The organism is Butyrivibrio hungatei, from assembly GCF_900101605.1.
Lineage (GTDB): Bacteria > Bacillota > Clostridia > Lachnospirales > Lachnospiraceae > Butyrivibrio > Butyrivibrio hungatei_B.
This window is the reverse complement of record NZ_FMUR01000010.1, coordinates 1-57,671: the sequence shown is the minus strand read 5'-3', so window position 1 is coordinate 57,671 and position 57,671 is coordinate 1. Positions and strand designations below refer to the sequence as shown.

56 protein-coding genes are annotated in these 57,671 nt (G+C 41.1%); 3 read left to right on the top strand and 53 right to left on the bottom strand.

What is annotated here, in order from left to right; translation table 11 throughout:
- Nucleotides 1–107 precede the first annotated feature (107 nt).
- From atpC to BLP87_RS08855, 13 genes are all read right to left on the bottom strand, one after another.
- Complete coding sequence (gene atpC, locus BLP87_RS08915; protein WP_074462387.1) at nt 108–521, bottom strand: ATP synthase F1 subunit epsilon; 414 nt, start codon at nt 519–521, stop codon at nt 108–110.
- Nucleotides 522–532: 11 nt separating this feature from the next.
- Nucleotides 533–1,927: a F0F1 ATP synthase subunit beta gene (atpD, locus tag BLP87_RS08910; RefSeq protein WP_074462386.1), complete on the bottom strand. Its 1,395-nt coding sequence runs from the start codon at nt 1,925–1,927 to the stop codon at nt 533–535.
- A gap of 16 nt (nt 1,928–1,943) precedes the next feature.
- A complete protein-coding gene (atpG, locus tag BLP87_RS08905; RefSeq protein ID WP_074462385.1) occupies nt 1,944–2,804 on the bottom strand; it encodes an ATP synthase F1 subunit gamma in 861 nt (286 codons plus the stop codon).
- 15 nt (nt 2,805–2,819) lie between these two features.
- Nucleotides 2,820–4,349: a F0F1 ATP synthase subunit alpha gene (gene atpA / locus BLP87_RS08900; protein WP_074462384.1), complete on the bottom strand. Its 1,530-nt coding sequence runs from the start codon at nt 4,347–4,349 to the stop codon at nt 2,820–2,822.
- A gap of 24 nt (nt 4,350–4,373) precedes the next feature.
- On the bottom strand, nt 4,374–4,913 hold the full coding sequence (atpH, locus tag BLP87_RS08895) for an ATP synthase F1 subunit delta (RefSeq protein ID WP_074462383.1): 540 nt from the start codon (nt 4,911–4,913) through the stop codon (nt 4,374–4,376).
- A gap of 19 nt (nt 4,914–4,932) precedes the next feature.
- On the bottom strand, nt 4,933–5,466 hold the full coding sequence (gene atpF / locus BLP87_RS08890) for a F0F1 ATP synthase subunit B (protein WP_242871840.1): 534 nt from the start codon (nt 5,464–5,466) through the stop codon (nt 4,933–4,935).
- A gap of 33 nt (nt 5,467–5,499) precedes the next feature.
- Nucleotides 5,500–5,781, bottom strand: a complete 282-nt coding sequence (atpE, locus tag BLP87_RS08885) for an ATP synthase F0 subunit C (protein WP_074462382.1) — start codon at nt 5,779–5,781, stop codon at nt 5,500–5,502.
- A 62-nt stretch (nt 5,782–5,843) separates the two neighbouring features.
- Nucleotides 5,844–6,614, bottom strand: coding sequence for a F0F1 ATP synthase subunit A (locus BLP87_RS08880; RefSeq protein ID WP_074462381.1), 771 nt, complete (start codon nt 6,612–6,614; stop codon nt 5,844–5,846).
- A gap of 10 nt (nt 6,615–6,624) precedes the next feature.
- The gene (locus BLP87_RS08875) at nt 6,625–7,035 is read right to left on the bottom strand and encodes an ATP synthase subunit I (RefSeq protein WP_074462380.1); all 411 of its coding nucleotides are present in this window, start codon (nt 7,033–7,035) and stop codon (nt 6,625–6,627) included.
- A gap of 26 nt (nt 7,036–7,061) precedes the next feature.
- Complete coding sequence (locus BLP87_RS08870; RefSeq protein WP_242871839.1) at nt 7,062–7,361, bottom strand: AtpZ/AtpI family protein; 300 nt, start codon at nt 7,359–7,361, stop codon at nt 7,062–7,064.
- Between the two features lie 255 nt (nt 7,362–7,616).
- The gene (aspS, locus tag BLP87_RS08865; RefSeq protein ID WP_074462379.1) at nt 7,617–9,425 is read right to left on the bottom strand and encodes an aspartate--tRNA ligase; all 1,809 of its coding nucleotides are present in this window, start codon (nt 9,423–9,425) and stop codon (nt 7,617–7,619) included.
- Nucleotides 9,426–9,564: 139 nt separating this feature from the next.
- Nucleotides 9,565–10,230, bottom strand: coding sequence for a hypothetical protein (locus BLP87_RS16340; RefSeq protein ID WP_074462378.1), 666 nt, complete (start codon nt 10,228–10,230; stop codon nt 9,565–9,567).
- Between the two features lie 59 nt (nt 10,231–10,289).
- Entirely contained in the window at nt 10,290–10,937 is a 648-nt protein-coding gene (locus BLP87_RS08855; protein WP_074462377.1) for a hypothetical protein, read from the bottom strand.
- Between the two features lie 355 nt (nt 10,938–11,292).
- On the opposite strand from BLP87_RS08855, the gene mgtE reads away from it, so the two are divergent.
- On the top strand, nt 11,293–12,648 hold the full coding sequence (gene mgtE / locus BLP87_RS08850) for a magnesium transporter (protein WP_074462376.1): 1,356 nt from the start codon (nt 11,293–11,295) through the stop codon (nt 12,646–12,648).
- A 57-nt stretch (nt 12,649–12,705) separates the two neighbouring features.
- A complete protein-coding gene (locus tag BLP87_RS08845; RefSeq protein WP_074462375.1) occupies nt 12,706–13,215 on the top strand; it encodes a helix-turn-helix domain-containing protein in 510 nt (169 codons plus the stop codon).
- Between the two features lie 138 nt (nt 13,216–13,353).
- Here BLP87_RS08845 and pflB read toward each other — a convergent pair whose 3' ends face one another.
- The 38 genes from pflB to BLP87_RS16035 form a co-directional block, all read right to left on the bottom strand.
- The gene (gene pflB / locus BLP87_RS08840) at nt 13,354–15,618 is read right to left on the bottom strand and encodes a formate C-acetyltransferase (protein WP_026668422.1); all 2,265 of its coding nucleotides are present in this window, start codon (nt 15,616–15,618) and stop codon (nt 13,354–13,356) included.
- Between the two features lie 165 nt (nt 15,619–15,783).
- The gene (gene pflA / locus BLP87_RS08835) at nt 15,784–16,512 is read right to left on the bottom strand and encodes a pyruvate formate-lyase-activating protein (RefSeq protein ID WP_074462374.1); all 729 of its coding nucleotides are present in this window, start codon (nt 16,510–16,512) and stop codon (nt 15,784–15,786) included.
- Between the two features lie 38 nt (nt 16,513–16,550).
- On the bottom strand, nt 16,551–17,312 hold the full coding sequence (locus BLP87_RS08830; RefSeq protein ID WP_074462373.1) for a Crp/Fnr family transcriptional regulator: 762 nt from the start codon (nt 17,310–17,312) through the stop codon (nt 16,551–16,553).
- Nucleotides 17,313–17,331: 19 nt separating this feature from the next.
- The gene (locus BLP87_RS08825) at nt 17,332–17,892 is read right to left on the bottom strand and encodes an NUDIX hydrolase (protein WP_074462372.1); all 561 of its coding nucleotides are present in this window, start codon (nt 17,890–17,892) and stop codon (nt 17,332–17,334) included.
- Between the two features lie 20 nt (nt 17,893–17,912).
- Nucleotides 17,913–19,712: a Na/Pi cotransporter family protein gene (locus tag BLP87_RS08820; protein WP_074462371.1), complete on the bottom strand. Its 1,800-nt coding sequence runs from the start codon at nt 19,710–19,712 to the stop codon at nt 17,913–17,915.
- A gap of 118 nt (nt 19,713–19,830) precedes the next feature.
- The gene (locus BLP87_RS08815; RefSeq protein WP_074462370.1) at nt 19,831–20,748 is read right to left on the bottom strand and encodes a GNAT family N-acetyltransferase; all 918 of its coding nucleotides are present in this window, start codon (nt 20,746–20,748) and stop codon (nt 19,831–19,833) included.
- 257 nt (nt 20,749–21,005) lie between these two features.
- The gene (locus BLP87_RS08810; protein ID WP_026513510.1) at nt 21,006–21,269 is read right to left on the bottom strand and encodes an HPr family phosphocarrier protein; all 264 of its coding nucleotides are present in this window, start codon (nt 21,267–21,269) and stop codon (nt 21,006–21,008) included.
- A gap of 13 nt (nt 21,270–21,282) precedes the next feature.
- Entirely contained in the window at nt 21,283–22,224 is a 942-nt protein-coding gene (gene whiA, locus BLP87_RS08805; RefSeq protein ID WP_026668420.1) for a DNA-binding protein WhiA, read from the bottom strand.
- A gap of 3 nt (nt 22,225–22,227) precedes the next feature.
- The gene (gene rapZ, locus BLP87_RS08800) at nt 22,228–23,103 is read right to left on the bottom strand and encodes an RNase adapter RapZ (RefSeq protein ID WP_026656178.1); all 876 of its coding nucleotides are present in this window, start codon (nt 23,101–23,103) and stop codon (nt 22,228–22,230) included.
- Complete coding sequence (gene murB, locus BLP87_RS08795; RefSeq protein WP_074462369.1) at nt 23,100–24,026, bottom strand: UDP-N-acetylmuramate dehydrogenase; 927 nt, start codon at nt 24,024–24,026, stop codon at nt 23,100–23,102. The genes rapZ and murB overlap by 4 nt, the downstream gene beginning before the upstream one ends.
- A 12-nt stretch (nt 24,027–24,038) precedes the next feature.
- Nucleotides 24,039–24,974, bottom strand: a complete 936-nt coding sequence (locus BLP87_RS08790; protein ID WP_074462368.1) for an ROK family glucokinase — start codon at nt 24,972–24,974, stop codon at nt 24,039–24,041.
- A 24-nt stretch (nt 24,975–24,998) separates the two neighbouring features.
- Complete coding sequence (hprK, locus tag BLP87_RS08785) at nt 24,999–25,946, bottom strand: HPr(Ser) kinase/phosphatase (RefSeq protein WP_074462367.1); 948 nt, start codon at nt 25,944–25,946, stop codon at nt 24,999–25,001.
- A 115-nt stretch (nt 25,947–26,061) separates the two neighbouring features.
- A complete protein-coding gene (locus BLP87_RS08780) occupies nt 26,062–26,271 on the bottom strand; it encodes a hypothetical protein (RefSeq protein WP_026668417.1) in 210 nt (69 codons plus the stop codon).
- A 114-nt stretch (nt 26,272–26,385) separates the two neighbouring features.
- Nucleotides 26,386–26,526, bottom strand: a complete 141-nt coding sequence (locus tag BLP87_RS16585) for a DUF3990 domain-containing protein (RefSeq protein WP_143002123.1) — start codon at nt 26,524–26,526, stop codon at nt 26,386–26,388.
- A 17-nt stretch (nt 26,527–26,543) separates the two neighbouring features.
- A complete protein-coding gene (locus BLP87_RS08770; RefSeq protein WP_026668415.1) occupies nt 26,544–26,753 on the bottom strand; it encodes a DUF3791 domain-containing protein in 210 nt (69 codons plus the stop codon).
- Between the two features lie 177 nt (nt 26,754–26,930).
- Nucleotides 26,931–27,926: a type I phosphomannose isomerase catalytic subunit gene (locus tag BLP87_RS08765; RefSeq protein ID WP_242871838.1), complete on the bottom strand. Its 996-nt coding sequence runs from the start codon at nt 27,924–27,926 to the stop codon at nt 26,931–26,933.
- A 38-nt stretch (nt 27,927–27,964) separates the two neighbouring features.
- Entirely contained in the window at nt 27,965–29,278 is a 1,314-nt protein-coding gene (locus BLP87_RS08760; RefSeq protein WP_074462366.1) for a sugar phosphate nucleotidyltransferase, read from the bottom strand.
- A gap of 80 nt (nt 29,279–29,358) precedes the next feature.
- Nucleotides 29,359–31,200 (bottom strand): DUF6044 family protein, encoded by a 1,842-nt coding sequence (locus BLP87_RS08755; protein ID WP_074462365.1) that lies wholly within the window; start codon nt 31,198–31,200, stop codon nt 29,359–29,361.
- Nucleotides 31,201–31,228: 28 nt separating this feature from the next.
- On the bottom strand, nt 31,229–32,248 hold the full coding sequence (locus BLP87_RS08750) for a radical SAM/SPASM domain-containing protein (RefSeq protein WP_074462364.1): 1,020 nt from the start codon (nt 32,246–32,248) through the stop codon (nt 31,229–31,231).
- Between the two features lie 27 nt (nt 32,249–32,275).
- A complete protein-coding gene (locus BLP87_RS08745; RefSeq protein ID WP_074462363.1) occupies nt 32,276–33,901 on the bottom strand; it encodes a hypothetical protein in 1,626 nt (541 codons plus the stop codon).
- Nucleotides 33,876–35,426, bottom strand: coding sequence for a glycosyltransferase family 39 protein (locus tag BLP87_RS08740; RefSeq protein WP_074462362.1), 1,551 nt, complete (start codon nt 35,424–35,426; stop codon nt 33,876–33,878). The genes BLP87_RS08745 and BLP87_RS08740 overlap by 26 nt, the downstream gene beginning before the upstream one ends.
- Complete coding sequence (locus tag BLP87_RS08735; RefSeq protein WP_074462361.1) at nt 35,407–36,651, bottom strand: hypothetical protein; 1,245 nt, start codon at nt 36,649–36,651, stop codon at nt 35,407–35,409. Before BLP87_RS08735 ends, BLP87_RS08740 begins: the two co-directional genes overlap by 20 nt.
- Nucleotides 36,652–36,666: 15 nt before the next feature.
- Nucleotides 36,667–37,803 (bottom strand): DegT/DnrJ/EryC1/StrS family aminotransferase, encoded by a 1,137-nt coding sequence (locus BLP87_RS08730; RefSeq protein WP_074462360.1) that lies wholly within the window; start codon nt 37,801–37,803, stop codon nt 36,667–36,669.
- Between the two features lie 254 nt (nt 37,804–38,057).
- Nucleotides 38,058–39,002, bottom strand: coding sequence for a glycosyltransferase family 2 protein (locus BLP87_RS08725; protein ID WP_026655822.1), 945 nt, complete (start codon nt 39,000–39,002; stop codon nt 38,058–38,060).
- Between the two features lie 8 nt (nt 39,003–39,010).
- Nucleotides 39,011–39,430, bottom strand: a complete 420-nt coding sequence (locus BLP87_RS08720) for a sugar 3,4-ketoisomerase (protein ID WP_026655823.1) — start codon at nt 39,428–39,430, stop codon at nt 39,011–39,013.
- A gap of 1 nt (nt 39,431) precedes the next feature.
- Nucleotides 39,432–41,000, bottom strand: a complete 1,569-nt coding sequence (locus tag BLP87_RS08715; RefSeq protein ID WP_074462359.1) for a DUF6056 family protein — start codon at nt 40,998–41,000, stop codon at nt 39,432–39,434.
- A 15-nt stretch (nt 41,001–41,015) separates the two neighbouring features.
- Complete coding sequence (locus BLP87_RS08710; protein WP_074462358.1) at nt 41,016–42,107, bottom strand: GDP-mannose 4,6-dehydratase; 1,092 nt, start codon at nt 42,105–42,107, stop codon at nt 41,016–41,018.
- A 15-nt stretch (nt 42,108–42,122) separates the two neighbouring features.
- A complete protein-coding gene (locus BLP87_RS08705; RefSeq protein ID WP_074462357.1) occupies nt 42,123–43,628 on the bottom strand; it encodes a sugar transferase in 1,506 nt (501 codons plus the stop codon).
- 70 nt (nt 43,629–43,698) lie between these two features.
- Nucleotides 43,699–45,291, bottom strand: coding sequence for an O-antigen ligase family protein (locus BLP87_RS08700; RefSeq protein WP_074462356.1), 1,593 nt, complete (start codon nt 45,289–45,291; stop codon nt 43,699–43,701).
- Nucleotides 45,292–45,306: 15 nt separating this feature from the next.
- Nucleotides 45,307–46,740, bottom strand: coding sequence for a WecB/TagA/CpsF family glycosyltransferase (locus BLP87_RS16335; protein WP_242871837.1), 1,434 nt, complete (start codon nt 46,738–46,740; stop codon nt 45,307–45,309).
- A gap of 26 nt (nt 46,741–46,766) precedes the next feature.
- A complete protein-coding gene (locus BLP87_RS08690; RefSeq protein ID WP_034462065.1) occupies nt 46,767–47,888 on the bottom strand; it encodes a radical SAM protein in 1,122 nt (373 codons plus the stop codon).
- A gap of 92 nt (nt 47,889–47,980) precedes the next feature.
- Nucleotides 47,981–49,009, bottom strand: coding sequence for a DarT ssDNA thymidine ADP-ribosyltransferase family protein (locus BLP87_RS08685; protein WP_074462355.1), 1,029 nt, complete (start codon nt 49,007–49,009; stop codon nt 47,981–47,983).
- A complete protein-coding gene (locus BLP87_RS08680; protein ID WP_074462354.1) occupies nt 48,978–49,871 on the bottom strand; it encodes a macro domain-containing protein in 894 nt (297 codons plus the stop codon). Before BLP87_RS08680 ends, BLP87_RS08685 begins: the two co-directional genes overlap by 32 nt.
- Before the next feature lie 2 nt (nt 49,872–49,873).
- Nucleotides 49,874–50,095 carry a DNA-binding protein gene (locus tag BLP87_RS08675; protein ID WP_027209424.1) on the bottom strand — a complete coding sequence of 74 codons (222 nt, stop codon included), beginning with the start codon at nt 50,093–50,095 and terminating at the stop codon, nt 49,874–49,876.
- Between the two features lie 198 nt (nt 50,096–50,293).
- Entirely contained in the window at nt 50,294–51,766 is a 1,473-nt protein-coding gene (locus BLP87_RS08670; RefSeq protein ID WP_074462353.1) for a hypothetical protein, read from the bottom strand.
- Between the two features lie 21 nt (nt 51,767–51,787).
- A complete protein-coding gene (locus tag BLP87_RS08665; protein WP_074462352.1) occupies nt 51,788–52,540 on the bottom strand; it encodes a glycosyltransferase family 2 protein in 753 nt (250 codons plus the stop codon).
- 39 nt (nt 52,541–52,579) lie between these two features.
- On the bottom strand, nt 52,580–54,475 hold the full coding sequence (locus tag BLP87_RS08660) for a hypothetical protein (RefSeq protein WP_074462351.1): 1,896 nt from the start codon (nt 54,473–54,475) through the stop codon (nt 52,580–52,582).
- A 347-nt stretch (nt 54,476–54,822) separates the two neighbouring features.
- Nucleotides 54,823–54,966, bottom strand: coding sequence for a hypothetical protein (locus BLP87_RS16035; protein WP_176756627.1), 144 nt, complete (start codon nt 54,964–54,966; stop codon nt 54,823–54,825).
- 136 nt (nt 54,967–55,102) lie between these two features.
- On the opposite strand from BLP87_RS16035, the gene BLP87_RS08650 reads away from it, so the two are divergent.
- Nucleotides 55,103–56,545 carry a hypothetical protein gene (locus BLP87_RS08650; RefSeq protein ID WP_074462349.1) on the top strand — a complete coding sequence of 481 codons (1,443 nt, stop codon included), beginning with the start codon at nt 55,103–55,105 and terminating at the stop codon, nt 56,543–56,545.
- 75 nt (nt 56,546–56,620) lie between these two features.
- On the opposite strand, the gene BLP87_RS08645 is transcribed toward BLP87_RS08650, so the two are convergent.
- Together BLP87_RS08645 and BLP87_RS08640 are read right to left on the bottom strand one after the other, a co-directional pair.
- Nucleotides 56,621–56,983 carry a helix-turn-helix domain-containing protein gene (locus BLP87_RS08645; protein WP_074462348.1) on the bottom strand — a complete coding sequence of 121 codons (363 nt, stop codon included), beginning with the start codon at nt 56,981–56,983 and terminating at the stop codon, nt 56,621–56,623.
- A gap of 478 nt (nt 56,984–57,461) precedes the next feature.
- Nucleotides 57,462–57,671: ATP-binding protein (locus BLP87_RS08640; protein WP_176756626.1), on the bottom strand; the 210-nt coding region annotated here is incomplete at its 5' end.

Sequence of the window (57,671 nt, the reverse complement as noted above, 5' to 3'; positions counted from 1 at the left end):
TACTAATCGCAGACCTATTTTACCGCGTACTTAATGCTAATATTTTCCCAGTTTTTGCTAGTGTGCCGTCCCATATAAAATGAGATGTCACACTTATGCTTTTTTCCTTAGATATCCTGTCCCGAGGATCCGATTCTTACAAGCGCTCTGTACAGTTTTGCCTCGGCGCGAACCCTTGCTTCCTTATCAAGCACCTGGTTCTTGAGAAGTTCCTCTGCCTTAGCTTTTGCAGCCTTGGCACGCTCAACGTCAATGTCTTCGCTCCACTCCCAAGTTGTGGGAAGGACTCTAACTTCTCCGTTCATAACCGAGATCATTCCACCGATACAGGCCGCTTTTCTCTCGCTTCCGTCAGCCATGGTCACCTTTGCGGTTCCCATTCCGATAGCAGTACAATAGTTGGTATGACGTGCCAAAATTTCGACATCGCCATCTATTGTACGGAGCATTATCTTCTGAACTTCACCCTCGAAATCAAGACCATCCAGGGATACAACCTGTAAATGATATGAAGTGGACATAATCAGCTCCTTTACTGCTTTTTAGCCTTCTCAAACACTTCGTCGATAGTTCCGACAAGGAGGAAAGCACTCTCAGGAAGATCATCGCACTCACCGTCAAGGATCATCTTGAAGCCTCTGATTGTCTCCTTAAGAGGAACATACTTACCGGGAAGACCTGTGAACTGCTCTGCAACAGAGAAGCTCTGTGACAAGAAGTTCTGAACCTTACGTGCTCTGTAAACTGTAAGCTTATCTTCCTCTGAAAGTTCGTCCATACCCATGATAGCAATGATATCCTGAAGTTCACGATATCTCTGAAGAACCTGCTGAACGCCCTTTGCAACTTCATAATGCTCTTTTCCGACGATGTCGGGTGAAAGAATACGGCTTGTTGAATCAAGAGGATCAACCGCAGGATAGATACCCTTTGAAGCAATATCTCTTGAAAGAACCGTAGTAGCATCAAGGTGTGTGAAGGTTGTAGCAGGAGCAGGATCGGTCAAGTCATCGGCAGGCACGTAAACAGCCTGAACTGATGTGATTGATCCCTTCTTTGTTGATGTGATACGCTCCTGAAGAGCACCCATTTCTGTAGCCAGTGTAGGCTGGTAACCTACGGCTGAAGGCATACGTCCAAGAAGAGCTGAAACCTCTGAACCTGCCTGTGTGAAACGGAAGATATTATCGATGAAAAGAAGCACGTCCTGATTCTTAACATCACGGAAATACTCCGCCATTGTAAGTCCCGAAAGGCCTACTCTCATTCTTGCTCCGGGGGGCTCATTCATCTGACCGTAAACAAGTGCGGTCTTATCAAGAACTCCACTTTCCTTCATTTCTCCGTAAAGGTCGTTTCCTTCACGGGTACGCTCACCAACTCCGGTAAATACGGATATACCACCGTGTGCCTTGGCAACGTTATTGATAAGCTCCATGATAAGTACGGTCTTACCTACTCCGGCACCACCGAAAAGACCGATCTTACCACCCTTTGCGTAAGGGCAGATAAGGTCAACGACCTTGATTCCCGTCTCAAAGATCTCTGTAGCCGATACCTGTTCTTCGTATGCAGGAGCGGGACGATGAATTGCCCATCTCTCTTTTGCATTCGGATTGGGACCGTTATCTACAGGATCACCCAAAAGGTTGAAAATTCTTCCCAAACATTCTTCACCAACAGGAACTGTGATAGGGCTGCCTGTATCTTTGGCATCTACGCCTCTTACAAGACCGTCGGTTGAGCTCATGGCAACGCAACGAACAACGTCATCGCCGACCTGCTGAGCAACCTCAGCAATAAGCTTGCGGTCCTCTATCATAATTTCTATAGCATTGTGAAGATCAGGAAGTTCGCCTTCTTTGAAGCGAATATCGAGTACAGGTCCCGTGACCTGTATTACCTTTCCAACATGATTTTCACTCATTGTTAAACTCCTTTATTTATAATGTAGCACCTGCAACGATCTCTGTGATCTCCTGCGTGATGCTTGCCTGACGCGCTCTGTTATAGTACAAGCTCAATGTATCGATCATCTCTTCAGCGTTATCGGTTGCAGCCTCCATCGCTGTTCTTCTGGCTGCAAGCTCACTTGCATAGGATATATTGATACTTGAGTATAAAATGCCCGCCAGATACTCCGGAACGATGGCATTGAACACCGTCTCACTGTCAGGTTCATACAAAATAAGGTCTTTTGCCTTTCCGTCAGACTTCTTTTCCTCCGATCTGAGATCTTCGAGCGGAAGAAGCGACGAAGCGGTAGGCACCTGAGAGAGCATGGATACAAAATTCGTATAGCAAAGATGAATATGTCCGTACTCTCCGTTTTTGTATGCATCACAGATCAATTTTGCAATCTGATAGCAGTCCGAAATCGTAACCTTTGCAACCTCAGAATATTCCTCTGTAAAGAGCTGCACATTTCTGTGTTTAAAGTACTCTACAGATTTTTTTCCTATAGGAAGAACGGTTATATCCTCATGGCCTTTTGTCTCCGCTTCCATAAACTTGAAAAGATTGGAGTTATAGCCTCCGGCAAGACCTCTGTCTCCCGCAATGACCACATAGAGCCATTTGTCGTTTTTACCGCTCTGGGTAAAAGGAGATCTGAAATCAGTGTTACCGTTTGCTATATCTGTCAGCGTCTCAAGTGTAGTCTCGAGATAAGGCTTGGACTGATCCGCCTTTTCTTTTGCCTTACGAAGTTTGGATGCTGCAACAAGCTGCATTGCCTTCGTGATCTGCATGGTGCTCTGAACGCTTTTAATTCGGAGTTTAACAGCTTTCATATTTCCAGCCATCTTTAAGTCCTCCTATTATTTTGCATTCTTCTGCTGCAAAAACTTATCTGTATATGCGTTCAATGACTCTTTAAGTTTATTCTCAGTCTCAGCTTCAAGCTTACCTGTCTCGCGGATATCTTTCATTGCCGCAATACCTGAAGGATCGCTGTCAAGGAAGTCGTAAAGACCTGCCTCATATTCTGCCACATCAGAAGCTTCAACCTTGATAAGAATGTTATTTATTACGGCATAAAGAATAGCTACCTGCTTCTCTACAGGAACAGGCTGATTCTTGTCCTGCTTAAGAACTTCAACGATACGTTCACCCTGCGCAAGACGTGCCTTGGTATCTTCATCAAGGTCTGATCCGAACTGAGCGAAACTCTGAAGTTCACGATACTGTGAGTATACAAGCTTAAGTGTTCCGGCAACTTTCTTCATAGCTTTGATCTGAGCGTTACCACCTACTCGCGATACGGAGATACCGGGGTTAACAGCCGGCATGATTCCTGAGTGGAAAAGCTCTGTCTCAAGGAATATCTGTCCATCGGTGATGGAAATAACATTCGTAGGAATGTAAGCAGATACGTCTCCGGCCTGTGTCTCAATGATAGGAAGGGCTGTAAGCGATCCGCCGCCGTTCTCATCAGAAAGTTTAGCCGCTCTCTCAAGAAGTCTTGAGTGAAGATAGAATACGTCTCCGGGATAAGCCTCACGTCCCGGTGGTCTTCTGATCAAAAGTGAGAGTGCACGATATGCAACCGCATGCTTTGAAAGATCGTCATAGATGCAGAGTACGTGCTTTCCCTTGTTCATAAAATACTCACCCATTGCACAACCTGTGTAAGGTGAAATGTACTGAAGAGGGCTGGGCTCAGAAGCTGTAGCAGCAACTACGATAGTGTAGTCCATAGCTCCGCCCCTCTTAAGGTCCTCAACAAGTGCCGTTACCGTAGAACGCTTCTGTCCGATAGCAACGTAAATACAGATAACGTCCTTGCCCTTCTGGTTAAGGATCGTATCTATTGCGATTGTTGTCTTACCTGTCTGTCTGTCACCAATGATAAGCTCACGCTGACCTCTACCGATAGGGATCATTGAATCGATAGCTTTGATACCGGTCTGGAGAGGCTCCTTAACCGGCTGTCTATCAATGATTCCGGGTGCCGGTGATTCAACAGGTCTGTACTCTGTTGTCTCGATAGGTCCCTGTCCATCGATAGGCTGACCGATGGCGTTAACAACACGTCCGATCATTTTATCTCCTACGGGAACTGATACGACTCTTCCCGTACGTTTAACAGTCTGTCCTTCGCTGATTCCTACATCCTCGCCGAACAAAACCGCTGATACTACTGTTTCCTCGAGGTTCTGAGCCATTCCGAATGTACCATTTTCAAATTCCAAAAGCTCTCCCGACATACAGTTCAAAAGTCCGCTAACTCTGGCGATACCGTCACCAACGGTAAGAACTGTACCTGTCTCGTTTTGGATTATTGCATTCTGATAATTCTTTATCTGGCTTCGAATGACCTCGGATATTTTTTCTGGTTTTAGTTCCATATTATCCTCCGACGTAATTTTGGTTTATATAATTGTCTCGTCGACTCGTCTCTTAAGTTCGGATAACCTGCCTTTGACCGTTCCGTCAAAAAGCTGTCCCTCAAGATCAACACGGACACCACCTAGGATTCCGGGATCTACCTTCTGTCTGAGCAAAACTTTTTTGCCGCTTATTCCCTCAAGCTTCTCCTTGAGTTTGGCTACTTGTGAATCATCAAGCGCAACAGCCGTTGTGACAAGTGCATCTGCGATACCGTTGTCTGTGTTGTAGCACTTTCTGAATCTCTTTCGACATGCCGAAAATTCTCTAAGCAAGCCTTTTTCAATAAGAATCTTGATAAAATTCAGAAGATATTCCTGACAGCCGTCTTTGAATGCATCATCGACCAGCTGCAGTCTTTCTTTTTTGGGAACCGACGGTTCCGAAAGGAGTGTGATATAGTCGGGATTCTCTTTAAAGAGCCCTTCCACTACCTCCATCTGTCCCAGTATTTCATCCGTAAGGTTCACTTCTGCTGCCAGATCATATAGGCTCTGCCCATAAAGATCTCCAGCTTTACTCATGATTACCTCTTTTCTGCGATCAAGCTCCGACTTTGCTTATAAAGTCTTCGATGAGCTTCTTGTGATCATTTTCGTTTATCTCTTTTTCAACGACCTTACCTGCAATATCCATTGCAAGTCCGCCGATTTCATCTTTAGCCTCGTTGATAGCCTTCTTCTTCTCCTGCTCAATATCAGCAGCAGCTTTTGCTTTGATGTCAGTCGCTTGTTTCTGTGCATCCTGTACAAGCGCATCTGCCTTAGTCTGTGCTTCTTTCTGCGCATCCTGTACAATCTGCGCAGCTTCCGCATGAGCATTTGTCAAGCTGCTTTCATACTGATCCTTAAGAGAATCCGCTTCTTCCTTGGCTTCTCTGGCTTCCTTTATTACCTTATCAGCAAGATTCTGTCTCTTTTCAAGAATGTTATTTATAGGCTTGAAAAGAAATTTCTTTATCAGAAATACCTGTATAAAGAGGTTACAGATCGTAATAATGAAAGTCCAGGGAACTAATGTAACAAGATCCTGCGTTTCAGTTACCGCAGTCACTGCCATAAGAGCCTGTATTCCCATATTGTTTCTCCTTCGTTACGAAAGCTCGTTTCATCAATTAAGGTAGTTCATGAACATTCCAGGTGCTACGAAAATAAGAAGAAGACCTGTAACGAAACCATAAATACCTGTTGTCTCTGCAACAGCACAACCAAGAAGCATTGTACTTGTTACATCACTCTTGCACTCGGGCTGGCGTCCGATTGCTTCAAGAGCCTTTGAAACTGCAGTTCCTTCACCGATACCGGGTCCGATACCTGCGATAAGTGCACATCCTGCACCGATTGCACAACCTGCAAGTGCTATACCTTTAGCTAATACCTGAAAATCACCCATAATTTTTTGCCTCCTAAAAACGCATTTAATTGTTTTTTTGTTTTTACAGTATTTTCTTTTTGTCAGCCTTCCTCTGCTGCATTGGCGATATACATTATTGTCAGCATGCAGAAAATAAATGCCTGCATACATCCTGAGAACCAGTCAAAGTATACGCCCGTGATGGCCGGTAATCCGACTCCCAGAACAGGTATCTTGGAGAGAAAACCTCCGACCGCTCCCGGAATAAGACCGAGAAGTGCGGATGATGCCAATCCCAGTGCCCAGTAAATAAGACCATCGATAACTACACCCGAGAGAATATTTCCAAAGTGACGACACGCCATACTAACCGGCGTAGCAAGCTCTGAAAGAATATTGAACGGGGTCATAACCGCAATAGGTGTCGTAAATCCTTTTAAATATCCGCCTAATCCATTAGTCTTTATCTTGGTTGCAGTAATCATTATAAATACAACCGTTGCCCAGGCGGCTTCTGTAGATAAGTCTGCTGTCGGGCTTCGTAGCCCGATAAGGCTGATAAGATTTGAAACCACACTTGTGATAAACAAAGCCGAAACAAAAGGAATCAACTTATCAAATTTAGTGCTTCCGGTGTTATTACGAACAAAGTTATTACCCATCTCAACGAGCATTTCAGCAAAAGCCTGTCTCTTTGAAATGTTCTCCACCTTAAGATCCCAAGTAAGGAATATACATAACGCGGTAATTATCAGCATTACTATCCACGAAACTATTATCGTTTCAGTAATCTTGATATCACCCAGAATCGGTATTCCCGTCCTGATAGTCGCGTATATCTTGGGTCCTACGACTGAGAATTCTTTACTCATATCTTCGCCTTCAACCTCCTTTCCCCGCAGATATAATACCGCGTAATTTAATCACAATGCTTGGAACGAACAAGGGCGCTATACCCGCCACCGGATTGATGAACGGCAATACTATAGAAAGAATGATCCATAAAAACTGAATCAGCGTTCTATACCTATAGCTCACTCCCATCGTCTTCCTAGCTCTGTCTTCATCTTCAATAGATGCTACCTTTTGCACAGATATCGCCATCCAAAAGAAATTTCCTACCGCAATCAAATAGCCGCCTATTCCGCCTGCGATAACTTTTATGTCAAATGGCGCCCAATCGGGAACTACCATATGCAAACAAAAAAATACCAGATACATTACAAGAACACCTACCGCCACTGATGCAGCCAATATTCCGGTCTCTTTTTTTACAGCCTTCTGTAATTTCATGTGCTGTCCTCTTTCCATCCGTAAGATCAATGATGCCTATTGAAAGACACTTCCTTGTTGCTTTTCTTCTTTTTTTCTTCTTTGTTGATTACTTGCAGATACACCTTGTACGCAGTTGTAATAGAACCTCCAAGCCCCAAAACAAACCCGGGTATGTACACCCACGCTCCTACCGAAAGCTTAGAGCATAACAGATAGCAGCCTACCAGACACATCAAAAGAGGCATTAACAAAGAAAGCCCCAGTTGACCAACCATTGCAAATTGACCAAGTATTTCAGACATTCGCTTCATTTGCATCTGAATTCTGACTACGCTCCTTTTCATATAAAAGTCGAAACAACCCTAATGTATATGATACTCTATTTACGTTCATTTCTCAACCAATCCCTGTCAATAAGCTACTTTTGCAAGGTTTATACCAAAATTAGAAAACTTGCGGTTTTTCGCACATAAGTGTCGCATTATTAAAAAAATGTCGCTTAAATGACAGAAATTATTTTCTGTTTTTAAGCGACATTGCTTTTATAAATCATGTATTCTTGAACATGAAGTTCAAGAATGTATTCAATATTAAATTCTTTACTGTTCCTCTTCGATGGCAGTTGTCTTGATGTGAAGCTCCTCAAGCTGCTTGTCTGTTACGTATCCGGGTGCTCCCATCATAACATCCTGTGCATTCTTGTTCATAGGGAAAGGAATTATCTCTCTGATAGAATCCTCTCCTGCAAGAAGCATTACCATACGGTCTACACCGGGCGCAATTCCTGCATGCGGAGGTGCTCCGTAGCAGAATGCATTGTACATGGCAGGGAACTTAGCCTTAACGTCTTCCTCGCCAAGTCTTACCATCTCAAATGCCTTTATCATGATCTCGGGATCGTGGTTACGAACAGCTCCCGATGAAAGCTCCACTCCGTTACATACAAGGTCGTACTGATCCGCTGTTATAGAAAGAGGATCGATCTCGCCTCTCTCAGCCTTAAGAAGTGTCTCAAGGCCGCCGCTCGGCATAGAGAAAGGATTGTGGCAGAACTCAAGCTCGCCTGACTCCTCACCGATCTCGTACATAGGGAAATCTACTATCCAGCAGAATGTGTACTGCTCTTTATCCATGTGTCCGGGAACAGCGGCACCAAATGTCTTAACTACAACACCTGCTGTCTTCTGAGCAGCTCCAAGCTTGCCGCTTGAAAGAACAACAAGATCGCCGGGCTTAATTCCAAGTGCGGAAACAACACTGTCCTTGATAGGTGCAACAAACTTAGCGATTCCGCCTACAAGCTCACTGTTCTCATCCATTCTGAACCAATATGCCTTGTTACCTGACTGAACCTCTACATCTCCGATAGTCTTGTCGATGAACTTTCTGCTCTCTTTGAAATCAGAGATAACTACTGCTTTAACTCTTACATCGGTAGCAGAACCATCCTCAGCCTTTGTTGCAAAAGGTCCGAATCCGCAGTCCGCAAGAACTTCCGTAGCATCCTGAACAGTAAGGTCGATTCTAAGGTCAGGTTTATCTGTTCCGTATTTCTCCATTGCTTCAAGATAAGGAATCCTCATGAAAGGAGCTCCCGAAGCACGGTCATAGTTACCATATTTAGCAAATATAGGAGGAAGTACATCCTCGATAACAGCAAATACATCTTCCTGTGAAGCAAATGCCATCTCCATATCGAGCTGATAGAATTCTCCGGGACTTCTGTCTCCTCTTGCATCCTCATCACGAAAGCACGGTGCGATTTGGAAGTAGCGGTCAAATCCGGCTGTCATAAGGAGCTGCTTGAACTGCTGAGGAGCCTGGGGAAGTGCATAGAACTTGCCCGGATGCTTTCTTGCAGGAACAAGGTAGTCTCTTGCACCCTCAGGTGAAGATGCCGTAAGTATAGGTGTTGTGATCTCAAGGAAGCCATGTTCTGTCATTGCACTTCTGAGAGCGGCAACAACGTTGCATCTCAAGATAATATTCTTTTTAACCTCAGGATTTCTAAGGTCAAGATAACGATATTTAAGACGTGCAGTCTCGTCAGCCTCTCTTGAATGATTGATTTCAAAAGGAAGCTCGTTATAACGGCAGCGTCCCAGAATTTCGATTGATTCGGGAACAACCTCGATGTCTCCGGTTTCCTGCTTCGGGTTTTTGGAACTTCTCTCTCTTACAACTCCCTTTACAGAAATTGTTGATTCCTTGTTGATTGCCTTGGCTGTCTTAACCATTTCCTCAGTCTCAAGAACAATCTGTGTTGTGCCATAGAAGTCGCGAAGAACTACGAATCCAAGTCCGCTTCCGACTTCTCTCATATTCTCAAGCCATCCGACAAGAGTTACGCTCTCGCCGACATTATCAATACGAAGTTCACCGCAGTTATGTGTACGTGATTGCATCATTAGTGTTACTCCATTCTTTTATTCATAATCTGACAGAAATTTTCCGTCAAACAAAAAATTGTGCGTGATATTTTTATCCAATACCACGCACAACATTTTAGACCAACATTGTAATAGTTGCAAGCAAAAACGAGAATACTCATTTTACTCTGTTTCCGCCCCACTCAACTACCGTAAAGCCTTCTCTGTCGTATCCGTCCAAATACTGGGGATTAAGGCCCACGAATCTGTCCGAAGGATACCAAGCCATAAATACACGGATCAAAGTATCGGGTTCAGGATCAATATTAAGCCTTGCTCCCTTTTCATAGGAACTGCCCTGGAAACTTATAACGTTATATTTGTTATCAACCATCTGAGGAGTCCAATACTCGATAAATTCCGCTCTCTCAGCTTCGTTAAGTCCAAGCTCGGTCAGTTTCTCTTCAAGAAAAGCCTGCGTATCTTCTCCTTTTACGCAAAAGCCGGAAAAGAAGTTATACTTGTGCTCGGGATCCCCTTCCCAATACAGATAGTCATACTTCTCTCCTTCGTAAGTGATCGTGCCGTCTCTGTCGGCTGTTACCTTCCAACCGTTATCTACATTGAAGATAGGATCAAGTTCGGTGAGATTGCCGTCATAATCCAGCGTTACAGAAACCTCTGTACCGTCCTCCTCCGGATAAAGATAAATCACCGGTTTTCGGTCTATTCCAATTCCATCCGACGCATCGGATCCGGGGCAGGCATCTTCTGTTTTCCCATATCCGAAAACAATAAGCAACATGCCCATAACAATAGTTACAATAAGACACTTTTTGCCCATAAGACCACCTCCGATCTTCGTACATTAATTATATAATGTATATCGGCAAAAAGATATATTTACTTTACAACTTTTTCAATTGTCGTATTCTGTACTATACTATTGGGATTAAGTGCGAACGAATTGATGTCTTTGATCTTGTTGTAGCACACAAGTTTGATTGTTATCATCTTGTTCTGTTTTAGAGTGCAATACTGATAAACCTCGGAATAAGGCGGCTCAGCCACTGTTTTTACACGAAGATATTTGCTCTTATTGCTTTTAACGATGTCGGTAGTTATCTCGCTTACCTTCACACCCTCATTCTTCATCGAGTTACGAATCTGGTCTTCGAGATTTCCGAAGAATTTCTTGATTGCATCATCAGGCATGTTATAAAGGTCTTTTCCCTTGGTATCAAAATTCTCAACCGACACCGACATTTCACCTTCATTTGCAGAAATCCAAAGGTCATATCCACTTCCATTCATAAGCCTTGATACTTCGGAAGCATTTCTAAGACGTCCTGTACCGTCGGAATAAATGGTCTTCCCTCCCATAAAACAGGTTCCGTATTCGGGAAGCACCAAGTTTACCGCAGTATTTCCATCTTCCACGCGGATCTTGTTTTCTACCGCACAAACCTCTTGCTCTGTCATTTCCGTCAAAAAGACCAAGAGCAAAACCGCAACAACCACACGCCTCATAACTGTTAATTTCTTTTTCATCTTACCCTCACAAAATCTACATATACGCCCCCACAACAGTAACTCTTTCACTTATTTTTAGTCACTATTAAGATAACCCATTCTTGGTATCCTGACAACTGTGAAATTCATCCAAATCTTTCTATACACAAGTCAACCATTTTGTGTTAAAGTAAATTTGCGTTACAGTTCACAGTCGTTCAGACTGCAAATTTTAACAATTGTGCTCAATATCTTGAGCTTTTCGATTCACGTAAGTGGATAATCCCCGAAGGAAAGGTGGTGGTTTTTATGAAGTCAGATTCACATCGATGTGGCAGTGATCCTGCTCCCGGTCGAAGTACCATAAAAACCACATACGCAAAAGGAGATTATCATGGAATTACAAGAAGAGAAAACAATCGTTGAGATCCTAAAAGAGCTTCTTGAAGCAAGGCAATACACCATGCTCCGCCAGACCATTTCAGAGATGAACACAGTTGATATAGCTGCTGCAATGGGTGAGATGGAAGATGAGGATTCACTTAAGATGTTCAGAATCCTCCCCAAGGATATGGCTGCGGATGTATTTGCCGACCTGGAACTGGATGATCAGCAGTATATCATCCGTTCACTGTCAGATCGAGAAGCTTCCAATATTATTGACAACCTAATGGCGGATGACGCTACCGACCTTTTGGAAGAGATGCCCGCCAGTGTAGTAAAGCGCATTCTTGCCAATGCGAGCCCCGAGACAAGAGCAGATATCAATCATCTGCTAAGATATCCCGAAGACTCAGCCGGAAGTATCATGACCGTGGAGTATGTAGACCTCCGTGAAGATATGACGGTCAATGACGCTATAGAAAGAATCAGGAAAAAAGGCGTAGATTCCGAAACTATCAACATCTGCTACGTTGTATCAAGGCAGAAAATACTTGTCGGAACGGTTGCGCTAAGATACCTTCTCATAACAAAACCCGATGAAATTATCGGAGATATAATGAACACCAATGTCATCAGCATCAACACGATGACCGACCAGGAAGAAGCTGCAAGAATCTTCCAGAAATACGGATTCACAGCGATGCCCGTTGTAGACAACGAATCCAGAATGGTCGGAATCATCACAATCGATGACGTTGTGGACATCATGGAAGAAGAGGCTACCGAGGATATCGAGAAGATGGCTGCTATCGTGCCGTCAGATAAGCCTTATCCGAAAGTTGGCATCCTGGAAACCTACAGAAACAGAATCCCCTGGTTGCTGTTCCTTATGGTCAGCGCAACATTCACAGGCGGGATTATCGCGCACTACGAAGCTGCTCTGACAGCATTTGCACTTACCGCGTACATTCCAATGCTGATGGACACAGGCGGAAATGCAGGCTCACAGGCAAGCGTATCGATCATCCGCGGATTATCTTTGAAAGAAATCGAGTTCAAAGACTTGTTTAAGATTGTATGGAAAGAAATAAGAGTTGCGTTTCTTTGCGGTTTTACACTTGCAGTTGCTAACTTTATAAGACTGCTTGTTTTTGCACACGGCGTTCCGATCACCACTTCACTGGTTGTCTGCCTGACACTGTTTGTTGTTGTACTTATTGCCAAACTTGTAGGTTGTTTTCTTCCTATGCTGGCATCACGCTTCGGTTTTGACCCGGCAGTTATGGCAAGCCCGTTCATAACCACAATAGTAGATGCATTGTCGCTGCTTGTTTTCTTGAACATCGCAACAGCATTATTGGCCTAGCGCGATGTCTCGCTGACAATCAGATAATTTACTTGTAAACATAGGTACGGAGGAACAATGGGGAAAAAATCCATAAAAGAGAATAAAAACATCTATTTCACATCACGCGAAGAAGCCGGCCTTACAAGAGCTCAGGCAAGCGAACTTATAGGAACGATAAGCGACAGTAAACTTGAGAAAATAGAAACCGACAAAGTAGCCGTTCAGCCCGAAGATGTAGCTGATATGGCCGTAGCTTACAAAAAGCCCGAACTTTGTAACTACTACTGCACTCACGAATGCAGGATCGGAAAAGGGAACGTTCCGGAGGTTAAGATTTCCTCATTATCCGAGATTGTACTCGGAATGTTATCCGCGCTTAATTCTCTGGACAACCAGAAAGCACGTCTTATAGATATTACAGCCGACGGACGGATCACAGACGACGAGCTGCAAGATTTCGCCGAGATACAGCACCAGCTTGATAATATAGATATGACCGTCGAAGCCCTTCGATTATGGGTTAAAAATACCATTGCAGAAGGCAAGATAAATGCCGATAAGCTTAAAGACCTGAAAGCTAAATAACAGCTTTCAGGTCTTTTTAAATAGAATGCTCAGAAATCTTTCTTATGAGCTTATCAAAATCATATTGCTTAAACAGCTCCATGACTGACGTCATGGAGCTGTTCTATAAATATATTATTTATTTCACACGATCTTAGATCAAAGTGCCTCGTGGCATGTACGTGCGATAACGTCGAGCTGCTGCTCCTTAGTAAGGTTGATGAACTTAACAGCATATCCTGATACACGGATAGTGAAGTTAGCATACTCAGGCTTCTCAGGATGCTCCATAGCATCGATGAGCTTCTCCTTACCAAATACGTTAACGTTAAGGTGATGAGCACCCTGGTCAAAGTATCCGTCAAGAACGCTAACAAGCTTGTTTGATCTCTCCTCATCGTCGTGACCAAGAGCGTTAGGGTTCATTGTCTGTGTGTTAGAAATTCCGTCGAGAGCATACTCGTAAGGAATCTTAGCAACAGAGTTAAGTGAAGCAAGAAGTCCTGTCTTCTCAGCACCGTATGAAGGTGATGCTCCGGGTGCGAATGAAGCGAATGCAGGTCTTCCGTCAGGTGTAGCACCTGTAGCCTTACCATAAACAACGTTAGATGTGATTGTAAGGATAGATGTTGTAGGCTCAGAATCACGATATGTGTGGTGCTTCTCGATCTTCTTCATGAATGTCTTAAGAAGCCATACAGCGATTTCGTCTGCTCTCTCATCATCGTTACCGTATCTAGGGAAGTCTCCCTCTACCTTGTAATCAACAACAAGGCCTGACTCATCACGAACAGTTGTAACCTTAGCATACTTGATAGCTGAAAGTGAATCTACAACGTGTGAGAATCCTGCGATACCTGTAGCGAATGTACGTCTTACATCTGTATCGATAAGAGCCATCTCAGCTGCTTCGTAGTAGTACTTGTCGTGCATGTACTGGATAAGGTTGAGGATGTTTACATAGAGTCCTGCAAGCCAATCCATCATGATGTCATACTTATGCATAACTTCATCGTAATCAAGTACGTCAGCTGTGATAGGAGCCATCTCAGGACCTACCTGCATATGCTTGCCGTCCTTTGTAAGGAACTTCTCATCCTTACCGCCGTTGATAGCGTAAAGGAGACACTTAGCAAGGTTAGCTCTTGCTCCGAAGAACTGCATCTCTTTACCTGTCTGTGTAGCAGATACGCAGCAGCAGATGCTGTAGTCATCGCCCCAGATAGGACGCATAACATCATCGTTCTCGTACTGGATTGAAGATGTTGTAACTGAAATCTTAGCAGCATACTTCTTGAATGTCTCAGGGAGCTTAGATGTGTAGAGCACTGTAAGGTTAGGCTCAGGTGAAGGTCCCATGTTCTCAAGAGTATGAAGGAAACGGAAGTCGTTCTTTGTAACCATGTGACGACCATCCATTCCAAGTCCACCAACTTCAAGTGTAGCCCATACAGGGTCACCTGAGAAGAGGTTGTTGTATGAAGGAATACGAGCGAACTTAACCATTCTGAACTTCATTGTCATGTGGTCGATAAGTTCCTGTGCCTCTTTCTCTGTAAGAGTTCCCTCTTTAATATCTCTTTCAATATAAATATCAAGGAATGTTGAAACACGTCCAACTGACATAGCAGCACCGTTCTGAGTCTTGATAGCTGCAAGGTATCCGAAGTAGAGCCACTGAACAGCTTCCTTAGCGTTCTTAGCGGGAGCAGAAATATCAAATCCGTAAACGGCTGCCATTTCCTTCATTCCCTTAAGAGCTCTAACCTGCTCAGAGATTTCTTCTCTCTGACGGATGATGTGGTCGAGCATTGTTCCGTCACCACAGTTGTTGTAGTCATCCATCTTCTTCTTGATGAGGTAGTCGATACCGTAAAGAGCTACTCTTCTGTAGTCGCCTACGATACGTCCACGGCCGTATGTATCAGGAAGACCTGTTACGATGTGGCTGTGTCTTGCTGCTCTCATCTCAGGTGTGTAAGCATCAAATACTGCCTGGTTGTGAGTCTTGTGGTACTCTGTGAAGATCTTGTGGAACTTCTCATTTACCTTGTATCCGTATGTCTCAGCAGCTTCTTCAGCCATCTTGATTCCACCGAAAGGCATGAATGCTCTCTTAAGAGGCTTATCAGTCTGAAGACCAACGACCTGCTCAAGATCCTTCATAGACTCATCAATATATCCGGGGCCATATGCTGTAAGACTAGAAACAACTTCTGTCTCACACTCAAGAACGCCGCCCTTTTCACGTTCCTGTTTCTGGAGTTCCTGAAGCTTGCCCCAAAGCTTATCTGTAGCTTCTGTAGGCTCAGCCAAAAAGCTCTCATCTCCGTCATAAGGTGTGTAGTTGTTCTGGATGAAATCTCTTACGTTAACGTCATCCAACCAGTGGGTTCCCTTAAACCCGCGCCATGCTTCGTTCATTTTACGTACTCCTCGTTAAAATATTATCATATGTATTGTTCGAGATTGATGATATCACCTGTTACACAACCAAACATTGATTGTAATCAATTTTCACATTTTTATTAAAATTAATATTAAAATAAGCCGAAAGAGCAGTCGCTGTCTGCAACTGCTCTCCTGAAATTATTTCCCATTTAAAATTTTCATTGCGTTATCAACTCTCTCTTTTGAAGGAGATTTGACACCGTCAAGCTTATACGGTATTCCAAGCGTCTCAAACTTATGCTGTCCCATTGAATGATAGGGAAGAACCTCGATTTTTTTCACATTGGAAAGTGTCTCTATAAACTCTCTTGTCTTCTTGAGATATTCATCATCATCGGTTATTCCGGGCACGAGTACGTGGCGGATCCATATGGGCTTGGAAATATCCGACAGATACCTAAATCCATCGAATATATTATCATTCGGAAGCCCCGTGAGCTCTATATGCTCATCCCTGTCGATGTGCTTGATATCAACAAGCAGAAGATCCGTATACTTCATCAGTTCCTCAAATTTGAAAAAGAAAGGCTCCTCACGCGTAAAAGGCTGAAGCGCCGTATCTATACACGTGTTTATTCCGCGCTCTTTGGCCTTCTTAAACAGCTCGATCAAAAAGTCTATCTGAAGAAGCGGCTCTCCTCCGCTGACTGTTATTCCGCCTTCCTCTCCCCAGTAACTTCTGTATCTCTCAGCGAAATCAAGAAGTTCATCGGGAGTACGCATATCTTCCGAATTGGGATCCCATGTATCGGCATTATGACAGTATTTGCATCTTAATTTGCACCCCTTGAGGAATACGATAAATCTGATTCCCGGTCCGTCTACGGAACCGAATGTTTCTATTGAATGAATTGCACCTTTAACCATTATTACTCCGTTTCATAAAATATCTTAAAAAGATAGCATTACTGATAAATGTATATTTCTCTGAGCGCATCTCTGTCCAGCACCCTTATCTTCGCATGTCCGACTCGCTCTATAAGCCCGCTCTTTTCCATCTCCCTGAGTTTCCTGCTGACAGTCTCGGTTCGAAGGTTCACGCTTGCAGCGATGTCATCGAGCTTTAATACTATGTCATCGCCCACGCTTCTGTCAACTCTGTACATCAAAAATCCCGCCAGCCTGGCCATCGGGTCTTTTGTGGAAAGAAGCATGTTTCTCTCATTCGCGTCGTGGAGTTTTTTGCTCAAAAGAATGATGATATTCATCGCTGCCGAAGGATCGTCAACAACCTTAATGAAATCATCCCTGTGTATCTGGCAAATAGAAGCATTTGTAAGGCATACGGCAGAATAAGGATAAATACTGCCATCCAAAAACATACCTTCCCAAATGATATCGTGATCCGCAAGAATCGTTATGATCTGTTCTCTTCCCAGAGAATCATATCTACAAAGTTTAATTCTGCCTTTCCTTATAATGCATATAGAATCAACGGGTTCGCCTTCTCTGAAAAGATAACTGTTCTTCTTGAGAGTCTCGTGAACAGAATGCTCCATAAGGCTTACCTGTGCATTTACGGGAAGTCCCTCGATGATCGGCACGCTCGCTGTACATAATCCGCCGCATTCTTCACAGATATTAAGTCCAATGATTCCCTTTTTTAACTCTTCAGCCTGACTCTGGCCCTGATATATTCCTTTTTGTACTTCTTTTTTATCATTCATAAACAAATACCGACTCTCATTACTCTTTTGACCATAAGTAACAATACGCCTGCGTCCTTGCAGCAAAAGGCTGAGTCTTAAGCAGTTCCCTTACTTCCTTTTTGGTGTACCATCCCGGAGTTATCTCTTCCAGTGTGGAGCTGCTTTCCTGAAAAGTTCCCGTCGCCTTTCCTACGCAGCAAAGGTTCTTCTCATTTGAGAAACCGACTGCGCTGTAACTTTCGCCAATCCACTCGTCAATACTGATTATATCAAGTCCCGTTTCTTCCTTGAGCTCTCTTCTTGCACTCTCTTCCGGAACTTCACCGGGATCGATAAGACCTGCCGGAAAATTGTATACCCATGCTCCCGCAGCAAGTCTGAACTCCTTGTTTATAAGTATCTTTTCACCGGTCTCATCGTGCATGATAAGCACAACCGCGTCGATCTTGCCGTTGTGAATATCGTCATATCCTTTGAGATTGGGGTTTCTGCTGATCATCTCGTATGTTTTATCTTTGTTGTCAACAGTTTTGTAATGAAGGTCGTAGCGCGTAATGAACTCGCCCTGTGCCTTCTTTTCCAAGTACTGAAATTCCATTTCTAAATCCTACTCCTGCATTAAAACTTAACAGAAGGAAGCTGATATTTTCTCTCGTAAAAATCAACTGCCTGCTCAAAGCCTTCTCTTTTGTCCGCTTTGAGTGTTTCCAAATATTCGTGTGCATCGTAAGCATCATCGTGAACTTCGATGACACCGACAGCGATGTTACTGCAGTGGTCTGCAATACGCTCATAGTCCGTTCCGATATCGCTAAGGTCAAAGCCCTGCTCGATTGTACACTTGCCCTTACGAAGTCTTCTTACGTGACGTCTCTTTACTTCTTTCTGGATACCGTCAATGGCTTCCTCAAGAGGTTCGATTGACTTTGCTATCTCTACATCGCGTGTTTCAAATGCTTTTATCGACATATCCACGATCTCTTTTACCGCAGATGCAAATATATCCATCTCAATCTGGCCCTTTGGAGTAAATTCTCTGCTGTTCTCCGCCATTCCCTTAGCCTTCTGCATGATATTGAGAGCATGATCGCTTATTCTCTCATAGTCGGTTATGCAGTGAAGAAGCATCGTAAGCGTATGGCTGTCTTCAGGGGCAAGATGATGATTGTTTATCTTCATAAGGTAAGTTCCGAGCTGATCCTCGTACTGGTCAACCTTGCGCTCAAGATAGTCAACTTCCTGAGCCTCTTCCTCTTTGTAATCCGTGATAAGTGCAATAGCCTTATCAAGTGCATCCTTAGAAAAGTTTGCCATCTCAACCGCGGCAAGTCTTGCCTGTTCAAGCGCAAACGGAGGATTCGCAAGGAAAAGAGGATCCAAAGTTCTGATACCCTGCTGCTCTTCCTGCTCTTTTTTCTCCTTCTCGTCTATAGGAATAGAGCTGAGCGCCAGGTTTACAAGCACTGCTGAGAAAGGAAGCATCAAAGGCGTTGCAACAAGGTTAACAAGCGTATGCACACCCGGAATTCCCGCAAGTCCGACTTCCTGATGCATAAACGAGAAATTCATCACTGCATTTAAAGAATAGAAAATAACCATAAAAAGCCCTGCTTTTATGATATTGAAATACAAGTGCATAAGTGCTGTTCTCTTACCGTTCTTATTAGCGCCAAAAGATGACAGAATTGCTGTAATACATGTACCAACCTCAGCTCCGACTACAACGGGAATGGCTATATTGAAATACACAGGTATACTTCCGGATATCGCCTGCAGCACACCGATTGTTCCGGCAGAACTCTGAATAAGCATGGTAAAGAATATTCCAACCAAAAATCCGATCAAAGGATTGCTGAACTTCATAAGAAGACTTCTGAATCCTTCATTGTATTTAAGCGGAGCTACCGCATCAGACATACTGCTCATACCGAACATCAAAACAGAAAATCCAAGAAGTATTGTTCCGATATTTTTCTTTTTCTCACTTTTTGAAAACATGTATAGCCCGATACCGATGAGAGCCAAGAAAGGTGTGAATGACCTGGGCTTTAAGAGTTCCAGCCACAAATACTTTGTGCTGTTCAGATTATTAAGTGTAAGAATCCATGCCGTAAATGTCGTACCAAGGTTAGCACCGAGAATAACGTTTACTGCCTGTTTAAGAGTTACGATTCCTGAATTAACAAGACCAACTACCATTACGGTAGATGCAGATGATGATTGAACCAGTGCGGTTACACCGACACCGAATAAATACGCGATAATAGGATGTTTGGTGACTTTGGCAAGTACGCTCTCAAGTCTTCCGCCTGCGGCCTTGGTAAGACCTCCGCTCATAACGTTCATCCCATACAAAAACATTGCAAGGCCTCCGATTAGCCCTGCCACCATTTTAAAACTGTCTAAAAAATCTTTCATTTCACCTCCATAGGCACTCTTCGTTAAGGGCTCTCTACCCTTCGTACCTATCCATTTTTTATCTCTATTGTTACAAATCTATTGTATAGGATGCCGTCAAAAAAAGCCACAAATAAATTTAAGCACCAAATCTCAGCATCAGCCGCACGTATTCTCCATAGGTGGGTCCGCCGACCGGCTCGATCTTCTCGCCGACATACTCTCTTCCGTATATATCTTCCTCGACAGACACCGTATCCAAAACCTTAAATCCCAGTTTCTTGCACAGATTAATGGAAATCTCATTCTCGGCTTTTACAAGGGTCTGAACCTTATCAAACAAAAGGATATCCCTGCCGTATTCAAGAACCGCCTTGCACGCCTCATAAGCATAGCCCTGCCTCTGAAACTCTTTTCCGACAAGAAATCCAAGTTCAATATCATCAAACCCGTTCCTTACGGAGTAGCCAACTCTTCCGATAACCCTGCTATCCTTGCGCCTTACAAGTGTCCATACGCCAAAACCCATGAGGCCGTACACCTTCTCAATATAATCCTTCTGATATCTCTTTTCATCTTCGGGATTTTCAAAAAGGCCTTCCATATATCTGGTCATCTCGGGATCTTTATATAGCTTATAGAACTCATCCACATCATCAAGCGTCGTTTCCCTCACAAGGAGCCTTGAAGTCGTGAGCACTTCCCAGGGCTCACCCGCGTATCTCTGATAAGCCTTCACGAATGAATCCAAGTCGACTTCGTCAATGTCGGAAAAAATATATTTCACTCCCGGAAATTCTTCGTTCTTATTTAATGGATGCTCCACTCCGACCACGTAGAATCCAAGCTCCGTCGCTTTTACGGTATTTTCTTTCCTGTCGGCAACGACAAGCATTTCTTTATCAGTCTTATTATCTTTGAAAAAATCCTGTGCCCCGAACACCTCCGCTTCGATGCCACATTGATTTATATATTCTCTTGCGGATTCTAAGCTTTCAGTTACCTCACTGCTTTTCAGATTTTTTTCATCTATTACAAACGCAACCTTCTTCAGCACAAACTTTTCCTCCGAGAATAATTATAATACATAAAACGCCCACATTACGATAAATGCGAGCGTTCATAATTTGTTTACAAATCATTAAAAGAATGGTTACTTCAAATCATCTTTTGGACATACCTGCTTGTTATTATAATATTGTCAGATGAGTTGAGACAGACAATACCAATTAAACTTTTTCATAATGTGCCGGGTAAGAGAAGCTTACCCGGCATCCTCCCTTTAAAAAAAGGGCTTTTTTTAATTAATGAGTTTTATTTCTTCTTGTTTCCGTGAAGAAACATCTCCATGTCAGCAACTGCCGACTCTTCATCGCTTCCTTCTGCGATAACTGTTACTTCTTCTCCTGTGTTCAGACTAAGTGTCATCATTCCCATAATGCTCTTTGCATTAACTTTCTTGGACTGAGCCTCGATATGAACAGTACTCTCGTACTTACTTGCGAGCTGAACAAGCTCAGCAACAGGTCTTGCCTCCAGTCCTCTGGGCAACTTAATCTCGATAGATTTTGTCAACATAATAATTCCCTCCTCATCTCAGCTTATCCGCAAGCTCGCTCAGTTTCCTAAGCCGATGATTAACTCCTGACTTACCTACAGGCGGATCAAGATACTTGCCCAATTCAAGAAGCGTCGCATCAGGGTGTTCAAGCCTGACCTCTGCCATCTCCCGCAAGCTCTCCTGCAAGCGATTAAAACCATAAAAGTCTCTGATATATGTAATGTCCTCTATTTGCTTAGTCGCGGCATTAACAGTCTTTGTTATATTGGCGACTTCACAATTGACTCTCCTGTTGATGGAATTTCTCATCTCTTTTACAATCCTGAGATTCTCCAGATTCATAAGACTGATCGGAGCTTCCATTATATTCAGAAGATCAACAATACCGGAGCCTTCCTTCACATATAAAACAAAATATTTCTTTCGTCTGACTATCCTTGCCTCAATATCAAAGCTCTCTATTATCTCCTGCAACCTAAGTGCCTGATTCTCATAGTCACAGACAAATTCCAAATGATATCCCTTGTTGGGATCGCTTATGGAACCGATGCACAAGAAAGAATCGCGAATGAAGGCTCTCTTACAACATGATTTTCCTGTGATAAGCGGGCTCACTCCTTCCTCGAAAGGTCTGAGGTTCCCATCACCGTCAATCACCCTGATTGCCTTAAGACACGATTCAAGAAGTTCCCCTTCTCCCAGTACAGGCCTGTAAACACGCCCATTTACCTTGATATCGGGGGATTCTTCCAAAAAGCTAGTTCCTATATTAAATGCTTTTTTTATTAATGTAAAGAACTTTCTAATTACAGCCTCATTATCCGGCTGCAAATAAAGCATTATCGGCTTACCGTTTTTCAGCTCAATATAGCCCGTGCTGTTAACAATGGCTGCTATCTCCGCAAGCCTGCAATGCCTCGACGCACCTATGCGTTTTGCAAGTTCTTCTTTTACGTCGGATGAAAAAGACATATCTCACCTTGCCTGCTTCACATCTCTGTGTAAGAGCTTGATTCCAAACTTACCGTCTCCGGCTTTCAACCTGTTATACAGTTCGTTGGCGATTGTTACACTTCTGTGCTGGCCACCGGTACATCCGATAGCAACAACAAGCTGATACTTACCTTCTTTGATATATCCGGGAATCAGGAATTCAAGCATATCCGTCAGCTTATCCAGGAACTGCCCGCATTCCGGAAAACTTTTTACATAGTCCTGAACCGGCTTGTCATTTCCCGTCTGATGTTTTAGATCATCTATATAAAAAGGGTTCGGCAGGAACCTAACATCAAACACAAGGTCTGCGTCCGACGGAATTCCATATTTAAAACCAAATGAAAGCACCGTCACCATAAGAGAATTGTACTCTTCGTTTCTTACAAAGATACGGTCAAGTTCTTCGCGGAGTTCTCTTGTGAGGAGCTTGGAAGAATCGATAACATAGTCCGCTCTCTTTTTTACCTCCGTAAGAACCGCTCTCTCTTTGGCAATTCCGTCCTCTATACGATTTCCGATATCATTGACATTCATCGGATGAACACGTCTTGTCTCTTTATATCTCTTTATAAGAACTTCATCGCTTGCGTCCATATAAAGAACTTCAATGGGAAGTCCTCTTTCTTTCAGAGTGTCGATGATTCCCGCAACCTCTTCAAACTTCTGGCCCGCTCTTGCGTCAATTCCAAGTACGACTTTGCTGATCCCGTTATCCGGTACTGCGACAAGCTCAGCAAACTTCTCTATCAGAAATACAGGAAGATTATCAACACAATAAAAACCTGCATCTTCAAGCATATGTATAGCGGTCGATTTACCACCGCCGCTCATTCCCGTAACAACTACGAATCTCATGGTTTTATCCTTTCAAATCTACCAAGCATAATAACTTCGGGCTCCAGCATCACTCCATAGGACTCGTATACCTTCTTCCTTACGTCATCAATTACTTTGTATATATCGGCCGAAGTTGCAGAATCTTTATTTATCACAAATCCGCAATGCTTCTCCGATACACACGCACCGCCCACGGTATAGCCCCTAAGTCCGGCATCCTGGATAAGTTTACCCGCAAAATTTCCTTCAGGTCTCTTAAATGTCGATCCGGCACTGGGATACTCAAGCGGCTGTTTGTCACGTCTTCTCTGTGCAAGATCGGACATCTTTTCTATAATTGCTTCCTTCTGTCCCTTAGTAAGTTCAATAAGCACGGACAGAACGATATATTTTTTTCCTTTAATAAAACTGGTCCTGTAACCAAATTCCATGTCGTCGCATGAAAGCGTCACAAGCTCACCTTCAGGTGATATGACCTTGACTTCCTTTACGACCTGCTTCATCTCGCCGTCATAGGCACCTGCGTTCATAACCATCGCACCGCCGATAGTTCCGGGGATTCCTGCAGCGAACTCAAAACCTGTAAGTTCCCTGTCTCTGGCAAAAGAAGCTATGGCTGAATTAAGCGCTCCGGCCTCCGCCCTGATACTCGTGTCACTTTCTGCCGATACATCCGTAAAGTTCTTGAGCGAAACGACAGCTCCGTCATATCCGTCATCTGATACAAGAAGATTGCTTCCGTTTCCGAGAACAAAATAGTCTGCACCTTCAGCTCTGAGGCGCTTAAGAACCTCAAGAAGCTGCTCCGTATCTTTTGGGCTTATAAATAAGCTCGCAGGCCCACCTGTTCTAAACGTAGTGTGCCTGCTCATGTTTTCATTCAATATAATATTTTCTTCCGAGACAATTTCTCTCAGAGCATTTATCAAATCGTTATTCAAAAAAATCTCCTTTTAGTACAGAAGCATTCTTGCTGCGCCGAAGACTCCCGCATCATTTCCAAGCTTCGCAAGAGCAAACTGCGCTGTGCTGCAACCTGAAAATACATACTTTTTAAATGAAGGCATCAAGAGGTCAAAAAGCATTTCTCCCGCTTTTGAGACTCCGCCGCCGATGACTATGATCTCAGGATTTACGACAGTTGAAGCGATTGCAATTCCTTTTCCGAGATAATAACCGTATTTCTCTGCGCATTTAACGGCAACTTTGTCACCTTTCTTTGCAGCATCGAACACGTCCTTGCACTCAAAATCTTTGCCGCGAAGAACGCTGTCTTCGGTTGTCTCTGCAAGAATTCTCCTGGATACTCTCACCGCGCCCGTAGCGCTTGCGTACTGCTCAAAACAACCGTTATTGCCGCATCCGCATGCTTCAGGTTCATCATCAACAAGATGGATATGTCCGATCTCTCCGCCCGAGCCTGTGGCTCCCGTAAGGATCTTGCCTTCATTTATAATTCCACCGCCTACGCCTGTTCCGAGGGTAACAAGGAGCATGTTCTGATGTCCCTGTCCGCCGCCTCTCCACTGCTCACCGAGTGCCGCAACGTTGGCGTCATTTCCTGCTTTTACCTTAAATCCCGTGAGTGATTCGAGCTCTTTTACCACGTTGAGCTTGGACCAGCCAAGGTTTACCGCCTGAAGACACATGCCATCTGCGTCTACGGCACCGGGGACGCCAAGTCCTATTCCGATAATATCCTCAGATGCAATATTTTTCTCAGCAATCTTAGCCTTAACCGACTCTGCAACATCACTTAAAATGCTGCTTCCGTTGTTCTCTTTTCTTGTAGGTATCTCCCAAAGCTCGACTTTCTCACCTTCTTCTGTGAGAAGTCCGATCTTAGCCGTTGTTCCTCCGATATCTACGCCAAATACATATTTTCCCATTACCTCTATAAGTCTCCTTCTATATTATTCGTCGTCATCATCTTCCGAGCGTCTTCTTGCGAGTGAATTCTGAACCCTGTTGTAGAGCTCCTGCGCTGCATTGTAACCCATCTGTTTCTGTCTGTGGTTAACTGCTGCCGATTCACAGATTACCGCAAGATTTCGTCCGGGTCTGATAGGAATCCTGTGACAAACTATCTTGTTTCCAAGATACTCAGTGTACTCTTCCTCAAGTCCAAATCTGTCATACTCTCTGTCTTTGTCCCACTCTTCGAGTTTAATAACAAGATCGATCGTCTGTGTCTCTCTTACACTTGATACACCGTAAAGTGTCTTAACATCTATGATTCCGACACCTCTCATCTCAATGAAATGTCTTGTAATATCGGGCGATGTTCCGATAAGAGTCTCCTCACTTACACGTCTAAGCTCAACCGCGTCATCCGACACAAGACGATGTCCTCTTTTTATAAGCTCGATCGCAGTCTCCGATTTACCGATTCCGCTCTCACCCGTTATAAGAACACCTACGCCGTAAACATCGACAAGTACGCCGTGAATTGAGATGCATGGAGCAAGTTTTACATTAAGCCACCTGATGATCTCTGCCATGAAAACAGAGGTGGACTTCTTGGTCATGAGAACCGGTACTTTCTCCTCAACCGCGATTTTCAAAAAGATAGGATCGGGAGCCAGGTCTCTGCAGAAAACAACTCCCGGTATATCAAAGGAAAGCAGTTCTCTGTACATTTTCTCTTTTTCCTTATCAGAAAAAGATTCCATATATGTATATTCTACGAAACCTATAACCTGTAGTCTGGTTGCCTCGAAGTGTTCATAATACCCTGCAAGCTGCAACGCCGGCCTGTTAATATCAGGCTGAATAATGCGGATCTTCTTGATATCAAGCTCCGGTGTAAGATTTGTGAGCTTCATTTTATCAATAATTGTTTTAAGACTTACGCTTGCCATCAATGCCTCCCCAACATAAGTATTTTCAGTTAATTACTAGGAAAAATGATACCATAGATGGGGGAAATTTTAAAGCTACCAGACACTAATGCCTGATAGCCATCCTATGTTTTCTTTATTTCTCATATCTTCTGTAATAATCAAGGAAATAATCCGGTCCCTCCATCCATAAACCGGATTCAAAATTGTAAAGACATTTACATGCGTTTGAATTTAAAAGTCTGTTTCTGGACTCCTCAATTGAGATATTATCTTCAGCAGCCATATCTTCAATAGCATCTGTAAGTATCATATCAGCGCAGATATTCATCTTATCAAATGACATATTTCCTTACCTCCTGATATTCCAAACATCCAATCGCCTTTTTCGTAATGAAACAAAATTGGTCAACCAGATGATCTGGTAACAGCTGCTCAATAGCGATATTAACTGCCTTTTCTATATTGATGACCGAATAAAATTTCTGGCCTGATTAAGATCACTTGTCAGGTAAAAACCTCTTCCAAAATCTTTTCCTTTTACACATCGTTCCAAGTCAATCTTTTCTACCGGAGTATAACTTCCGTGAAATAGAAGCATTCCATCTTTTAATTTCACTAAATGGCTCCTTTCCTTTTTAAAATTCTGCTTATATCATTTAAATTATACTCGTCACCATTAATATGAAACATATCATAACACTCTTCTATATATTGCCATATTTCATACTTTGAAAAGATATCATTTGCAGTTGCGCGATTCATTTTATATTTCCGGCAAAATTCACCCAATAATCTAATTTCCATAAAAATAATTTCATTAATCATAAAATTATCCCCCCTTCACTGCACTATGTTCATGGTTATCTAACATAACCATTGTATCAAATCGCAAGTGTTATGGCTAATCTAAACCAATTTCAAGCTTTGGCGTTTGCCTTTCCTAATATACATCATTTTTCCAAAATCCCATTTTTACCGGTGTTGACCCAATAAAACTAAATCTCAGCACCTGACATCCAATAGTTCCATAACTCCATTAAGCACAAGCTCTGCAGAATTGGCAGGTACAAAAATACAATCACCTTTGTAGACATTTATGTATTCTTTTCTGCCGTCATTGGAACAATAACTGATATTCCCGCATCCGTCATAGCACAAGAGAACCCTGAAAGAAAGCTCATCGGAGCTGTATGTAACCTTCTGCCTTCTTTCAGTATTTATCAGCATCCTGTATACTTCAAAATACTTACATCTGCTGAGAAGCTCATTCGCAACACCCGGGCTATACTTAAGCACCCTCATTGCCTGCCTCGGTTCACCTATGTTATTTAAATTTGAAACTTCAAGTGCCTTATCCACATGAAGCTCACGCTTTTTACCCGTCTTATCCACACGGTCGTAATCGTACAGCCTGTAAGTGAGATTGCTGTTTTCCTGTATTTCAGCTATAAGCGCCCCCGCACCTATGGCATGTATCGTTCCCGCTTCGATAAAGAAAACGTCATTCTTCTTAATGGGATAATATCTAAGATGCCTCTCAAGCTCTCCTTTTTCTATGGCATCTCTGATGGCTTCTTTACTGCAATCATATTTTAGGCCGTAAATCAGCCTGGAATCCTTGATGGCATCAAGAACATACCACATCTCCGTCTTACCAAGCTGACCGTTTTCGTACTCTCTTGCATATTCATCACTTGGATGTACCTGCACAGACAGATTCGCCTTCGCATCAATGAACTTTATGAGTATAGGAAGCTCTCCGAGTTCCTCGCAATGCTTTCCCAGAAATTCGGAATGCTCTTTTAAAACGTCGATAAGGAGTCTTCCGTCAAACTTACCGCCCGCAACAACACTCGGTCCGTCGGGATGCGTACTGCATTCCCATGTTTCCGCCAAGGGATCCATATCTATATTTTTACCGAAATCATCGTTAAGCCTCTGACCGCCCCAAAGATAATCCTTCGCGGCAGGCTTTAACATAAAAGGAAAATTCTTCAATGTGTCATCTCTCATCTTTTTTGACATCTATATCATATTTATTCAAGGTTATATTTTTGTTTATCCTCTACGGTAATATCTTTTCCAAGCTGTACCTCAATAAGCTTAAGCTCAGTCTCTGCAAAAACCGTATGTCTGCATCCTGCACTCATGGTAATAACGTCTCCGGCCTTGATATTCTGCTCCATTCCGTCAACCACAGTTCTGCCCTTACCGGAGAGAACAACCCATACTTCATCTCTGTTCTTATGGCTGTGATAGTTCATGGAATGACCCGGATTAAGAACAACTTTTATTGTCATCGACTCAGATTCAACATCCATTACCTGATATTTGCCCCATGACTTCTCGGCAAACATAACCTGCTGATCAAATTCCTCAACATAGGGCTTGATGTAACTTGACTGTTCCTTGTCAGAAACAAGTATTCCGTCCGGAGATGCCGATACCACAACATCCTTAAGTCCCATGCAAAGTATAGGAACATCAAGATCGTTTAATACATGCACATTCTCACACTTATCGTTAAGAACAGCATTTCCGACAATATTCTCATGCATAGCCTCTGTCAGAGTATTCCAGCTTCCAAGATCCTTCCAGCTTCCCGCATACTTCATCATTCCTATGCTATTCTCTTTTTCAACAACAGCATAGTCAAAGCTAATCTTATTACTGTTATCATATCTGTCAAAAAAGTCCTGATAATCCTTAAAGTCAATAAGCTCATGCGCCTTGTTAAGCACATATCCAAGTTTAAATGCAAAAACTCCGCCGTTCCAAAGAGCACCTTTTTCAATATACTCCTTAGCCGTAGCAGCATCAGGCTTTTCCTTAAATTCAAGAACCTCGCTGACATCAGCGGCTTCCTTGGGAATAATATATCCGTACTTCTCACTTGGATATGTCGGCTCTATTCCCATAAGATTAAGGTTGTAATCTCCCTTTGCCGCCATATCTGACAGGTCTGAAAGAGCCTTAAAATATGTGTTATCGACATACGGATCTACAGGGCACACTACAACAGGCTCATCGTCACCAACGCCCTTCACATCATGAAGGAAACTGCACGCGAGCGCGATTGCAGGAAAAGTGTCTCTTCTGCAAGGCTCAATTGAAAGATCCACCGCCTCACCCAGCTGATTGTTGATAGCTGACGCCTGACTCTTAGATGTAGCTATGGTGACATTGGCATCACCGTCCACTTCCCTGATTCCTCTATACATACGCTGAAGCATGGATTCATACTCGCCATCTTCAGTCTTAAATATTCTGATAAACTGCTTACTTCTGATGTCGTTGGACAAAGGCCAAAGACGTTTTCCGGATCCACCGGATAATAAAACTATGTTCATGATTTAAACCTCTTTTTTCAAAATAATTACGTGTATTTCTGTATCATACCACTTTTCCACTATCCGGGAAAATGCTTCTCTCATTCTAATCCGTAAACATAGATATTATAAGGAGAACCGTGCCCGCTGTACTCACCGACCTGAAAAAGACCTTCTTCATGCGCATTGGATATATCAATTCGAGAAAAGAGATATTTACATCCAAGCTTCTTAAGCTCACCCGCATCAATATAAATATTGTTGTCGGTAACACCGTACATGCTCTTCGTCGCCATTACTATCGTCGCATCCGTCCCCGAATAAAGATAACACCTTGCTCCCCAATCATCGAAATAGGCTGCCGAACCGGGATTTTTGGAAAGTGCCGGCGCAATTACTTTTCTAAATTCTTCTTTATAGCTCTGAGGATAAAATCCAAGATATCCGTCAAGCGTTGCAATCCCGTTATATTCAAGGATTGCCGGATGCATTCCGTATGCAACGCTCCACTCACCCTCCTTATAGCCGATAGCTCTTTTAACATCAGCAAAGAGTTCCTCCGAATAGAAGTCTCTGTAATTAAGATCGTCAAGCTTATTCCTTAGGACATTTTCTTTGACTACATGATAGAGCGTATTCCTTAAGTCATTGTACCTTGTCGGTGTCAAGATAACGAACACCACCGAAACCGCGATAACAGCATATGCCAAGACACTCTTAAGAATCCCCTTCTTGCACATTCTGTACGCAATAATAAAAAGCATTGCACACCATATGAACGGGCTGAAAAAAACCGTCCTGTTAAACTGAAACCCTTTTAACGGCGGAACGATCACCGCAAAAACATCATTAACTTCCCTGATAAAATATATACCGTAAACAACCGCGTTAAATAGAAGGATCAACGCGCAGAGATTATACACATCAGTAAAGATTCCCCTGAAATTCTTTTTATAAACATATCCGGCGTTTAAAATGACCAGATACAGGAGACATACCGGCATCACGAAAAATTTGTGGCAATCCTCCGCATGCATCATTCCGTTTACAAACACGTCGAGAATAAGCGCAGGCAGTTCAGCTACCGTAACATAGCTTTGTGCCATCGTATCCCTGATCGTTGTAACATCGGAAAAGAGCATAATTCCAAACAGTCTGTATTCAAAGGCAACAAACCCGAGTGAAAGTGCCGCAAGTGCCGCGACAAGCCCAATGCTCGGTCTTTTATCCCTTATCCACAACCATATGATTCCTATAAAAAGATATCCCAAAATAAAGAAACCAAAATATGAAAAATAAGACAAAAACGGATAACAGAAAATAAGCACGATATACCCTGCCATCTTCCTTATTCTCTTGGTATCGTCGCTTTTATCTGTCAAATATACTCTTCTGAGAAGATAGATTATAAGCGGAATCGAGGCAAAAGAAATCCCAAATGCCGGAAAGAGGTTCAAGACTCCGTACAAAAATCCCACTCCCACAGACAGATTAAGTTCCGGCACATATTCTTCCTTCAGGCAAAATCTTGCACGCTCAAAAAAAGAAGCATTTACACAACATTCTTTGACATCACTTTTTTTACCCGAAAGAATCGTGCAATCCGCAAACAAAAGCACACAGGAAAAAATCGCAATAACAATCTTTAAAACATATCCAATTATATAGGCTGTAAACGGTGAAAATATCATATACAGAACTGTATACAAAGAAGCCTCACCCGGAAGCACATCCCTAGACACACCACCAAGAAAAGGAGCACTGACTCCGTGCGAAAAAAAAGTGCCGGTGTTTCTCAGCATAGCAAATTGAGCAATAAAGAGGTCCATGTTGTCATGAACCCCTATATAGCTATTCTCACCAATGGCACAATAAAAAACTGAAACACTCAGAATAAACAAAAGAACTGCAAATATAACAAAACGACTTTTCAAGAGTTTCATTTTGTCAACTTCCCCTCAACGCCGACGATTATTTGATGTTGTCATCCTCGTTATTCTTATTACCAATCTTCATTCTCTCATGACCACCAAGCTTATTTGCAGCGTCCTGATCACCTCTTAAAATTGCATTGACAATCTGCATACGGAAGCCCGCATCGATAAAGTCACAATGCTTACAGAAAGGATAGTTCTGTCTTCCCTCTGCAATATTTTTCCTTACCGCCTGGAACTGAGGACTTCCCCACGCTTCCTTAAGGCTCATCTTGGTAAGATCGCCAAAATCCGTAGTCTCAAAATTATCACAGCAGCAAAGTCCCATCTTGCCGTTAGGCATGATCCACATATCCGTGAAAGGAAGAAGACAGGTCTCTTTAATAACCTTCTCCGTCGCCTTCTTATTCGGCGCACTTCCTGCCCTGTTTGTAAGAACTTCCTGAAGATATCTCATCTGAATCTGGATATCGAGATCCTTAAATTCATCGGGATGGGCTTTTACATAATCATAAAGTTCCTGAATATTCTTATGAAGCTTCATCTCCATCGAATAGTTGTTGATGATAAGCTGATTGATATAAGGAGCAACCTCTTTTACCTTATCAATGGTAAGAATAAGTCCGTTTGTAGACATGAAAATAAAGCTGTCCGGAAGTTTTTCCCTCGCATATTTATGCCTCTCAACAATCTTGGTATCAAGAAGAGGCTCGTTATTTCCGTACAGTGTAAGATGTCCCTTGTATCCCCAGTCTGCAAGCTGGTCGATGATATTCTTATAAAGATCGTCGTCAATCTTTGCAAGCGGCCTGCACTCGGCATGAACATTGGCTGTACAGAATGCACAGGTTGAATTGCATCTGTTTATTGTCTCAATATTTACCACATTCGGCATGGGAACTTCCTTTGAATTAAGGAAGTAATCACAATATGCCTTCTGGGATTTACTTCTGGTAAAAAATTGCAATTTAAGGTATGCGTCACTTGCAAGCATCGGAAAATGCTTTCTCGCAAACCATCCAAATTTTCCCATAAAACTGTTTACTCTTATAGGCATCAAAAAATCTCCTTACTACTCAGCCGATCACTCAGCCTTTTTCTGATACAGATAGTATGTAGCCGTCTGATCCGGATCCCATGGATCGATAAAATCCTCCTGCATTACAAGGTCGTAATCAGCGACACCCTCTGCAGGCCTGTTGACAGATATCACAAAATCAACAATCTTTTCATGTGTGAATCTCTTTTGTTCCTCAAGAACCTTCTGCATATGCTCTTCATTTACAGTCTGTGTCTGAAAATAATAGCATACCGGCAATGTATCCGTCACAGTATATAGCCCCGCATCAAAGCCGTTCTCATTTATGATCTTCGGATTCTCTATTCCGCTCGAAAGCACATAATCACGGAAATGATAGAGCCAAAGATCGTTCTTCGCAATTTTCATATACGGAACATTCGGCGAGATATTGTAAGCCATAATTCCCGCAACAAGCAGTACCGCAAGCATAACCGCCCCCGCCTGCCTCGTAAGTTCGTCTTCAAAACCACTTCGTCTTAACTTAAGATACAAACCTTCGATCAAATATCCTATGGCTACAAATCCGAACACCACAAAACCATTTATAGGGAACGGGTAATATGTTATGCTGACTCCTCCGATGAAAATGATCAGAATAAGGAATCCCAAAAGCATGGCTATATTGACATATTCCACAACTTTAAGCGGAATTACAACTATATCTCTTTTTACGATCTTGTATTTATCTTCCGGAATAAAAGAAAATACAAGAGCCAAAGTAAAGTATAGCGCACCTATAAAAATAGTCAAATATACCAATTTATTATCGTAAATATGATCCGTCATCTTATCGTAAATAACGGCCATTCTCTCAGCAAAAGACAGCTTTTTCGAGTATCCGAAAACATTCTCGTAGATGTATACGCGTCCCCAATCGACGATTGCATTATTCAGTCCGAAATATACAAGTCCCGGTATAAATGTCACCGCCATTCCGCCAAGAAAAACAAAGCAGCTCACAAAAGCTTTTTTTACAGCCTTTGCTCCGATGATGTCCGCAAAAAACACCATCGCCATCCATGCAAAGAAAAATCCCAACGAATTGAACTTGATGTGGAAAACAAATCCCGCAAGTATTCCACCCGCAAGTACTCTTTTGTATCTCATAGGTTCAGGATAGTTTTCCTTAAAGTGCTTCACGGAAATATACATTCCCCACATGATAAAAGGGAAAAGAAATTCCTCCGCACTTCCGCCCCAGTAAAAGCACCTTGACGTATAAACCGTCATTCCGAAAAGAGGCGTAAGAATATACGGCATAGAAACCGATCTTAAGTACACCTGCATAATCCTAAGTGCCGCCAAAAGAGCCATCGTACATGCCAATATCTCAATTATATACACCCCAAGAAACGTTGTTCTTGAGATAAGAGAAGCCAACATGTAAATACTGTACTGGAAGATTCCCTTCTGATCGAAAAGATCCCTGTAAGGCACCATTCCGCTAAGCATACTCTTTCCGACGGTAAAATAGCTGTTGGAATCATCCCATATATTAAAGGCATACAGGAAAGACGATCTTGAGCATATCGTCATTATCACCGCACCTGTAATAAGGCACCAGATAAATGCAAACAGCCCGTCTCTCCTCTCATCCGGAGTATCATATTTTTTTGAGTTTATGTTCATGAATAAGTCCAAGTAGCACCTTTAATCCGCACGCAGCAAAAGGAAGCTGATAAATGTAATATCTCATTGCATAGCGCGAGGACCCTTCCCAAAATTCGTGAAATACCATTCCACCAAAAATCAACAGTAACATCAGCATCTCGTAGTCCGAAACATGCCTTTTCCTCAGAACTCCCGCAAGATATACCACTACGCCCAAATAACAGAGCGTCATAAAAACATTCATGATCCATGCCAAAACCGTACTTCCGACGCCAAATACAATACTATTTCCCAAAGCCGATATTTCATGATGCCTGCTCACATAATCAAGATTTTGCGTTGATATACAAACAGGATCGGCCCACTGGGTTATATATTTCCTTGTAAAAAATCTTGCGGCATAAAAAGGATGGTGTGCAAAAAGATCCAACCTCTCCCCGATCTTCGCTGTAGCCGCTTTTTTCGTAAGTTCCGTATCATAATCGTTTTCAGAAAAAACGCGATAATTATATCCGTTGTACCAACCGGGTTCCAAGCCGCCGTCTTCCTGAAGGCCCATTGCTATATGCGCCGCGGAAGGATTGCCTTTTGGTATTTCTTCAAGTCCCGTAACTTTCATGTAATGGCTGTTTATGTATGCCTTTTGTCCGAACACAAAAATCAGCATACATATCGCGATGACCACTCTGTTTTTAAACTTTACTTTTGCATCATCGCTTTTTGAACCGATACCATTAATAAACAGTATCATTATAAGTGCAATTACAGCAATTTCACAATTGGTTTTGAGCATGACACCAATGGCAATCGATAGCCCCGATCCGAGTCCGTACCTCTGCTCTCCCGTCTTCATATATCTGATCATCAGATACAGCGCCAAAGTCTGCGGCCCCATGCTGAGAATATCTCCGTAAATATAAGTCACATAATTGTAAAAAAACAATGCTCCCATGGATAAAAACGACATAATACCGCATATCTCCGCATCTTCAAAACACTCCATGCAGATCTTATCCAGAAAATACATTGTAAAAAGAATTGATATAAGCTGTGCAAGATTCCACGCCAGATAATTTCCCGAGCCAAAAACCTTTGTCATAAACTCGCCGAAAAACACATATCCTAGCTGAAAAGGCCAGGTATAAAGATAACCGCCCTTTTCCGTAAGCTGAGAATAATCACCTCTCACAAAGCTGTTTATGTGAGCATCCAGAAGGCCGGAATCATTGACCGGCAGCGGCTTTATCGAAAATATCAGCGTAAGGCAATACAAAATACAAAACAAAAGCCCGATTGCCATAAGCTTTTTGTTTTTTGTAAAAATCTCTTTTTTCTTAAAAATATAAAAGACAAGCAGACTCAGCCCGACAGATATAACAAGAAGCGGGATATTCTCTGCTTTAAAGTACAGCTTGTCATTCTCCTGATGCATCTTGTAATAGATTGTTGTAAAAATACTGCATCCAAGAATCAGCACCGCACCGATAAGAAGGCATGCACAAATTGCCATATTAAAGGCTTTTTTAAGCTTCACTTCTCTCATTACCTCCATTTAAAAGACCGATGATATCAGCGGTAACAAATAAATATGAAGCAACGTAAAACACCGAAATATAGGAAATATCTATTATTTTTGCCCCAAACAATGTAATACCGTAAACTATCAATGAGCATATATTTGCAACTACCATAAAAGGCATTATCTTCTTTCTCACCATTATCGCAAAGGGAGTAAGAAGTATAAGCATCGCATAATCATATCTCTCATGCATTCCGGGAAGAAGGATAACGCAAGTCCAGGATGTCCATATTGCAAGATAAAGAACGAGATTTCTGTCTATCCTTTCCCTGAATCTGTAACAAAAAACAGCGATAACAACAAGCACTGCCGCAAGAACCATTACAGCAGCCGTTGATAGAAGCTTGTAGTGATCGTCGAACCCCCAGTTATAAATATTAGGAAAAAAAGATACCATTCCGTATCCTTCAGAATCAAGTTCACCCGTCTGCTCAAGGTATGCAAAATATGTCGCCCTAAGCCCATGCTTTGCAAGAACTTCCGGAAGTCCCGCAATAAGATAAACAACGGGAATCCACAAAAACTCAAGGATACTGAAGGCCGACCTTTCAGAAAGTTCTTTTTCCTCATCGGCAGGACCGTTAAATCCGCCTGTAATGTAGATTATCAGGTAAAGAGGAAGGAAAAGTATCGACTGAAGCTTAAATGCAAAAGCAACAGAATACCAGACAATCGAAGCCCTGTATTGCTGCTTTAAAAGCTTATATATCGAGATCACCAAAAAGCATGTGTATACCGCATCAACCTGCTTCCAGAGCGCTCCGTCAAAAATAACGAAGGGCAGGTAGAGCGTCATGACACCGATAAAAACAGAGCAGCGCTTTTTTCCCGTAAGAAGATAAAAAATCTTGTAGATAAAAAACGCCGATATGAGTTCACATATTCCGGGAACGATGGAGAGCGGCACCCATGCCTCGCAAGGAAAAAGCGAAGACAATGCGTAGATCACATTAAACGGAACATAGTAATCTCCGGGAGCGTTTGAAAGGCCCTTGATAATTCCGTTTTGTCTGTAAAACTCAACCCATTCCCTGTAATAAAAATCATAATCCGGAGAAAGCTCTGTATTGGGCGCAAGTTTAAACCTTATAAATACAGAAATAAGAATAAGCAATCCGACAGCTATCTCGAATAAATACTTATCTATAAGGTTTCTTATGAATTTGTCCAATGCAAGTTCTTTCTTCATGTATTTCATACTCCGTCATTTAAAGGAATTTACGCAGGCGATGACTCTATCCTGCTCGTCTTTGGTAAGTCCCGTATACATCGGAAGCGATATTACTTCATTTGCAAAACGCTCGGTAATCGGGAGACTTCCGGCGGGCACACTAAGGTACTCGTAAGCCTGTGCCATATGAGGCGGAATCGGATAATGTATCAAAGTCATTATGCCGTTATCCTCAAGATACTGCCTTAATCTGTCGCGCTCCGAAGATGCTTCTTTACCGTTTTCTCCGGCACCTTCCGTCGGAACTCTAAGTACAAACTGATGCCACACGCAGGTTGCATTATCTGAAACAGACGGCTTTATCACCTTGGGATTGTCGATTCCCGCAGTGTAGTAGTTCGCAAGTTCTTCTCTCTCTTTTGTTATCTCGTCCATATGAGTAAGCTTAACTCTAAGGAGCCCTGCCTGAAGCTCATCAAGTCTTGAATTCGCACCGACTACCATGTTATAGTAGCGCTTTTCACTACCGTAATTTCTGTATATCTTAACAAGTCTCGCAAGTTCCGGATCGTCAGTTGTTATCGCGCCTGCATCTCCGTAAGCTCCCATATTTTTGGACGGGTAAAAAGAAAAGCATCCGATGTCACCAAAAGATCCCGTCATCTTGCCGTTATATTTTGCTCCGTGAGACTGTGCACAGTCTTCAACAAGCTTTAAGTTGTGTTTCTTGCAGATAGCACAGATCTTGTCCATGTTTGCGGCATGACCGTAGAGATGAACAACAAGAATAGCCTTAGTCTTGTCCGTTATCTTCTCTTCAATCTTATCTGCATCGATCTGATAATATTCATCCGGCTCAACAAACACGGGCGTAGCGTCATTTATTGTTATTCCCATTACACTTGCTATGTACGTATTGCCCTGAACGATGACTTCATCGCCCTTTCCTATTCCCAGAACTCTGAAAGCAAGCCAGAGAGCGTCAAGTCCGTTTGCAACTCCGACAGAATGCTTTGTTCCAACGTATGAAGCAAACTCTTCCTCGAACTTCTCAACTTCTTTTCCAAGTATGTACCATCCCGAGCGAAGAACCTCGAGAGCCTTCTCTTCATACTCTTTCTGATATCTGAAATAGCCGCGGTCCATACGGCCCTGCATTATCTTTTCCATACGTTGGTGGTGCCTTTCTGTTACTGAGTTCCAATGTTGAAACCATATCTATGTAAATGTTTCCTCGTTGTGATTTCCATAGATTCATATCAGAAAAAAAGTCTCATTTCATGGTCATTCAAAGCATTCGACTTTTTTTCTGATATTTCATCTTGGGAATCATCAACTCGTGCAAATATTTACATAGATATGGTTTCAACATATTCACTTAGTAACTACATTCCATTTGTTCTTAATTTTTTCATGCGCAAAAATCACTTCTCACCCTTATCGTCTTGTGAGCGGTGTACTTCGTCGATGATGAACGGAGGGCGTTTACGTGATTCCTCAAGTGTACGCCAGATGTATTCACCAAGCATTGAGAGCATGATAAAAATAAGTCCGAATCCGAAAAGGACAACGCTCATAAGAGATGCGTATCCAAGTATCGGGGTTCCTGTTGTAAGCTTTTCTTTTATGGTAAGTATGATACCTATCAACGATAACAACGCAAATACAAATCCTACCGTCGCCATGCATCTTATCGGGAAGTAGGAGAAGCTCATCATTGAATCGACAACGAGCTTTATCTTCTTTCCGAGTGTCCAGCGTGATTTGCCGACTTCTCTGTCTTTTCTGTGGAAATAGATTTTCTCTGTCTTAAAGCCAACCCACATAACCTGAAGTGTAAGAGATGAATTTTTTTCATCCATCATCTCAAGCACTTTTATTACCTGTCTGTCTACGAGATAGCAGTCGCATCCGCCCTGAGGCATGTCTTTGTTGATAGTCTTTCTTACAAGCCAATAATAGCAGCCTGCAAAAAACTTCTTAACGGCATTTTCATCCCTTGAGCCTCTGATAGCCAGAACTACCTTATTGCCGCGTTTCCAGCTCTCGTACATCTCAAGGATAAGCGTTGAATCTTCCTGAAGATCGGCCTGCTTGGTAACGGCACAGTCACCGGTACATACGGAAAGTCCCGCAAGAAGCGCCGCATGCTCACCAAAGTTCCTTGAAAGCTTTGTCGCAACAACATTTTTGTCCATAGCGGCAATCTTGTTGATGATTTCCCAGGAATTGTCTCCCGATCCGTCGTCAACAAAAACTATCTCATATTCCTCAAGCTTACCGAGAACTTTTTCTTTGAGATCGTCATATAAAAGCTCCAGTGTATCCGAGTTGTAATAAACCGGAATAACAATAGAAAGTTTACTCATAATATCTTTTACCCATTAATTTCTTTTATAAATTCATCATAGTCGCGAATGTACTCGCTCTCAATGTAATGTTCGCTTGCAAGACAAAGAAGAACCGAATCGGGTGAAAAATCATACATCTCTTTCCACACCATAGGTCCGAGATAAAGTCCCATTCTTGGCTTATCAAGCGCCACAACTTCTCTCTTCTTGCCGTCATCGATAAGGACCTTACTGCTTCCGCTTACATTTATAAGCACAAATCTGGTATATCTGTTGGCGTGATTGCCTCTCTTGATATCCCTCTCAGATCCGTATATATAGAAAACTCTTCTGATATCAAAAGGAATGTCAAATCCCGATCCTTCGGCAACCACAAGATTTCCCTTCTCATCGCCAAACTCCTTAAATTCAAGAACTTTATAGTTCTCGTCAAAGTCACTTCTCATATCATTTCCTCTCAAGTATTATCTCTTTCTTGTTGTAATACTCTGCCATCTTAAGATTTATCCAATAATTACCGTTACCCGGATCGTCTATATCCGCAAAAAACAAAATATCCGGTGCATCTGTAAACTCTCTCAATACTGCAACGTCCACAGATGGATCATTTAATACTCTGAATCTCTCTTTATTTTCAGCCGCATATCGCGCAGCATTACCTGTTGCAAGTTCATATAAACATGATGTTGCAGAATAATAATGCGGGCTCGGAATAACACAAAGCGCCGAACCAAAAGCCAAGATAACAAGCAAAGTCAAGATAAGTGATGATGACGAATTTGAAAATCTTTCGCAGGTATCATCAGTCTTAAGTCCTTTGTTTTCCTCAAGATACTGTCTTGCCCACAAAGTCACATAAAAGATTGTAAGAACCGCAAATGCCACAAAATCCATCCATGCCAGACCACTCATTCTTCCCGACTCAAAATTTCCGACTCCGTAAAGCGGCGCCGTAAGATTTGCAGAGATCATTCCGTATGCAAAAACAGTAAATACAAACGGATGTCTGAATCTATATTTTATGTTCTGTCCCATCTTCCAAAAAATCGGAACAAGAATAAGCAGAAACACTATAGTTTCCCATCTCATCATTTTATCTATAATAACATCAAAAGTAGAATATAGCGATAAAAGCACTGATTTAACCGCGCCGTAATGCTCCGAAATTTCAGCCTCCCTGTTCTTATTGCCGGGAGCAAAGCAAGAACACATAAATCCGACAAGATTAAAGACGGCAGGAACGATCAAAAGCTTAAAACTCGCGATCATCTTTTCATCCGCATCATGCAAAGTAATAACATTCTTCTTTGACAATACTCTTATAACTATCAGAAGGAACGAACAAATGGCAAGTTCAAGAGCAGTCATATAATTTGCTCCGCCCAGACAGAATCCCCAGATGCACGCCCATACGAATCTCTGCTTTTTCTTCTTATCATTGTCTTCGTACACGCATCCGATCAAAAGTCCCAACCAGAAAAATGCCATTCCAAACGTAAAAGTGTAATTTACAGCACCGCAGTACCAATAGAACGCTTCGGCTCTAATCTCTGATGCACTTATAAACTGAGTCATCATAATAAGCGTTATCATCGAAGCAGTATTCGAAAGATATTTATCGGCCTTAAAAACCTTGACAAAAATAGCATTGAAAAAATAACAAATGCCAAATGTGAGCATTCCCAGGATTATGAACGGAACAAGGAAATAAAACTTTGCTCCGTACGCATTCGGTCCCATTGCAGTCAAAAAACTTGAGAAAAAATAGCCCTCATAATTAAGAGTAAGATATACCGCCTTTTCCACCGCTGCCCATATAACGGCAAAAATATTTCCGGTCTGCACAAACTTTTGATGCGGCTGGAGCATCATCGAAAAATCATCGGCACTCGGATAATCAAAAAAGCCCATGATCAGCATCGGAACTATTCCGATCACATACAAAACTGTAAAAAAGACGCTGAGTTCTTTTATCGTTATTTCTTTTTTCAAAAAAGGAAGTTTGTAACTAAACATAGTTTTTGTCTGCCCTTAACCGTAATATTCCTTGTACCACTTTGCAAAATTCCTAAGTCCTTCCGCAAGCGAAGTTGAAGGCTTAAATCCAAAATCGTTTTCAAGAGCCGCCACATCGGCATATGTAATCTCAACATCACCCGGCTGCATAGGCACAAGTTCTTTGTGTGCCTCGAAATCATAGTCACTTGGAAGAACTCCCGCAGATATAAGTTCTTTTTGTAGAATATCGACGAAGTCCAAAAGATTGACGGGATCGTTGTTTCCGATGTTATAAACCTTGTACTTTACACCGTTCTCATTTTCATCCGGAGACTTCTTCATAACGTTCACGATGCCTTCAACAATATCATCAACATAAGTGAAATCTCTTTTACAATTACCGAAGTTAAAGATCCTTATAGTCTCGCCCTTTACAAGCTTATTTGTAAATCCAAAGTAAGCCATATCCGGTCTTCCCGCAGGTCCGTAAACCGTAAAGAATCTAAGCCCCGTTGAAGGAATACCGTAGAGCTTTGAATAAGCGTGCGCAAGAAGCTCGTTTGACTTCTTGGTCGCAGCATAAAGAGATACAGGATTATCAACCTGATCTTCCACACTGTAAGGAATCTTCTTGTTGCTTCCGTAAACACTCGAACTTGAAGCATATACAAGATGAAGAACGCCCTTGTATGAATCGTCAACCACATCCTCATCATAAGAATGTCTGCATGCTTCAAGAATATTGTAGAATCCGATAATATTGGAATCGATATACGCATCGGGATTTTCGATTGAATATCTGACACCCGCCTGAGCCGCAAGATTAACTACAACTTCAGGCTTAAACTCTTTAAAGATCTTATCTATACCGCTTCTGTCGGAAATACTTCCTCTTACAAGTGTAAAAAGCTTAGAATCTCCGCCTGTAAGCTCATCAATCTTCTTAAGTCTGTCCTCTTTGATCCCTACATCGTAGTAATCGTTCATGTTGTCTATTCCAAGAACAGAAACACCTGTATCTTTATATCTTCTTATAAGTTCAAGTACGAGGTTCGATCCGATAAAACCTGCCGCTCCCGTTACAAGAACTCTTTTTCCGCCAATGTCTATATTACTTGCTAACATCTTAAATCTCCTTAATTATTCTGCCCCTCTTCCAAAGAGCACGACATAAACAGTCTTTAAAATTATCCTGATATCCTCGGTAAGGCTCCAGTTATCTATATACTCAAGATCAAGCTTAACCACTTCATCAAAGTCAGTGATATCACTTCTTCCGCTTATCTGCCAAAGTCCGGTAAGACCCGGAGTCATGGAAAGTCTTCTTCTGTAATGTTCGTTATAATTCTTGAACTCTTCTTCCGTAGGCGGCCTTGTACCGACAAGGCTCATCTCACCTTTTAAGATATTGAGAAACTGCGGAAGTTCGTCCAGACTTGTCTTTCTGATAAAGGCTCCGACCTTGGTAATCCTGGGATCGTCCTTCATCTTGAACATAAGTCCGCTCATTTCGTTCTTGTCGGCAAGTTCCTTCTTGCGCGCCTCAGCATCTATATACATCGATCTAAACTTGTATATCTTGAATCTTCTTCCGTTCTTTCCAATTCTGGTCTGAGAAAAGAAAACAGGTCCCTTTGAATCGATCATTATCGCAGGCGCAAGAAAAAGTGTCACGATGCCTGTAATGATAAGTCCTACGATGCCGCCGAGTATATCAAGTCCTCTTTTTATAAAAAGACGCTTATAGCTTGTTCTGTTCATCGAATACGTAAGAACCGAATAATCAAGGAAATCGTCAAACTGCGTATTTGCCTTGCCAAATCCCGGAAGTTCAAGATTATAGTGAGTCGTGATTCCCATTTCCTCAAATCCCAGAATGATATCTTTCATATCCTTCTGCGGAATATTGGGTGTATTGATAAAAACTTCATCGAAAGGATCCGTTATAAGGCGCGACGTAAGATTGTTTATCCCGTCATGAACATGTATGCCTTCTATGTACCACGAATCACTTGATGATTTCTGCGTGTCTGCGTTTTCTTTACTTATACCGCCCGTGCTTTCCTCTTTTGCATCCGCTGCATAAGCCCTTACAATCTTATATCCCAGATTGCCCGCATTATCGATCAATTTGCGGACGGTATCTTCCATAAGATTCCTCTCGGCTACAACTACTACACGAACCGCGTTGTTATCACTTGAAATATATTTCCTGAATATATCCTTGAATATTATTCTTGCAAAATAAGTCATAAGAATATCAAGAAATACAAATATCAAAATAAAAAGTCTGGATACGCTCTTTCCCCAGGTAAAGAAGAATATAACAACAGAAGACGCAACCAGCATCACTGTCATAAATCTCACAATAGAAAAGAACTCTCTGATGTATCCTCTTACAGCAAAGTCTCTGTTCCAGTCCGCAAGAAAAGAGTAGACAACACAAAACAGGAGAAAGACAACACATACAAGATAATGCTCTGTCTTATCTCCGTAACCTTCAAGATTCGTGAATCTGCCCCAAAATACTTTCATCATAAAATCGCTGTATCTAAGCCATGATGCAAGCACATATGAAATTATGATACATGCCATATCAATCAGCCAAAGCATGTACGTTTGGAATATTTTATTTTTATTACTCATACTGAACCATTATAGCATGATTTCATAATAATCACTCTATTTTATGTTCATTCACTCATGCTATGGCGTATCACCCGATATTGTCTTTTTTCTTTCGAACTGCTCCAACTCCGCAATATGCAGAAAAAACAGCTATCCCCGTCCAGACGCCGACACTCATGATCTTCTTTCTGTACTCTCCCACAGCAAGCGTCTCATCATATTTGTACATAGGCTTATCTTCGCCCGCATAGTCAAGAACAATATCGCCTTTTTTCCTGAAATCATCTATCTCTTCAGATGTATAATACTCCGGCGTCATTCCAAGACTCTTATTGCTTTCATCTCTTTCTCTTGCGCCATATAAAGCGGTGGGTTCATTGGTAAGCGCAACATAGATAACCGCCATAGCAGCTCCTGCCAAAGCCCCTATCGCGATACGTTTTATCAAAGCTACGACATAAGCTTTGTCAGTCACGCCTCCGTCCACACAATCATCCTCTTTAGCCGCATCGGCACGGCTTAAGAATTCATATATCGCACTTCCCATGAACACATATGTGAAATTCTTTGCAGACAGATTATATAAAAGAGGTTCCCAGATTCCTATAAACAGCATTGCCATCATGATCGCAATCTCTGCCCTTCTGTCATTTGCAATGCACCTGTTCATAAGAAATGTCGTGAGCACAAACATGACAACAAAAGCAACTATTCCAAGCTGCAAAAACAGATATAACTGAGACATATCAATCCCGTAGGTTCTGTAACTCTCATCAGGATTTATCAGCCTTGTTCCAAACAGCGATAAACTGTTATTACTCCAAAAATATTTTGCGAGCGCAAATCTTGTATTAAATATTTTACCGTTTAAAAAATCAAAGAGCTTATCGGGAAGTATGTGCGGTAGCACGATAGAAATAAAAGCCGTTACGGGAAATGCCGCATAACTTACGATTTTTTCAAAAAATCTCATTTTCTTTACAGAAAAAAGATAGAAATTTACCGTAACATAAACAACGCATGCAAGCACGCCCGTCCTGCTGCCCGAGTACTGAAAGATGTACAGATTAAACATAACACCCGCCAGCGAAGCCATGAAAAGAAGGCGTTTTGCATTTTCTTTTCCCTTAAGCCAAACTGTGACAAGATATATGCTCATCATTGTGAGCATTATCGCATTCATATGAAGTGTATTGGGATGAGCGTATCCGAAAGCATGCCTAAACATCGTTCCCGCACCGTCCCTTGTCTGGGGATAGTATTTCTCAGCCGCAAGTCCGAATGCTCCCGTAAAGATTCTGAAAAGAATAAGAGGCCCCGCAACCAGCGTCCCACATCCGATCACTTTTTTGGTCTCAACTTTTTTCATTCCGAGCATCATCATGAAACACTCTATAAGACCTTTGTGCCCCGTATGATAATATACAAGCCCCGCAACAAGCATAAGCGTACCAATAACCGCATATTCCTTTGCAGTGTGTTCCGTAACCAATAGTTTGCACAAAAATAAGAATGCACATATAACGAAAACCGCCTTGATCTGCGGCATTCCGTCATACCAGCCGAAAGCTCTCGATCCTACCGCTATGGCAAAAAAAAGTAAGTATATCCTCTCACCTATCTCTTCCTTGCCATGTAGTCCCAAAAGCATTCTCTGCATTCTTATCTTTAATTCAGTCATATGTTTTTGTCCTTATTATTTTTTCTTCCCGCTAATAGAATCCTTTAGCAAATAGCAGATAAACTTAGTGTTGGTCACAAAGTAGCGCTTAAAAAGCCTCTCCGGATCCTGAAAAAGTCTGTAAAGCCATTCAAATCCAATCTTCCTGATCCAGACAGGAGCCCTCTTAATTGTTCCCCCGTGGAAATCAAAGCCTGCACCGACGCCCATCATAACGCCGTTTATTTTATCCTTATGCGCAAGCATCCATTTTTCCTGCTTGGGCGCACCAAGTCCTATCCAGACTATATCCGCACCCGATGAATTTATCATCTCAATATCCGCTTTATCTTCCTCTTCGGAAAGAGCCCTGAACGGAGGTGAATACATACCTGCAATATTTATTCCGGGATATCTTTCAAGAAGGTTCTTGCGAAGTTCCTTAATTGTTTCTTCTGACGATCCGTAGAAATAATGTGATACGCTTCCATCCGTCGTATCTCTGAACATATGCTCCATGAAATCAGGCCCCGCAACTCTTTCAGCTCCGATATATCCTTCTTTTTGCTGAAGCTTTGCTATAGGATTACCGTCCGCAAAAGTAAATGCCGAGCTGTTAAGAACCTCTTTGTACTCGGGATTCTCCCTGCCCATAACGGAAGTATGCACATTGGAAAAACAGATATATTTTCCCGAAAGTTCTTCTAAATGAGTAAGCACATGAAAGACTGCTTCTTCCGTCCTTGCAACCGCATATTTTATCCCAAACACATCAAAGCGTTCGCTTCGCACAGATGCAGGAATTGATGCATAGTCATCTACATCGGTTACTATTCCGGATCGTACATTATACTTATTTAAGTCAAGAGCAATATATGTACGTATTCCGCGCCTTTCCGCCTCCTTCAGAAGCTCTTTTGCCGACTCATCATTTTTTTCAGCTCCGATAAGCAGCATATCGTCACAGCCGGATACATAATATTTCTCAATGATATCAACAATATCCGTAACCGGAAGCGTAACTTTGAAAGTCTTTCTGTCTCCCATGGAAAGAAATCTTTCCTTGTTCTTTTTCCTGTATATCATCCTGAAAAAATAGGAATAAAAGATGCCAAGAGCAAAAAACAAACCTATAACAATTCTTGAAGAGTCGCTTTTCATGGCATACAGATACATCAATAAAAATATAATGATCGCACATTTTCCTGTAAGGACCGACATCAGATTCTCAAACGGATCCTGCAAGAATATATGATCTTTTCTGCAGTCATATAACAAAAACACGATCACCTGTAAGATACAGCAAATAACAACAACCGAAACGTACAGTCCGTCGAACATTTCATACCATTTTGTCGCCAGCTCGCCATATCTTATTATGAATGCCGAAAACCAGGACAGTAAAAGAGCTGTCTCGTCCAAAATAAATATTCTTTTTACAGGAAACCTTTGTTTTTTATAATTATTCATTATATATGTGTGAATCTCCTAAGCTATTATTTATCGCAACCACATCCGCCGCAATCCTTAAGTCCGTTATTGGCAACCGCATTAAAATCACAAGTACTGCACTTATCGAGTTCCTCCTTGGACACCTTGCCATCCCTGTAATCACGCACAACCTTAAGTTCATACATCGAATACGGCTTCTTCATAAACAGCGCCTTGATCTTGTGGCGTATTACCCACCATGCGGGAACCCAGATATATTTGTGCATAGCGGGAGAAACAGATCCTATCATCCAGCAGTCCCTGTCACAACATCTCACAACTTTTCTCACACGCTCAGCCTGCTCGCTGTTCCAGAGTTCATCCCAGGTCTGATCATTCAGATTACCCATAACTTCTTTATCCTTCGTTCCGTTACATGGCATAACATCGCCGTAGGGATCGATAAAGAATGTATCAAAACTCATATCGCAGGGAAGAAGTCTCTTTTGCCCGTAAATATAATTTATAAGCCCGTGATTAAAGTATGCTCTGAACCACTTCTTGGGGCTGTTTGATTTAAGGAGCATATTGACCAGATTTTCAAAATTCTGCGCAACCATCGGTCTGTCCTTGATTATATTCTTGGCTTCGACAAAATAGAAACTGTTATGAAGTGACGCTGTCGCAAACTCCATGTCAAGTTCATCCGAAAGCTTATAAAGCTCGCAAAGATCCGGTGCGTTCCTGTCCTGCACCGTCATACCGAATCCCACGTCCTTCATTCCCATCTCGCGGAGCTTCTTAAGTGTCGTATAGCCTCTGTTAAAGCCATCCGGAAGTCCTCTGATCTCATTATTCGTCTGCTCAAGTCCCTCGATTGAAATGCGGATACCGATATCGGGAAACTCCTTGCACAAGTCAATTATCTTATCTGTAAAAAAGCCATTGGTCGATATAACTATTCTGTCACTCTTCTTCCTAAGCTCTCTTACTATATCCTTTATATCTTCACGAATAAAAGGCTCTCCGCCTGTAATATTGGTAAAATACATCTCCGGGAGCTTCTTTATCGTCTCAATCGATATCTCATCCTCAGGCCTTGATGGCGCCTTGAACCTGTTGCACATGTTGCAACGCGCATTGCATCTGTATGTAACTATAACCGTTCCGTTTAATTTCTTTGACATTTTTATTACCCTTGTTTCAGTATAATTTCACCATTTTATCTTACAGTGTATGTTTAACTTTGTCATGCATAATCTATAGAACGCATTATAAATTACAACACCTCACCTGCACCAAGCTGATATTTCAAAAAACACATATTTTTCTCTTCAATATCAATTCTTACCCAAAGCTCTTTAGCTCCGCGAATAATCGGAATCTTAGATACTACTATTGTTTGAGTATCGTTATAATCTATATTTCTGGTAATCTCACGATGATAAAGTCCACCATTTCTGGTCATCCAATCAAACACAATCCTCATTGATACTTGTAGCGAATCAATGTCTATTTCAGGATTTTGTTTCATAGCTCTATGTGAATAATCCCTCTTGCTTTTGGTATTTGAAAATCTTATCCCCAGAGAATCCCCGTGATAATCACAATCAGAAATGAACAAGCCATTTTTTTCAAACATATCCTCTTTCATAACTTTTATCATTTCTTTGTACTTATAAAAAGTACGATGATTTTTCTCCCAAAGCATATTGCACAAAGTCTGTTTCTCAACTTCATTTCTACACGCTATGCCAACAATAGATTTATCTATTTCATAATACTCATGACAAACTATTTCTGCATGTCTGTATGCTACATCCTCTTTTAAAGGAACTCCCCCTCCGTAAATTCTGTCAAAATCCAACTTTTCAAAATCAGAAACAGTATTATACATCGTTGTACCATAACCCGCCTGACTGCTTCCTGAAAATTGTGTATTTGGATCACTTAACAACTTATTGAGATCAAAAATAAGAAACACCGGTACAGGAACATTTGCATTTGTATCACCATCATATCTGAGTTTATAATGTTTAAATCCTTCATTATGAAACTGTGTTGGTGTTAACGGCCGAAAATAAAATCTTACATACGAAGTAATTTCCGGACTCGTCATGTCAATCACCTGTCTGCTTGCATTATCATTTTTCATCAATTTCAAATTACCGGCATTTATTCTGCTATAAATCCTACCGGACGTTAAAATCCCAACAGCATTACTGATATCTGTATAATGGTACGCATATCGCGGCCACCATCTTACATATGATCTGTCATAATTCTTTTTTATTATTGCACTGTACATTTGTTATTCCTTCCAAAGAGTAAGATCTACCAAGACCGGAATTTAATTGATATCCGTTCACTTGCATATCGTCATCATTAATAACAACCTTGCTAAGATACCCCAAAGCAAACATCAATCCATAAAAATAATTCCATAAGACTTTTTCATCACTTTTTACTATTCCCTTATTACGAATATAATCCCAGCATTCAAAGAGATCATCTTCAGATAAAAACTGATCTTCTTTGCCATTCTGTGAAAAGACTATTCCATTATTCCATATAATACTAATAGTACTTCCGTCGTAATCAAAAGAATATGGAACTATAGAGCAGTTATATCGAATATCATCACAGAGGCCGTTAAATGACAAATCTTTTGCATTCTGTCTTAGCCAGTTTACAATATCAGTCTGATTCTTGTGTTCCGGTATAACATCCTTAATCACCCCGGTATAGATATAGATATCAATCGGTAAATCCTTAAGATATTTTTCCATAAGAGGCTTTACATCTTTCCAATCAAGCTCTCCATTACCACATCCAAGTTTAGGAAATGCGATTGAAGTAATTCCATACTCTGCGTAGATTTTTGTAAACCTAATAAGCCCCTGCTCAATATATTCAAGCCTTGATGGTGATCTCCAGTGTTCTTTGGTGGGAAAATTCAGCACCCAATGATCAGCCTCATAGAAAAGCATCAAGCGCCCTGTTTTTAGTCGTTTCTTTTCACATGCAAGCTTATAGCTCTCAAACATAGCAGGATAGCGCTTCTTAAACTCAAGCGCAATACCCTTTCCCATAACACCGACCGTGTTCACTGTATTAACTATTGTCTGCGCAGGACCGGTAAATATATCTCCATCCAAATATCTGATCATCTTTAATCCCCCAACTCAATTCTTTCACCATCCGGCAACACAAATGCGCACTCCAGTTTACACCCTGTCACCATTGCAATTTCTCTCAAATCGGAAACCGTAAAACTATCTCTTTTACACTTTTGTCCAAAAGCCTGTGGCGACTTATCAAGCCTTCTACCTATTTCAGATATAGTTATATCATTTTTTATTGCAAGTATTTTAAGTTGTTTATCAATGCTCATATTTCTTTCTCCTTACCCACAAGTATAAACAGAAACATTTACTAATTCAACATTTGTATTTATTCCCAGTCACCAACTCAAATATATATTAAAACGTATTCCAATAACTCAAAAAGGAACTCAGATCATTTGAGTTCCTTTTTGAGTTATTGCTTCTGCTTTTTCCATACCATTTTGGCAAAGAAGGCTTAGTCTGAGTTAAAATGATATTTTTATAAGCTTACCGGTCATCCCATACTTATACAAAGTTGACGACATATATTTTGCCAATAGTTCATAATAATCTATATTCTCTTCTGAAATAGGATTCCAATCAGGCGCAACAAGTACAACCTCGGCTTCTCCTTTATTATCAGCATCTATAACAGCACCAAGATAATTCTCATATAGCTTTTCATATGCCTGAGAATCATTATAACCGCCGGAAAAAACCGGTTCCGGTGTTCCTATCATCGATACCATAATCATGGTAACAATTGGTGCAAACACCATTATATTTTTATTATTAACTACAATATAAATTAGTGCAAAGATATCTATCAATACGATTGAAATAAGATATGTATTGCTCACCATAGTACGTTCAATATAGAGCGAACCCACAAAACCACCCAGCAGAAGCTGGTACAAATAAACAAGTCCCAAAAATACAAGTACAAAAATATATATTCCCGGCCAATTAACCGCATTACCGCATTTTACGTCAGTAGTTTTTCCTTTATGTATTATTATTGCAAGCACAGAATAAGCAACTAAAAGAAATGAGAATAATAAAAAATACTTATTAAATTTTTTGAACAAATTCATAGAACACAAAAATGTCTGAACTACTCTTGAAATGTAGGATTCGCCTTTTTTACCCGCTCCTATTAGAGAATGTGCTCTTCCACCATTTAACTCTGCTACTAACGAATATATCCACATCACCAGTACCGCACATTCATATTTTACATTTTTATATATCAGGCAATTGTTTTTACGCTTCAGGCTTTGAAAGATATATATAAGTAATCTCAATGAAGCATAAACAGCAATAACTATACTATTAAACATGTTTGAAAAAACAGCCAGATAAATAGCAATTATCCATATTCCCCTAACAAATTCCGGCCATTTGCTAATATCCGCACTGCTATCACAAGTATTCCATATAAAACATACTGTGCAATTAAGCAAAAAAGGAATCACGTAATAATAATATGTATTAGGGTCACCTCCATAAATTAAAAAAGTATTTCTAAAGGTGTTGCTTCTAAACATCCAAAAGTGAATCAGCAAAAATACTGTTGCAATAAATAGTTCTTGAAAAATATCCAATGCAAACCGTCTTCTAATCATACGACTAAAAAAATAAATGTACAGGCAAATAAATATGACTACTCCTAAAGAAAGGCCAATGGAAACGCTTTTCAAAAAACTTATTCCATATAACCTGCCAAAAGAAAATCCCATGTTAGCCATCAGTGGCATAAGCATTTCAGGAAGCACTCTTGCCGGATTCCACCCACGTCCAATGTAAACTAAGGCATTATCACGCCAATAGTTTATGTATCGCCAATCGTCCGGAGAACACAATACCATAGGATAATAAATTGAATAGAAAACCATAAGAATAATAAATATAAATGCAAAATATGCAATTCTTGTAATGTTCTCTCTTTTATTTTTCATTACATAAATTCCTTCCTTTTCTTATTCTCCACCAAGAACAAACTTGGCAAATTCAACAGCAACACAATAAAACCAGTAGAACCTGCTGTATCCGTTTCTTACATATGTCCTGTACTTCATCCATATTCTGGAGTTCATCTTCTTAAGGCTTCGCTGCGTACTCATACCGCCAAACGTATAATGCGCCAAAACCTTGTTAAGCGCCATAATCTTAGCACCCGCCTTATTTGCCCTGAGCACCATATCAAAATCATCGTCCATCTGAAGTACCGCATAAGGAAACTTCATCTCACATTCCTTGGTCCCAAACATCGTCGGATGGCAAAAATGCGCCGTAGTCCATAGTTTTCCGACCTTCGCCCGCTTAACAAAATCTCCGCTCTTCTTGTGTATCACTAAATCTGCCCAGGCAAGATCAAAGTGCTCATTCTCATAAAACGAAACCATATCCTCAACGGCCCTTGGCTCATACCAATCATCCGCATTGATATTACCGATAAGTCTCCCTTTTGCCAACCTCACACCTTTATTGAGCGCATCATACATCCCGTTATCCGGTTCAGATATGATAGTCATCGACTTACCATCCGCTTCCGCAAAAGAACTCCGAAATTCCCCTGCTATCTTCACTGTATTATCAGTACTTCCGCCATCTATAATAAGATATTCAATATCCGGATACGTCTGCGCCAGAACAGACTCTATAGTTCGCTTAATAGTTGCTTCACTGTTATATGCAACTGTAATTATTGTTACAAGTATACTGTCTTTCATCACTTCACCTATTCGCCGTTCAAATATACCGCTATCATATCATTCCAATATAACTTTGGGTTCTATCCCTGAAATCCTGTATATCTTTCCTTCAGTTATCTGCGAAGGGTCTTCAAAGACTCCGGAATATTTATTTACGAAATCCTCATCCAATCCGCTAAAATAGATGAAATCGTAATCTCTAAGTGCTTCAATTAGCTGTTCAGCCGTCGCATCCCAAGACCAGACATCTTCTTCGTCAACCGGCGCCCCTATACTTCCTCCGCCTATAATCCTCGGGCTACAGTAATATCGCTCATGCCATATAAACTTCCCGTTATCGCCTCTCTTGATTATAAAGATTCTATCATCTTCACCTGTATTATCCATTATAAATGATGCACTACTTGTATATTCCTGAACATATTCAGCATCTTTTGCTATGCCTCCCGGTAATACCTGGTCAAAAGCATTAACATGGAAAAATGCCAGTCCCACTGACAATAATATCAAGATCAAGTAATATCCCTTTATATGTCCTTTCCATATTTCCGAATCATAGTAAACTGCTATGAGAAGAAACAGCGCCGCAATAACAAAAGAATTCATATATCGCTCAAAACTTGCCAATCGCACTGCTTCATATTCAGAAAAAGATGTGGCATACAAAAAATAAATCAAGAGCGCATAAAAGATTCCGGATGCCAATGTCCACAATCCAAGAAGCCTCATCAGTCGCCTCTTTATAATATCATTTGTATAAAAAGAAACTACCAAAAACGTAATAACCATAAAAATAATAGCGACACAATATGATCCATGAAGAAGAATATCTCTATAAATAATTGCATCCGCAAATTCACTCTTTACTTCTTCCAGATATGGAATGGCACCATTGTCTGGATGCAAAAAAACATCTTTAAGCGAAGAAACCTTCATCCCGCTGTAAGTCTGTATTTCTCCTGTTTTACCCACATGCATTTCAGCAAATTTATTAAACCATCCCCATAGTCCAACAGGCAGAGCCACAGGAAGAATCATTAGAATATTTTCTTTTTCTTTAAGCTTTTTATCAGAAAAGAAATACACTCTTATCACAAAAAACACAACCACAAGCGGCAATAGAGCCATTGCAATCATTTTGGACAAAACAAGTACCGAAACTCCTATCGCTATCAACATACATTGATATGCCGGATTATCATATTTTCTATATGCTTCAAACATACACCAGTAAAGCACTATTGCTACCGCTATATCACAATATATTGAATGATAAAATAAAAAAGCATTCTCTGTATTAAAAATAAGCGGAATCAAAAGAGCAATCGCAACAGGACTTAACCTGAAAAGCTTTTTCTTGCTATATGCATTAAAACTCTCAAACATCGGCATAAGTAAAGCGAACATAAAAATCTGTATTGCCCTATATGCATCAGCTTCAGCAAATCTAAAATTCAATTTACACCATATTGTTTCAAATAAAGTTATCGCCGGAACATAATCTTTGTGCACAAATTCAAGCGGCGACATGCAATACAAGCTATCAAGTCTGAGGCTCTCCTTAAGGAACATTCCCCAATGCGAAAATTCATCCCAAAACGCAAAGCACTTTTGTGAATTCAGGAAAAAACAAAGAACATAAAAGACAAAAAAGGTAAACAATCCCCCATTCCACAGTTCATTTGCATATTCCGACACTCTTCCAAAAGCTGTGGCATATTGTTTCTTATCCTTGAGCACATATAACACCGATAAAACGAGCGCAGCAAAAATACCGCCGTAGATGCCTATAGAAAGTCGTTTAAATACCAATCCGCTCAAAAGAACAACCAATACATGTAACATATAAGCGGGCGCCACAGAACTTGAAAACTTTTTACGTGACCATAAACTCCACGCCCCTCCGATCATCACAGAATAGATAAGTGGAACAAAGAATCGAACCAGTATCATTTTTACCTCCGCCAAATTATAATGTCCGCACATATACTGATAAATATATCATATATGTGCTATTATTATTTATGATTTTTTCTAAGCTCTTATTTTTCCAAAAATATGAAAGGAACTTATTTCCCAATACATATGAATACTATTCTAAAAAAGTTCGATGAAAAAAATATTGAAATAATTCAACTTTTTCTCTCATCTATGTCTTTTGTCATGTTTTTCCTTGCACTCTTTTCTTCATTTAGATATGAGCAAAGTGGCGACATGCGGTTTTCTCGCTTCGTATTTTGGGGAATCGGACTAGTATTCTTCTTTTGTGCATATGTTATTCATTCAGAAAAAATCAAAGATCAGCTCCGCATAATTTTAGGTGTTGTATCAATTATTGAACTTCTACTCATTCCGTCATTTGGTATTTTAATAAAAGAATCTGCCGTATTTGCTCTGTTTTCATATGCAGGAACTCTCTTTTTATCCATAATACTTTTTGTCATAGACCGATCTTTTTGGAAGACAGTATTAATCAAGAAAAAAACTCTGTGCATCATTTCCGCCGCAATCCTCATCTTATTGGCAAGCATCCAATACATAAGCCATAATACTGTCTATTTTTTGTGGGATTCTCACGATATGTTTGAACTTGTAAGTGCAAACGATATTTATTCTCTTTGGGATTTTTCAAGACTTTCCCTTTCAGATCATGTCTCATATTCATATGCAGCAATGTGTACCGTTTTCAAGCTCCTTATCGGCGACACCATGGTTGGACAGGCTCTATTCGGGGTTATTCTCTATGCTACCGGAGTATACGGATTCTATAAATGCGTAGTTTTATTTTGCAGTAGTGCAAGCAAAAACGATATCGCAGTACAGGTAGTATTAACTGCCTTATTTGCATGTTCGCCTTATATGCTCGGAATGATAACCTACAGCTACCCTGACTATGCCATGTGGTGCGTGATGCCCATATTGGTCTATGCATTATATACAAAGAAATATCTGCTGACTGTATTTATCGGATATTTTTTTATCTTCTGCAAAGAAACCGCAATGATCTCATATGTGCTGTTTATTTTCGGCTTCTACATTGTTGACCTTATCAAAAGCAAAAAAATCTTTTATAAATTCCATAAATATATTATCATGGCCATTCCCTGCTTTATGTGGCTGATCGCATATTATCTCGTGGGACACTGGGAAGGAAACGGAGCATTTGAAATCGACCTTAATTATATTAAAGACAAACTGCTGTCACTTTTGGCAATCAACTTTAATTGGCTATTGATCGTACTTGCTTTATTTGTATTTATCATCGGTGTTATAAAAAAAGTTCAAATAAATAAAAGCATATCATTGATTCCTATGTTATTCTCAATGATCGCATTCCTTATCTTCTCGGTATTATTTAAGACAATCAATCACCCCAGATATATAGATGCACTGGTTGCTCAGATATATTTAGTAGTGGCATACATATTAATCAATTACATTGACAAAAAAGCAGTAAAAATCAGCATATCTGCCGCGTTAATAATGCTTCTTTTCATCCAATCATTTGCAACTATAGATCCGCTCATGCTAAAGCTCTTTCCAAACATAAACGTCGGAAGCAAAACACTTATTACTACCAGTGAAATTTTATCTGATGGCATGGCTTACAACAGACAATATCAGGGTTGGGGAAAAGTTGTAGATATGGCACTTGAAGACGTCATGAATGACGATTCCGCCAAATTATATTTACCTGCAGTCGCAAATGCGACCTGGCATTTCGATGCAATGGGCTGGTATGAAAATCTAAATAACAGAACCGAGATCAATTATACCGATTATTGGAACCCCAAACGCAAAACCCGCATGACCGATTGTGATAACGGACAAGAATATTCCGTTCATGTAATCAGCGAGGAACACATTTTTGATTTTGGTCCTGACCGAACCGGTTATTACCTGTACAGTCCGTTATATGGCGGTGAAATAGCGGAGTTAATTAAGAACAACTATGCATTTGAAGAAAACTCCTTCAGTTATAAAGGATGGCTGGTGTATAGAATTAAATTTGGGAACCTTTAATTAATCTTTCGGCATTTTCGTAATAATCAAACGTAAAACAATAGAATACTCATAAGTAGTCTACTTATGAGCATTCTAAGTAACATCTTTCTTAGTCATAGCCAGTATAGCCTCTGCATACCCAATAATCCTCTCTCTCATATTTGGTTCCAATAAATAAAATCTTTCTACAAGCACCCCTATATCAGTATTCTTGTCAATCACATAATAGTTATTGCTTCTTTCTCTTCCTTTCACGCCTTCAACACCTGATAAAAGCCATTCCGGAGTCACATCAAGCGCTTTACAAATGGACATAATCTTATCCGAAGACGGATTAGTCTTATTCTTCTTCCATTCACTTATTGTACTTGGCATTATCCCGGTCTTATCAGAAAAATCCTTCTGTGTCATATCTAACTGATTAAGTCGTTCAAAAATACGTTCACTGATTGTCATGGAATTATTTCGATTACCCCTGTTCTTTTTTTATTCAAATTCTTTCAGCAAAAATTTACATTATGTTTATTGAAAAAAATAATGTATACTTATAGAATTTACTTAGAAAGATATTGAACTTACATAATTATTTGTATATAATATCTTTTGTCTTATTTTGACATTAGCTCATCTACCATTCCATAGGTAGAAGGAGTAACGAAAGCGCCTTTTTAAGGCGCTTTTTGCATTAACTAAGATTGCTTTTTCAAAAAATCTTCATACTCTTGCAAGAGCTTTCTCTTTGTATGATTGTATTTGACAGGATACGCTGTCCAAAAGATATAATAGTCTTCCCTTTTATGATGATTCTTGTCTATTTGGTACAAGCATCTTGTAATACTCGGACGTCAGTTCCGCAATTATCCGGACAAGGTTTCTACTAATATCCGGACAAGATTCCTGTATCAAGTGGACAAGATGACATCTATTTTTTATATTACTCGCTTGCCGTCTTATTGTCATCTCCGGCGTCAGCCGGCATATGTTCTATCGTAGGACGGCGGGAAGGACCTTTTAGGTCGAACCTATACGCATTGCGCACTATGCGGTCCAGGACCGCATCTGCAATCGTTTGATCCTTGAAAATTGAAACCCAATTCTTAACAGGTAACTGTGCTGAGATGGCTACAGACTTATGTTTGTGGTA

Excerpts from the sequence above, each read along its gene's own strand:
- atpC (WP_074462387.1), bottom strand. The coding sequence starts at position 521 with ATGTCCACTTCATATCATTTACAGGTTGTATCCCTGGATGGTCTTGAT.
- atpD (WP_074462386.1), bottom strand. The coding sequence starts at position 1,927 with ATGAGTGAAAATCATGTTGGAAAGGTAATACAGGTCACGGGACCTGTA.
- atpG (WP_074462385.1), bottom strand. The coding sequence starts at position 2,804 with ATGGCTGGAAATATGAAAGCTGTTAAACTCCGAATTAAAAGCGTTCAG.
- atpA (WP_074462384.1), bottom strand. The coding sequence starts at position 4,349 with ATGGAACTAAAACCAGAAAAAATATCCGAGGTCATTCGAAGCCAGATA.
- atpH (WP_074462383.1), bottom strand. The coding sequence starts at position 4,913 with ATGAGTAAAGCTGGAGATCTTTATGGGCAGAGCCTATATGATCTGGCA.
- atpF (WP_242871840.1), bottom strand. The coding sequence starts at position 5,466 with ATGGGAATACAGGCTCTTATGGCAGTGACTGCGGTAACTGAAACGCAG.
- atpE (WP_074462382.1), bottom strand. The coding sequence starts at position 5,781 with ATGGGTGATTTTCAGGTATTAGCTAAAGGTATAGCACTTGCAGGTTGT.
- BLP87_RS08880 (WP_074462381.1), bottom strand. The coding sequence starts at position 6,614 with ATGAGTAAAGAATTCTCAGTCGTAGGACCCAAGATATACGCGACTATC.
- BLP87_RS08875 (WP_074462380.1), bottom strand. The coding sequence starts at position 7,035 with ATGAAATTACAGAAGGCTGTAAAAAAAGAGACCGGAATATTGGCTGCA.
- BLP87_RS08870 (WP_242871839.1), bottom strand. The coding sequence starts at position 7,361 with ATGAAAAGGAGCGTAGTCAGAATTCAGATGCAAATGAAGCGAATGTCT.
- aspS (WP_074462379.1), bottom strand. The coding sequence starts at position 9,425 with ATGATGCAATCACGTACACATAACTGCGGTGAACTTCGTATTGATAAT.
- BLP87_RS16340 (WP_074462378.1), bottom strand. The coding sequence starts at position 10,230 with ATGGGCAAAAAGTGTCTTATTGTAACTATTGTTATGGGCATGTTGCTT.
- BLP87_RS08855 (WP_074462377.1), bottom strand. The coding sequence starts at position 10,937 with ATGAAAAAGAAATTAACAGTTATGAGGCGTGTGGTTGTTGCGGTTTTG.
- mgtE (WP_074462376.1), top strand. The coding sequence starts at position 11,293 with ATGGAATTACAAGAAGAGAAAACAATCGTTGAGATCCTAAAAGAGCTT.
- BLP87_RS08845 (WP_074462375.1), top strand. The coding sequence starts at position 12,706 with ATGGGGAAAAAATCCATAAAAGAGAATAAAAACATCTATTTCACATCA.
- pflB (WP_026668422.1), bottom strand. The coding sequence starts at position 15,618 with ATGAACGAAGCATGGCGCGGGTTTAAGGGAACCCACTGGTTGGATGAC.
- pflA (WP_074462374.1), bottom strand. The coding sequence starts at position 16,512 with ATGGTTAAAGGTGCAATTCATTCAATAGAAACATTCGGTTCCGTAGAC.
- BLP87_RS08830 (WP_074462373.1), bottom strand. The coding sequence starts at position 17,312 with ATGAATGATAAAAAAGAAGTACAAAAAGGAATATATCAGGGCCAGAGT.
- BLP87_RS08825 (WP_074462372.1), bottom strand. The coding sequence starts at position 17,892 with ATGGAATTTCAGTACTTGGAAAAGAAGGCACAGGGCGAGTTCATTACG.
- BLP87_RS08820 (WP_074462371.1), bottom strand. The coding sequence starts at position 19,712 with ATGAAAGATTTTTTAGACAGTTTTAAAATGGTGGCAGGGCTAATCGGA.
- BLP87_RS08810 (WP_026513510.1), bottom strand. The coding sequence starts at position 21,269 with ATGTTGACAAAATCTATCGAGATTAAGTTGCCCAGAGGACTGGAGGCA.
- whiA (WP_026668420.1), bottom strand. The coding sequence starts at position 22,224 with ATGTCTTTTTCATCCGACGTAAAAGAAGAACTTGCAAAACGCATAGGT.
- rapZ (WP_026656178.1), bottom strand. The coding sequence starts at position 23,103 with ATGAGATTCGTAGTTGTTACGGGAATGAGCGGCGGTGGTAAATCGACC.
- BLP87_RS08790 (WP_074462368.1), bottom strand. The coding sequence starts at position 24,974 with ATGGGAAAATATGTATTTGGCGTAGATATCGGAGGAACAACGGCTAAG.
- hprK (WP_074462367.1), bottom strand. The coding sequence starts at position 25,946 with ATGGCAAGCGTAAGTCTTAAAACAATTATTGATAAAATGAAGCTCACA.
- BLP87_RS08780 (WP_026668417.1), bottom strand. The coding sequence starts at position 26,271 with ATGTCATTTGATAAGATGAATATCTGCGCTGATATGATACTTACAGAT.
- BLP87_RS16585 (WP_143002123.1), bottom strand. The coding sequence starts at position 26,526 with ATGCTTCTATTTCACGGAAGTTATACTCCGGTAGAAAAGATTGACTTG.
- BLP87_RS08770 (WP_026668415.1), bottom strand. The coding sequence starts at position 26,753 with ATGATTAATGAAATTATTTTTATGGAAATTAGATTATTGGGTGAATTT.
- BLP87_RS08760 (WP_074462366.1), bottom strand. The coding sequence starts at position 29,278 with ATGAACATAGTTTTATTATCCGGTGGATCCGGAAAACGTCTTTGGCCT.
- BLP87_RS08755 (WP_074462365.1), bottom strand. The coding sequence starts at position 31,200 with ATGAAACTCTTGAAAAGTCGTTTTGTTATATTTGCAGTTCTTTTGTTT.
- BLP87_RS08750 (WP_074462364.1), bottom strand. The coding sequence starts at position 32,248 with ATGCCTATAAGAGTAAACAGTTTTATGGGAAAATTTGGATGGTTTGCG.
- BLP87_RS08745 (WP_074462363.1), bottom strand. The coding sequence starts at position 33,901 with ATGAACATAAACTCAAAAAAATATGATACTCCGGATGAGAGGAGAGAC.
- BLP87_RS08740 (WP_074462362.1), bottom strand. The coding sequence starts at position 35,426 with ATGAGAGAAGTGAAGCTTAAAAAAGCCTTTAATATGGCAATTTGTGCA.
- BLP87_RS08735 (WP_074462361.1), bottom strand. The coding sequence starts at position 36,651 with ATGAAGAAAGAACTTGCATTGGACAAATTCATAAGAAACCTTATAGAT.
- BLP87_RS08730 (WP_074462360.1), bottom strand. The coding sequence starts at position 37,803 with ATGGAAAAGATAATGCAGGGCCGTATGGACCGCGGCTATTTCAGATAT.
- BLP87_RS08725 (WP_026655822.1), bottom strand. The coding sequence starts at position 39,002 with ATGAGTAAACTTTCTATTGTTATTCCGGTTTATTACAACTCGGATACA.
- BLP87_RS08720 (WP_026655823.1), bottom strand. The coding sequence starts at position 39,430 with ATGAGAAGTGACTTTGACGAGAACTATAAAGTTCTTGAATTTAAGGAG.
- BLP87_RS08715 (WP_074462359.1), bottom strand. The coding sequence starts at position 41,000 with ATGTTTAGTTACAAACTTCCTTTTTTGAAAAAAGAAATAACGATAAAA.
- BLP87_RS08710 (WP_074462358.1), bottom strand. The coding sequence starts at position 42,107 with ATGTTAGCAAGTAATATAGACATTGGCGGAAAAAGAGTTCTTGTAACG.
- BLP87_RS08705 (WP_074462357.1), bottom strand. The coding sequence starts at position 43,628 with ATGAGTAATAAAAATAAAATATTCCAAACGTACATGCTTTGGCTGATT.
- BLP87_RS08700 (WP_074462356.1), bottom strand. The coding sequence starts at position 45,291 with ATGACTGAATTAAAGATAAGAATGCAGAGAATGCTTTTGGGACTACAT.
- BLP87_RS16335 (WP_242871837.1), bottom strand. The coding sequence starts at position 46,740 with ATGAATAATTATAAAAAACAAAGGTTTCCTGTAAAAAGAATATTTATT.
- BLP87_RS08690 (WP_034462065.1), bottom strand. The coding sequence starts at position 47,888 with ATGTCAAAGAAATTAAACGGAACGGTTATAGTTACATACAGATGCAAT.
- BLP87_RS08685 (WP_074462355.1), bottom strand. The coding sequence starts at position 49,009 with ATGTACAGTGCAATAATAAAAAAGAATTATGACAGATCATATGTAAGA.
- BLP87_RS08680 (WP_074462354.1), bottom strand. The coding sequence starts at position 49,871 with ATGATCAGATATTTGGATGGAGATATATTTACCGGTCCTGCGCAGACA.
- BLP87_RS08675 (WP_027209424.1), bottom strand. The coding sequence starts at position 50,095 with ATGAGCATTGATAAACAACTTAAAATACTTGCAATAAAAAATGATATA.
- BLP87_RS08670 (WP_074462353.1), bottom strand. The coding sequence starts at position 51,766 with ATGAAAAATAAAAGAGAGAACATTACAAGAATTGCATATTTTGCATTT.
- BLP87_RS08665 (WP_074462352.1), bottom strand. The coding sequence starts at position 52,540 with ATGAAAGACAGTATACTTGTAACAATAATTACAGTTGCATATAACAGT.
- BLP87_RS08660 (WP_074462351.1), bottom strand. The coding sequence starts at position 54,475 with ATGATACTGGTTCGATTCTTTGTTCCACTTATCTATTCTGTGATGATC.
- BLP87_RS16035 (WP_176756627.1), bottom strand. The coding sequence starts at position 54,966 with ATGACAAAAAGTATTATGGATAAAAAGAGAGTTCCTGCATATGAAAAC.
- BLP87_RS08650 (WP_074462349.1), top strand. The coding sequence starts at position 55,103 with ATGTTTGAACTTGTAAGTGCAAACGATATTTATTCTCTTTGGGATTTT.
- BLP87_RS08645 (WP_074462348.1), bottom strand. The coding sequence starts at position 56,983 with ATGACAATCAGTGAACGTATTTTTGAACGACTTAATCAGTTAGATATG.